The 57,671-nt window shown below is 45.5% G+C and carries 44 protein-coding genes and 9 pseudogenes (1 of these 53 running past the window's edge); 43 read left to right on the forward strand and 10 right to left on the reverse strand.

Annotated elements, in window-relative coordinates:
- From BLO31_RS06005 to purF, 8 genes and pseudogenes are all read left to right on the forward strand, one after another.
- On the forward strand, positions 1–828 hold an 828-nt coding region (locus BLO31_RS06005; RefSeq protein WP_281182206.1), incomplete at its 5' end, for a FimV C-terminal domain-containing protein.
- Between the two features lie 98 nt (positions 829–926).
- Positions 927–1,720: pseudogene (gene truA / locus BLO31_RS06010) on the forward strand (tRNA pseudouridine(38-40) synthase TruA).
- Positions 1,721–1,895: 175 nt separating this feature from the next.
- Positions 1,896–2,822: an acetyl-CoA carboxylase, carboxyltransferase subunit beta gene (accD, locus tag BLO31_RS06015; protein ID WP_070963517.1), complete on the forward strand. Its 927-nt coding sequence runs from the start codon at positions 1,896–1,898 to the stop codon at positions 2,820–2,822.
- A gap of 40 nt (positions 2,823–2,862) precedes the next feature.
- Positions 2,863–4,125, forward strand: a complete 1,263-nt coding sequence (folC, locus tag BLO31_RS06020; RefSeq protein WP_070963520.1) for a bifunctional tetrahydrofolate synthase/dihydrofolate synthase — start codon at positions 2,863–2,865, stop codon at positions 4,123–4,125.
- Positions 4,126–4,354 (forward strand): annotated as a pseudogene (locus BLO31_RS25125) (cell division protein DedD); the annotation flags it as partial. It abuts the gene before it with no gap.
- 59 nt (positions 4,355–4,413) lie between these two features.
- Positions 4,414–4,701, forward strand: a pseudogene (locus BLO31_RS25130) (SPOR domain-containing protein); the annotation flags it as partial.
- Between the two features lie 61 nt (positions 4,702–4,762).
- On the forward strand, positions 4,763–5,254 hold the full coding sequence (locus BLO31_RS06030; RefSeq protein ID WP_070963524.1) for a CvpA family protein: 492 nt from the start codon (positions 4,763–4,765) through the stop codon (positions 5,252–5,254).
- 33 nt (positions 5,255–5,287) lie between these two features.
- Positions 5,288–6,802: an amidophosphoribosyltransferase gene (purF, locus tag BLO31_RS06035; protein WP_070963526.1), complete on the forward strand. Its 1,515-nt coding sequence runs from the start codon at positions 5,288–5,290 to the stop codon at positions 6,800–6,802.
- Positions 6,803–6,843: 41 nt separating this feature from the next.
- Here purF and znuB read toward each other — a convergent pair whose 3' ends face one another.
- Both znuB and znuC read right to left on the reverse strand, forming a co-directional pair.
- A complete protein-coding gene (znuB, locus tag BLO31_RS06040; RefSeq protein WP_070963528.1) occupies positions 6,844–7,629 on the reverse strand; it encodes a zinc ABC transporter permease subunit ZnuB in 786 nt (261 codons plus the stop codon).
- Positions 7,622–8,407, reverse strand: a complete 786-nt coding sequence (gene znuC / locus BLO31_RS06045; protein WP_070963530.1) for a zinc ABC transporter ATP-binding protein ZnuC — start codon at positions 8,405–8,407, stop codon at positions 7,622–7,624. The genes znuB and znuC overlap by 8 nt, the downstream gene beginning before the upstream one ends.
- 84 nt (positions 8,408–8,491) lie before the next feature.
- On the opposite strand from znuC, the gene znuA reads away from it, so the two are divergent.
- Both znuA and BLO31_RS06055 read left to right on the forward strand, forming a co-directional pair.
- Positions 8,492–9,379, forward strand: coding sequence for a zinc ABC transporter substrate-binding protein ZnuA (gene znuA, locus BLO31_RS06050; protein WP_070963532.1), 888 nt, complete (start codon positions 8,492–8,494; stop codon positions 9,377–9,379).
- A gap of 257 nt (positions 9,380–9,636) precedes the next feature.
- Entirely contained in the window at positions 9,637–12,948 is a 3,312-nt protein-coding gene (locus tag BLO31_RS06055; protein WP_070963535.1) for a helix-turn-helix domain-containing protein, read from the forward strand.
- Between the two features lie 886 nt (positions 12,949–13,834).
- On the opposite strand, the gene argS is transcribed toward BLO31_RS06055, so the two are convergent.
- Complete coding sequence (gene argS / locus BLO31_RS06060; protein WP_070963537.1) at positions 13,835–15,568, reverse strand: arginine--tRNA ligase; 1,734 nt, start codon at positions 15,566–15,568, stop codon at positions 13,835–13,837.
- A 243-nt stretch (positions 15,569–15,811) separates the two neighbouring features.
- Here argS and BLO31_RS06065 point away from each other — a divergent pair, with 243 nt between their 5' ends.
- On the forward strand, positions 15,812–16,423 hold the full coding sequence (locus BLO31_RS06065; protein WP_070963539.1) for a VOC family protein: 612 nt from the start codon (positions 15,812–15,814) through the stop codon (positions 16,421–16,423).
- A gap of 72 nt (positions 16,424–16,495) precedes the next feature.
- On the opposite strand, the gene BLO31_RS06070 is transcribed toward BLO31_RS06065, so the two are convergent.
- Positions 16,496–19,270, reverse strand: a complete 2,775-nt coding sequence (locus tag BLO31_RS06070; protein WP_070963541.1) for an insulinase family protein — start codon at positions 19,268–19,270, stop codon at positions 16,496–16,498.
- A gap of 282 nt (positions 19,271–19,552) precedes the next feature.
- Between BLO31_RS06070 and sixA the strand changes: the two genes are divergently transcribed.
- The 23 genes and pseudogenes from sixA to BLO31_RS06185 all read left to right on the forward strand — a co-directional run bounded on the left by sixA (position 19,553) and on the right by BLO31_RS06185 (position 40,981).
- Positions 19,553–20,017, forward strand: a complete 465-nt coding sequence (gene sixA, locus BLO31_RS06075) for a phosphohistidine phosphatase SixA (protein WP_070963543.1) — start codon at positions 19,553–19,555, stop codon at positions 20,015–20,017.
- 171 nt (positions 20,018–20,188) lie between these two features.
- Positions 20,189–22,281 (forward strand): annotated as a pseudogene (gene flhA / locus BLO31_RS06080) (flagellar biosynthesis protein FlhA).
- Positions 22,282–22,312: 31 nt separating this feature from the next.
- On the forward strand, positions 22,313–23,785 hold the full coding sequence (gene flhF, locus BLO31_RS06085; RefSeq protein ID WP_070963545.1) for a flagellar biosynthesis GTPase FlhF: 1,473 nt from the start codon (positions 22,313–22,315) through the stop codon (positions 23,783–23,785).
- A gap of 13 nt (positions 23,786–23,798) precedes the next feature.
- Positions 23,799–24,684 (forward strand): annotated as a pseudogene (locus BLO31_RS06090) (MinD/ParA family protein).
- A complete protein-coding gene (locus tag BLO31_RS06095) occupies positions 24,677–25,411 on the forward strand; it encodes an RNA polymerase sigma factor FliA (RefSeq protein WP_070963548.1) in 735 nt (244 codons plus the stop codon). Before BLO31_RS06090 ends, BLO31_RS06095 begins: the two are co-directional and overlap by 8 nt.
- Positions 25,412–25,456: 45 nt before the next feature.
- A complete protein-coding gene (cheY, locus tag BLO31_RS06100; RefSeq protein WP_070963551.1) occupies positions 25,457–25,825 on the forward strand; it encodes a chemotaxis response regulator CheY in 369 nt (122 codons plus the stop codon).
- A 46-nt stretch (positions 25,826–25,871) separates the two neighbouring features.
- Positions 25,872–26,588 carry a protein phosphatase CheZ gene (locus BLO31_RS06105; RefSeq protein ID WP_070963553.1) on the forward strand — a complete coding sequence of 239 codons (717 nt, stop codon included), beginning with the start codon at positions 25,872–25,874 and terminating at the stop codon, positions 26,586–26,588.
- 9 nt (positions 26,589–26,597) lie between these two features.
- Positions 26,598–28,823, forward strand: a complete 2,226-nt coding sequence (locus BLO31_RS06110; protein ID WP_070963555.1) for a chemotaxis protein CheA — start codon at positions 26,598–26,600, stop codon at positions 28,821–28,823.
- Between the two features lie 24 nt (positions 28,824–28,847).
- Positions 28,848–29,961 (forward strand): annotated as a pseudogene (locus BLO31_RS06115) (protein-glutamate methylesterase/protein-glutamine glutaminase).
- A 9-nt stretch (positions 29,962–29,970) separates the two neighbouring features.
- Entirely contained in the window at positions 29,971–30,747 is a 777-nt protein-coding gene (locus BLO31_RS06120; RefSeq protein ID WP_070963557.1) for a ParA family protein, read from the forward strand.
- Entirely contained in the window at positions 30,740–31,852 is a 1,113-nt protein-coding gene (locus BLO31_RS06125) for a chemotaxis protein CheW (protein ID WP_070963560.1), read from the forward strand. Before BLO31_RS06120 ends, BLO31_RS06125 begins: the two co-directional genes overlap by 8 nt.
- Before the next feature lie 37 nt (positions 31,853–31,889).
- Entirely contained in the window at positions 31,890–32,384 is a 495-nt protein-coding gene (locus BLO31_RS06130; protein WP_004413313.1) for a chemotaxis protein CheW, read from the forward strand.
- Positions 32,384–32,875 (forward strand): DUF2802 domain-containing protein, encoded by a 492-nt coding sequence (locus tag BLO31_RS06135; protein ID WP_070963562.1) that lies wholly within the window; start codon positions 32,384–32,386, stop codon positions 32,873–32,875. Before BLO31_RS06130 ends, BLO31_RS06135 begins: the two co-directional genes overlap by 1 nt.
- A gap of 225 nt (positions 32,876–33,100) precedes the next feature.
- Entirely contained in the window at positions 33,101–33,721 is a 621-nt protein-coding gene (ccmA, locus tag BLO31_RS06140; protein WP_070963564.1) for a cytochrome c biogenesis heme-transporting ATPase CcmA, read from the forward strand.
- 2 nt (positions 33,722–33,723) lie between these two features.
- Entirely contained in the window at positions 33,724–34,392 is a 669-nt protein-coding gene (ccmB, locus tag BLO31_RS06145) for a heme exporter protein CcmB (protein WP_070963566.1), read from the forward strand.
- Between the two features lie 105 nt (positions 34,393–34,497).
- Positions 34,498–35,247 (forward strand): heme ABC transporter permease, encoded by a 750-nt coding sequence (locus BLO31_RS06150; protein WP_070963568.1) that lies wholly within the window; start codon positions 34,498–34,500, stop codon positions 35,245–35,247.
- Between the two features lie 5 nt (positions 35,248–35,252).
- Positions 35,253–35,459: a heme exporter protein CcmD gene (ccmD, locus tag BLO31_RS06155; protein ID WP_070963571.1), complete on the forward strand. Its 207-nt coding sequence runs from the start codon at positions 35,253–35,255 to the stop codon at positions 35,457–35,459.
- Positions 35,456–35,941 (forward strand): cytochrome c maturation protein CcmE, encoded by a 486-nt coding sequence (gene ccmE / locus BLO31_RS06160; protein ID WP_070963573.1) that lies wholly within the window; start codon positions 35,456–35,458, stop codon positions 35,939–35,941. Before ccmD ends, ccmE begins: the two co-directional genes overlap by 4 nt.
- Positions 35,938–37,904 (forward strand): annotated as a pseudogene (locus BLO31_RS06165) (heme lyase CcmF/NrfE family subunit). The gene ccmE and the pseudogene BLO31_RS06165 overlap by 4 nt, the downstream one beginning before the upstream one ends.
- Positions 37,897–38,451 (forward strand): DsbE family thiol:disulfide interchange protein, encoded by a 555-nt coding sequence (locus BLO31_RS06170; RefSeq protein ID WP_070963575.1) that lies wholly within the window; start codon positions 37,897–37,899, stop codon positions 38,449–38,451. The pseudogene BLO31_RS06165 and the gene BLO31_RS06170 overlap by 8 nt, the downstream one beginning before the upstream one ends.
- A complete protein-coding gene (locus tag BLO31_RS06175) occupies positions 38,448–38,927 on the forward strand; it encodes a cytochrome c-type biogenesis protein (RefSeq protein WP_070963577.1) in 480 nt (159 codons plus the stop codon). Before BLO31_RS06170 ends, BLO31_RS06175 begins: the two co-directional genes overlap by 4 nt.
- Complete coding sequence (ccmI, locus tag BLO31_RS06180) at positions 38,927–40,138, forward strand: c-type cytochrome biogenesis protein CcmI (RefSeq protein WP_070963579.1); 1,212 nt, start codon at positions 38,927–38,929, stop codon at positions 40,136–40,138. Before BLO31_RS06175 ends, ccmI begins: the two co-directional genes overlap by 1 nt.
- 66 nt (positions 40,139–40,204) lie before the next feature.
- Complete coding sequence (locus BLO31_RS06185) at positions 40,205–40,981, forward strand: MlaA family lipoprotein (RefSeq protein ID WP_070963582.1); 777 nt, start codon at positions 40,205–40,207, stop codon at positions 40,979–40,981.
- Between the two features lie 59 nt (positions 40,982–41,040).
- Here BLO31_RS06185 and BLO31_RS06190 read toward each other — a convergent pair whose 3' ends face one another.
- The 4 genes from BLO31_RS06190 to BLO31_RS06205 form a co-directional block, all read right to left on the reverse strand.
- On the reverse strand, positions 41,041–42,360 hold the full coding sequence (locus tag BLO31_RS06190) for an outer membrane protein transport protein (RefSeq protein ID WP_070963763.1): 1,320 nt from the start codon (positions 42,358–42,360) through the stop codon (positions 41,041–41,043).
- A 292-nt stretch (positions 42,361–42,652) separates the two neighbouring features.
- Positions 42,653–43,939 carry an outer membrane protein transport protein gene (locus BLO31_RS06195; protein ID WP_070963584.1) on the reverse strand — a complete coding sequence of 429 codons (1,287 nt, stop codon included), beginning with the start codon at positions 43,937–43,939 and terminating at the stop codon, positions 42,653–42,655.
- Positions 43,940–44,183: 244 nt separating this feature from the next.
- Positions 44,184–44,918, reverse strand: a complete 735-nt coding sequence (locus BLO31_RS06200; RefSeq protein WP_070963586.1) for a DUF3379 family protein — start codon at positions 44,916–44,918, stop codon at positions 44,184–44,186.
- Complete coding sequence (locus tag BLO31_RS06205; RefSeq protein ID WP_245688403.1) at positions 44,911–45,417, reverse strand: sigma-70 family RNA polymerase sigma factor; 507 nt, start codon at positions 45,415–45,417, stop codon at positions 44,911–44,913. Before BLO31_RS06205 ends, BLO31_RS06200 begins: the two co-directional genes overlap by 8 nt.
- A gap of 614 nt (positions 45,418–46,031) precedes the next feature.
- On the opposite strand from BLO31_RS06205, the gene fadI reads away from it, so the two are divergent.
- The 3 genes and pseudogenes from fadI (at position 46,032) to BLO31_RS06220 (ending at position 50,115) form a co-directional block, all read left to right on the forward strand.
- Positions 46,032–47,339 (forward strand): acetyl-CoA C-acyltransferase FadI, encoded by a 1,308-nt coding sequence (gene fadI / locus BLO31_RS06210; RefSeq protein ID WP_070963591.1) that lies wholly within the window; start codon positions 46,032–46,034, stop codon positions 47,337–47,339.
- Positions 47,339–49,452, forward strand: a pseudogene (gene fadJ, locus BLO31_RS06215) (fatty acid oxidation complex subunit alpha FadJ). The gene fadI and the pseudogene fadJ overlap by 1 nt, the downstream one beginning before the upstream one ends.
- A 114-nt stretch (positions 49,453–49,566) precedes the next feature.
- On the forward strand, positions 49,567–50,115 hold the full coding sequence (locus tag BLO31_RS06220) for an NAD(P)H nitroreductase (RefSeq protein WP_070963594.1): 549 nt from the start codon (positions 49,567–49,569) through the stop codon (positions 50,113–50,115).
- A gap of 37 nt (positions 50,116–50,152) precedes the next feature.
- Here the strand turns inward: BLO31_RS06220 and BLO31_RS06225 are convergent, their stop codons facing one another.
- Positions 50,153–51,028 (reverse strand): LysR family transcriptional regulator, encoded by an 876-nt coding sequence (locus tag BLO31_RS06225; protein WP_070963595.1) that lies wholly within the window; start codon positions 51,026–51,028, stop codon positions 50,153–50,155.
- Between the two features lie 242 nt (positions 51,029–51,270).
- Between BLO31_RS06225 and BLO31_RS06230 the strand changes: the two genes are divergently transcribed.
- From BLO31_RS06230 to recR, 6 genes and pseudogenes are all read left to right on the forward strand, one after another.
- Complete coding sequence (locus BLO31_RS06230; protein ID WP_070963598.1) at positions 51,271–52,365, forward strand: response regulator; 1,095 nt, start codon at positions 51,271–51,273, stop codon at positions 52,363–52,365.
- A 464-nt stretch (positions 52,366–52,829) separates the two neighbouring features.
- On the forward strand, positions 52,830–53,195 hold the full coding sequence (locus BLO31_RS06235; RefSeq protein WP_070963765.1) for a YbaN family protein: 366 nt from the start codon (positions 52,830–52,832) through the stop codon (positions 53,193–53,195).
- 159 nt (positions 53,196–53,354) lie between these two features.
- Complete coding sequence (gene apt, locus BLO31_RS06240; RefSeq protein ID WP_070963600.1) at positions 53,355–53,900, forward strand: adenine phosphoribosyltransferase; 546 nt, start codon at positions 53,355–53,357, stop codon at positions 53,898–53,900.
- Between the two features lie 12 nt (positions 53,901–53,912).
- A pseudogene (gene dnaX, locus BLO31_RS06245) lies at positions 53,913–56,041 on the forward strand (DNA polymerase III subunit gamma/tau).
- Positions 56,042–56,147: 106 nt separating this feature from the next.
- On the forward strand, positions 56,148–56,477 hold the full coding sequence (locus tag BLO31_RS06250; protein WP_070963602.1) for a YbaB/EbfC family nucleoid-associated protein: 330 nt from the start codon (positions 56,148–56,150) through the stop codon (positions 56,475–56,477).
- A gap of 6 nt (positions 56,478–56,483) precedes the next feature.
- The gene (recR, locus tag BLO31_RS06255; protein WP_070963605.1) at positions 56,484–57,083 is read left to right on the forward strand and encodes a recombination mediator RecR; all 600 of its coding nucleotides are present in this window, start codon (positions 56,484–56,486) and stop codon (positions 57,081–57,083) included.
- 24 nt (positions 57,084–57,107) lie between these two features.
- On the opposite strand, the gene BLO31_RS06260 is transcribed toward recR, so the two are convergent.
- A protein-coding gene (locus BLO31_RS06260) for a S41 family peptidase (RefSeq protein WP_070963607.1) crosses the window boundary here: on the reverse strand, positions 57,108–57,671 show its 3' end. The gene runs 741 nt beyond the window's last position; only the last 564 of its 1,305 coding nucleotides appear in the window; its start codon lies beyond the right edge, outside the window; its stop codon occupies positions 57,108–57,110.

Consider the following 57,671-nt stretch of genomic DNA (forward strand, 5'->3'; position numbering starts at 1 on the left):
TTGGCGGAATTTGCAGCGGAGCCAGAGCCTCTACCTGATGCTGGGAAAGGGGAAGTTACGCCAAGTGAAGAAGAGCCGATCGCTATGTCGGAAACGGATCTTCTCAATGCTCTTGAAGAATCGGAAGTTGATGGGGAAGAAGATTTCCATTTAGATAACTTAGATATACCTTCTCTAGATGAAGTCTCTCCAGAAGAGGAGGCACATCGTCATTACGACGAAAAGGCGTTCGACGAACTTCTAGCCGATGAATCTCCTCAAGAAAGCGACTTTGAAATAGACACTCCAGATCAAGTGACTTCAGACAGTGCTGGTATGGACTTAGATGCCATGTTAGACGTCGGTGAAGACTGGAACGGCTTTAGTTTATCCGCAGAGCAACAGGCACAGATAACCGATGACATCCCAGAAGAAGAGCAGGGTATTTGGAGCAGTGATAATCTACCAGAGCAAGCTCAGGTCTTAGAAGAAAACTGGGAAGATCAAGAGAGCATTGCCGATCTGAAGTCCGGAGATCATGGTTACAGAACGATCGATGAACTGATGGCAGAGGTGGAAGCCGAAGAGGGTAAGCCATTCGATGAATCGGAAGAGGAACTGAATCTAGACGTCGGCCTAAATGACTTCCCCGATGTGATTGGTGATATAGGGGAAACCGATGTCGATGCCAATGCGGAAGCAGCAGGTAAGCTGGATCTAGCAAAAATCTATATGGAGATGAGCGACAAAGACGGTGCGATCAAGCTACTAGAAGAAGCGATTGTCGACGGTAGCGATGAGATTCGACGCGAAGCGAAAAGCTTAATTGATAAATTGAACGGACGTTAATATAAGCGTTATCGCTTAGGAAGGGGGCAGATGCCCCCTTATCTTTTTAAATGTAAACGGCTATACTTCTGCCCCCATTTTTGTAGAGAACGACTCAGATGAGAATCGCTTTAGGTATCGAATATAATGGCAGTGCTACTATGGATGGCAGCGCCAGAAAGAAGTCATCAGTGTGCAGGAAAAGTTGGAACGAGCACTGAGTGTGGTCGCCAATCATCCGGTTGAAGTGTTGTGTGCAGGGCGCACAGATGCTGGTGTACATGGTACTGGTCAAGTGGTCCATTTTGACACTACGTCTGAGCGTAAGATGGTAGCTTGGACAATGGGAGTAAATGCTAACTTACCGTCTGATATCGCTGTAAGGTGGGCTCACCCTGTTTCGGAAGAGTTTCACGCCAGATTTTCAGCAACGGCTAGGCGCTATCGCTATATTATTTTCAACAGTCCTCTGCGACCGGGTATTTTGTCGAATGGTGTGAGTCACTATCACGGCGAATTAGATCACGAACGCATGCATACAGCAGGGCAATACCTTTTAGGTGAGAATGATTTCACGTCTTTTAGAGCTGTTCATTGTCAGTCGCGCAGTCCGTGGCGTAACATAATGCACTTAAACGTGAGTCGTCACGGGCAGTACGTAGTTATTGATATTAAAGCGAATGCTTTTGTTTACCATATGGTGAGGAATATAACCGGCAGTCTTATTGCAGTAGGTCGTGGCGAGCAAGAACCAGAGTGGATTGAATGGCTGTTGGAAGCCAAAGACAGAAAATTAGCGGGAGCAACCGCTAAAGCGGAAGGACTCTATTTGGTCGATGTGGACTACCCTGAATCTTTTGAGCTTCCAAAAGGTGCGATCGGTCCTCTGTTTCTGCCAGATGAGTTGAACTAATCCTAGCTTAATTGTTCAAAAAATCAGTGCATTACCGCATGAGAGATAGGTACAAGAAATAGGTACAACCAGTTTTTTGTCCACAGCTGGCACTTTCTATGCTTTAATCCTCACGCGTAAATCCAGAATTTGTAACTTTCGCAGCCTGCGGAAGTGTTGATAGAAAAGGTCTTCCATGAGTTGGCTTGAAAAAATTTTAGAAAAAAGCAACATTGTAAGTTCACGCAAAGCGTCAATACCTGAAGGGGTGTGGACGAAGTGCCCAGTGTGTGGTCAGGTTCTCTATTACGCAGAGTTAGAGAGAAACCTAGAGGTATGCCCTAAGTGTAATCATCATATGCGTATGAAGGCGCGTCGTCGTCTTGAAACTTTCCTTGATGAAAACAACCGCACAGAACTAGCTGATGAGCTAGAGCCAATGGATAAACTGAAGTTTAAAGATTCGAAGCGTTATAAAGATCGAATCTCTGCGGCGCAAAAATCCAGCGGCGAAAAAGATGCTTTAGTTGTAATGAAAGGTGAATTGCTCGGTCTACCAATCGTTGCGTGTGCTTTCGAGTTCTCCTTTATGGGTGGCTCAATGGGTTCGGTTGTCGGTGCTCGTTTTGTTCGCGCTGTAGAAGCTGCTATCGAAAACAATAGTGCACTAATTTGCTTCTCGGCCAGTGGTGGCGCGCGAATGCAGGAGGCGTTAATGTCTCTTATGCAGATGGCAAAAACCAGTGCTGCATTGGCTCGTTTATCTGAAAAAGGTCTACCTTTTATTTCGGTGTTAACTGACCCGACTATGGGTGGTGTTTCGGCAAGTTTAGCTATGCTTGGCGATATAAACATTGCTGAGCCTAAGGCATTGATTGGTTTTGCCGGTCGCCGAGTGATAGAGCAGACAGTACGTGAAGACCTACCTGAAGGCTTCCAACGCAGTGAGTTCTTATTAGAACACGGTGCGATTGATATGATTGTTGACCGCCGTGAAATGCGTACACGCGTCGGCAGCATTGTCTCTAAACTTACTAATCAGCCATCTCCTCTTGTGGTATCGGTTAACGATTCTCCAAATGAAGAGGCATATTCTGTACCAGAAGCGGATGAAAAAGGGTAAAGTAGCACTAACGTAAAATTACCGTGATTCGGTTAGTTAGATGAATCAAAACCCAATTCCCCAAGCCACATCACCTCTCGCGATGTGGCTTGATTATTTAACCAACATCCATACCTCAGCTATCGATCTAGGACTTGAACGAGTTCAGGCGGTTGCTCAAAAAGCTCAACTGATAAAACCAGCCCCTACAGTCATTACCGTTGCTGGAACTAATGGCAAAGGTTCGACATGTGCTTTGATGGAAGCTATCTTGCTCGACGCTGGCTACTCAGTAGGTGTCTACAGTTCTCCACACCTAATTCGATACAATGAACGCGTTAGAATCAATGGCAAAGAGCTTTCAGATGAAAAGCACAGCCAAGCTTTTGACTTTATTGAAAATGCTCGTGGTGATATCAGCCTTAGTTTCTTTGAATATGGCACGTTAGCCGCTCTAAGGTTGTTCCAAACGGAAAACGTTCAAGTGGTTCTATTAGAAGTGGGGCTAGGCGGTCGTTTGGATGCGACGAATGTCGTTGACCACGACGTTTCAGTGATTACCAGCCTAGCTATCGACCACGTAGACTGGTTAGGTGATGATATCAATGTGATTGGCTATGAAAAAGCGGGGATCTATCGCAGCGATAAACCTGCTATTTGCGGGCAACCAAAGGCACCAGCGAGCGTTGCTGCACACGCTGATGATATTGGCGCACATCTTCATCAAGTTGGCATCCAGTTTGATTACAAGGTGACGGAAAATCAGCGTTGGTCTTGGCGCAGCGGCACATTCGCTTTAGATGATTTACCGCTGCCAAGTCTCCCCCTTGCTAATGCAGCGACTGCTCTAATGGCACTGGGTTGCTCTGAACTTGATATCAGTGATGTAAACATAGTAAAAGGTCTTGAGTCGGCTTCTCTTGCTGGCCGTATGCAAGTCATTGGCCACGGCCCGACAGTGGTGTTAGATGTTGCTCATAATCCCCATTCAGCCGAGTATTTGAAAGACGAAATCAAAACTCGTTACGGGAATCAGCGAGTTCATGTGGTGATTGCCATGCTGCACGACAAAGATATCAAATCGACGATAGACGCGCTGTCAGGGGTAGGGGACGTTTGGTATCCTGCCTCGCTAACCGGTGAACGAGCGGCGAAAGCCTCAGAACTGACCGCGTACCTACCCGATTACCAAGCAGAATTTGATAACCCTGTAGCCGCATTTGATGCCGCGATGACAAACGCCGATAAGGATGATGTCATTTTAGTCGTCGGTTCATTTCACACGGTAGGTGAAGTGTTATCGCATTGCGAAAAAGGAGAGTAAATGGCGAGTAAATTTCAAAGTCGCTTAGTGGGTACCATTATCCTTGTCTCAGTAGGAGTTATTGTACTGCCTGACATTTTGGATGGTAAGAAAAGCCACTATCGCGAAGAGATCGCGAGCATCCCTATAAAGCCTGAGCTGGAAAGTGAAATTGAACGATTTGAAGTGCTTGAACCAGTGGAAGACACGGTGGCATTGCCAGAATCTCCCGTTGAAGCCATCGTTGAAGAATCAACGTCACAGATAGCTGAAGTAGCTCCAACTGAGGCCGCTGATGCTCAGGCTTCCGATGTCGTCGAAGTAGAGGTTAAGCCCGTACCTGAACGCAACGAGTATCAGGAAAGCGCTTGGTTAATTCAACTTATGGCACTTAAAAATGCTGAAAATGCGAAAAACGTAGTTAAGGATCTACAGAAAAGGGGATATCAGGCTCATACTAAATTAGAAAACGGTTTTACCCGAGTAATCATAGGTCCCGATGTTTCAAAGAGTAAGTTGGAAAGACAGCTTATAGAACTTGAGAAAATTACCGGTTCCAAAGGTCGATTGCTCAAATTTAAACCACTTAATCCATAAGAAAACGTTTGCGTCAGCGTTTTTTCTGTTAAAATGCGCGCCAACTTAAGATGTTGAACTCATGAATTGGTTAGATATTGTCATTTTAAGTGTGATCGGCCTGTCGGCTTTGATCAGTTTAATTCGCGGTTTCGCGAAAGAAGCCATGTCATTGGTAATTTGGTGTGGAGCGTTTTTTATCGCCAGCCACTATTACTTAAAGTTAGCGGTTTATTTCACTAACATTCAAGACGACATGGTTCGAAACGGAGCGGCGATTGCAGCCTTATTTGTTGCTACGCTAATTGTAGGGGCCATTGTGAACTATGTGCTCGGACAATTAGTTCAAAAGACAGGGCTTTCAGGTACAGACCGTGTACTCGGGGTGGTTTTTGGAGCACTGCGAGGGGTCTTAATCGTATCTGCGGGTTTGTTCTTTATGGATGCATTTACTACCGCTAACTCTTCGGAGTGGTGGACTAGCTCTCAGTTAGTACCTGAGTTTAGTCGTGTGATTGCACCCTTTTTTGAGCACTTAAAGGCGACATCAAGTTTCTTATCTGGCGCGTTATAGCGCCAGCCATTGTCGAAAATCGAGGGTTAGGACATGTGTGGTATTGTTGGAATCGTTGGCACAACGCCTGTAAACCAGTCTATCTATGACGCATTAACGGTATTACAGCACCGTGGCCAAGATGCCGCTGGTATTTGTACCATAGAAAGCAATCGTTTTCGTCTGCGTAAGGCGAACGGATTGGTTAAAGATGTATTTGAAGCCAAACACATGCAGAGACTGCAAGGCACTGTTGGTATTGGTCACGCACGTTACCCTACAGCAGGTAGTTCAAGCGCTTCGGAAGCACAGCCGTTTTACGTGAACTCGCCTTTCGGTATTACCCTTGCTCACAACGGTAACTTAACAAACGCGGCAGATATTCGCGAAAAACTTGTTGAAAAAGATCGCCGTCACCTAAATACGACTTCTGACTCAGAAGTGTTGCTAAACGTATTGGCTCACGAAATTGATACGGTTAAAGGCAACGTAACTTCTGATGATGTTTTCCGCGCCGTGACAAATGTTCACCGCACAATCCGAGGAGCATACGCCGTTGTTGCTATGATTATCGGGCATGGTCTTATCGCATTCCGCGATCCAAATGGCATCCGTCCACTTTGTCTTGGCAAGCGTGAAGTAGATGGCCGCACTGAGTACATGGTTGCTTCTGAATCTGTAGCCTTAGATGCGGTTGGTTTTGACTTTGTTCGCGATGTTGCTCCGGGTGAAGCGGTATACGCGACGTTTGATGGTGAACTTCACACGCGCCAGTGCGCTGACAACCCATCTCTAAACCCATGTATTTTTGAGTTTGTATACTTTGCACGTCCAGATTCGTTTATCGACAAAATTTCTGTATACAGTGCTCGCGTAGAAATGGGCAAAAAACTAGGCCAACGCATTCGTGATGAGTTCGAAAACCTAGATATTGATGTGGTTATCCCCATTCCAGAAACATCGTGTGATATCGCTTTGCAAATAGCACAAGCTATTGAAAAACCATATCGTCAAGGCTTTGTAAAGAACCGTTATGTAGGCCGTACCTTTATCATGCCAGGTCAACAGCAACGCAAGAAGTCAGTGCGTCGCAAGTTGAATGCTATTCGCTCAGAGTTTAAAGACAAGAACGTGCTTTTGGTTGATGACTCTATCGTACGTGGAACCACATCAGAGCAGATCATTGAGATGGCTCGTGATTCTGGCGCGAAGAAGGTTTACATGGTTTCTGCAGCTCCTGAAATCCGCTTCCCGAACGTTTATGGTATCGATATGCCAAGTGCAAACGAACTAATCGCACACGGTCGCGACAACGAAGCTATTTGTAAACAGATTGGCGCTGATGAGCTTATCTTCCAGAAACTCGATGATCTCGTTGAAGCCGTAGGTTTAGGCAATACCGACATCACCAAGTTTGAAACGTCTGTTTTCAACGGCGAGTATGTGACTGGAGATATTGATCAAGAGTACTTGGATTTCATCGATTCATTGCGTAACGATGATGCAAAAGTACAACGCGAAATTAAGCAAGAGTTAGCTAACTTAGAGTTACACAACGAAGGTGCTTAACCGCAGTATCTAAAAAAGGGCTTCCAATGGAAGCCCTTTTTTTATGCGCGAGATTTAAATGTTTGAAAGAGGATAAAGAGTGCTGTTGCCGCAACTACAACGGAAGGGCCAGCAGGAGTATCAAAATGCCACGACATTGAGAGGCCGGAAAGGACGGCGACGGCACCGATTATTGATGCAAATAGCGCCATTTGCTCCGGACTACGAGCCAACTTTCTAGCAGTTGCAGCGGGAATGATTAATAGTGACGTCATAATAAGTGCACCTACAAACTTCATTCCAACTGCAATAAAAACGCCGACTAACAGCATTAAAACCAGCCTCATTAGGTCGACATTGTGTCCTTCAACAGCAGCCAACTCTTCATTTATCGTCGTCGAAAGTAGTGGACGCCAGAAGGCGAACAAAATTACGGCGACCAGAGCGACCCCTGCATAAATATAGAGAATGTCTTGCGGCGATACTGCTAACAAATCTCCGAACAGGTAACTCATCAAGTCGATACGCACATTGTCTAAGAAGCTCACGGTTATTAAACCTAGAGAGAGCGAACTGTGGGCAAGGATCCCTAATAAGGTATCTGTGGCTACAACTCGCTGCTTTTGCAATGTGACCAAAACGACAGCCAACGCTAAGCAGCATACCAGTAGGGCTAGGTACAGGTTCACATTTAACAGGAAACCTAACGCAAGCCCCATAAGTGAAGCGTGTGCTAAGGTGTCGCCAAAATAGGCCATGCGGCGCCATACAACAAACGAACCCAATGGACCCGCGATGGCGGCAATTCCTAATCCAGCGAGTATGGAAGGAAGTAAAAACTCAATCATGATGATGGTGACCGTGAGAGTGGTGACTGCAAGTATCCGCATCACCTTCAACGGCTTGTCCCGCCAAGTCGTGGTGATGGTGGTTATGTTGATGATGATAGAAGGCTAAGGACTCACTGCGCGCCTCGCCAAACAGGGCGATGTAATTTGGGTGTTGAGTAATGTCCGCCGGAGCGCCAGAACAACAAACGTGGTGATTTAAGCAAACGACGTCGTCGGTTTTAGCCATAACTAAGTGCAAGTCGTGGGACACCATAAATACCGCGCAATTGAAACGATGGCGTATCGTATCGATCAGGTCATATAGGTCGATTTGTCCTTGAACGTCAACGCCTTGAGCGGGTTCATCTAGCACTAAAAGATCTGGCCTTTGCAAAAGCGCTCTGGCCAACAAGACCCTTTGGTTTTCGCCACCTGACAAAGAGTGCATATTACTTTCTAACAGATGCTCTGCACCGACGAGCTTTAAGGCATCTAGTCTCTCTTGCTGGCTAAAGCGACCCGCTAAAGAAAGAAAACGAGAGACATTGAGTGGCAAGGTATCGTTGAGTTTGAGCTTTTGTGGCACATAACCGACCTTTAACCCTTTCGGCTTTTTGATGTTTCCTCGGAAGTCTGCTTGCAAACCAAGTAGGACTTTGACCAAGGTTGATTTACCAGCACCATTTGGACCAATCAGGGTGGTAATTTCTCCTCTTTTGATGGTTAAAGAGACATTATCTAAGACCTGACGTTCACCGAAACGAACACTAACTTTGTCTAGCTCCACTAACGGCATTTAAATAGAACTCATTTGCAATTAAATCTTGTTATAATGTAACATTCATCCCACTTTAAAGCCATATCAAAGCGTGCAAGGACTATGAAACGATTATTAACAGCCGGTCTTTTACTCAACTTGGCGGTATTTTCAGCCAATGCGGCGGACGTACTCACCTCGATTCGACCTATTCAAATGATCACAACTGAAATCACTAAAGGTGTTAGCCAGCCTGAGGTACTTCTTGGCACAAATACATCGCCTCATGATTACGCGCTTAAGCCATCGGATGTACGCCGTATCCAAGGCGCAGATTTGGTGATTTGGTTTGGTCGCGATTTAGAGCCTTTCTTAGAGAAGAGCTTAAGCAAACGCGATCGGGTATTGACCTTGAGTCAGGTTGATGGATTGGCATTGCGAGAGTTTGCCGAAGGTGGACACGACCACCATGATCATCACGGGCACGACCACGGCACTCATGACCCACATTTTTGGCTCGGTCATAAAACAGCCGTACAAGTTGCACAAGCTATAACAAAGGCAATGGCAGAACTGGACCCAAATAACCAGTTGGTTTATGAAGAAAACCTCAAACAGTTTGAAGCTGAAATGCAGTCACTTTCAGAAAAAATCACTAAGCAGTTAGCGCCAGTTAAATCGAAAGGTTACTACGTATTTCACGATGCCTATGCCTATTTTGAAGAAGACTACGGGTTAAACCAGTTGGGGCACTTCACGGTTAGTCCTGAGAGAAAACCCGGGGCAAAAACATTGATTAAGATCCGAAAAGCGTTGGCCGCAGAAGAAGCTACATGTGTGTTTAAAGAGCCTCAGTATACGCCAGCTGTAGTGCAGTCAGTGACTCGCGGTAGTAGTGCCAATATAGGTGAACTTGACCCTCTAGGTGCTTCGATCGAAGTTAAATCAGGCAGTTACTTTGTCTTCTTACAAAGTTTGGCAGATAGCTTCGAAACCTGCCTGAGTAAGTAACCGTACACTTTCCCGCCTAATTTTTACCTGAATCACAGAATCCATGTGATTCAGGTATTAAAAGTTTTGTTTTTTTGAGCTACCTATCAGTTAATCTTGTAAGATAATTAACTCTGCGAATTAATCTCGTAGACTTTGTTATGGGATAGTTACGTGATGTTTTAATGGGTAGCGATAAAAACACAATAACCTGCACCTCACATTTTCTCTCCTCAATAATCGTTTTAATTGGTTGTCAGACCGCTGGAATTTAAGTTTTGTATAGAACTTTTTGGGTTTGGTTGGCGCTGTTTTTCAGTCAACTGACCTGGGCTATGGATGACTCGCCTAAAGTATTTTATCCGTTGCCGACTCAATCTCAGGGCAAAGTATTCGCCGCCAAAAATCTGTTTTTGGCCAGCGAGGGCGGCCTTTGGATTCAAGATGTACGAAATCAGGTTCTTCTGTTTGATGGCACCAAGGTTCTACCCAGTGCAGGCTCACTGCTCCCCAATGACCACACCGAGGTTGTCTATCTTCAAGAAGCGTTTTGGTCGTTCATCGACAACGAGATTTATCGCACCTTGCCAAACCGAGAACGCGAACTGATCTTGAGCCTTAAACCGGGCACTGAGATTAGAAAGATCGGCACCTCTGGTGACTATGTTTGGGTTTCCGATGATGCCAACTTTTACACCTACCACGCGCTTACCGGACAGTTTGATTCCTACTCTTTGATGGAACTATACAAGTTCAACCAATCTACCGATTTTAAAATAAATGATGCAGCGTTCATTTTGTCTAAGTGGGTTCTTGCAACGAATGCGGGGGTTTATTTATCCGATGAAAACGGTTTTAGTCATGTAGAGGTATCGGGTAATCGATATGTTGAAAGGCTCTACTTTTCTGAACGCAGGCGTGAACTCTTAATCGGTGCTTTAGACAAGGTGCTCATTTTTAATGTAGAAGCACCGGGCCAACCGGTTACCCTGTTTGCGACTTCTCACGTGCTTTCTATAACCGAAACTGGCCAAGATTACTGGATAGGCACTGAAGATGGCCTCTACTTTTATTCATTTATGACTGGGGAGTTTCGAAGATTCGACGACGTATTAGTCGGAGGAAACAGTCTTTCTGGTGAGAAAATCTACGCACTTCTCAACGACGAAAGAGGCGGCGTATGGATAGCCACCGATAAAGGTATTCGCTACTACTCTCTGTTTAGCGAGAATTTTGTTCGAGTACCGTTACACAACCTCACCGGGGTGATGCGAAGTGATAAGCCTGAAAAACTTATCCCTCGAGAGTCACAAGAAGGCTATTGGATGATCACTAAAAGTGGTCTGTTTATCGTTGACCGTTATTACCAGAGGAAAGACCTTGTTTATAAAGGCAGAGTTAATGACGTTCTTGAAAGTGACGGGTATCTCTACATAGCAGTAACAGGAAAGGTCCTTAGAATTAAACTCTCTTTGGTGGGGCATCGCTTTGAAACGATAGGCCGAAATCGACAGGGTAACTCGGCGGAGTTTTTAGAAGCGGGGAGTAACGGCGTAATTTGGGGTATTGGGCGAGATAAGTTGTGGCGCTACGAACCGAAAGAAAATGCGGCGAAGCTTATTGGAAGCGATTGGATGCTTGACCAATATTTACCTGCAAAAGTAACGAGAACGGCATTAACTGAAGATGACATTCTTGTTATTGGTACTGAACACGGCACTTATATTGTTAAAGGCGACTTGGTTCGTTTTGTTGATGACAGTACCCAGTTTGGAAAAGTGTTCAGTATTTTGCCGATTAGCGATGACGAAGTTTGGGTCGCAGCGGCGTATGGCAGTTATCGCTTATCCACTAAATCTAGCTATGTCTATACCTTACCTATGGTTGACGCTCATATTAAACCTCAGTGTATGTTGATGGATGACAATGGCGTTTGGCTAACTTCCTCGGCGGGTTTGACGCATTATCAGTTGTCTGGAAGTATAGAAAACCACTTCGGTTATCCTTATGGATTAATAAATAACGAGTTTTTGTCTGGGATGTGCAGCAATGGCAGTAGTGCCAAGCCGTCAATTGTCTTGGGCTCAAAACACGGCCTTGTTTTAGCGGATACCTCTCAGCTGATCAGTAGCTACCTTCCTCAACCTAAGTTGGTATTTAGCCATATCAAAGCGAATCAACAACTCGTTTCTTTAGCTGGCTCTCACCGCGGGGTGCTCAATTTTAACTTTGGTGACTCTATTTCAGTACAGGTGGGAGTGCTTCCGTCATTGGACAACATGTCACTGGAATACAAGTTAGATCGCGAAGAGTCTTGGCAAGCTTTGGAAGGCAATCTTCTCACTATCGATCACGCCCTTCCGGGCAAGTACCAGCTGATTGTTAGGTTTGTGGAGAACGGCAAGCAAGTTGGTATGAAGAAATCCTTGTTCTTTTCGGTATTAGAACCTTGGTATCTCAGGTCTTATGCGGTCGTTGCGTACATATGTACTGCTGTTTTACTCGTTCTTATATTCGCTACTTGGCGATCTCGCCTAGTGGTTAAGTCTAACAGAAAACTCAAGGCCCAAGTCGCGTTAAAAACCAATCAACTGCGTCATCAAAGCCGAATATTACTGGCGAATAACAATCAGCTGCGCAAACAGATCCAAGTGCGACACATCTTATTTACTCAGTCGGTCCAATCTCTGCTAGACAAAATAAGTAGTAAGGGAGGCAGCGACGGGGAAATAAATCAGTGGCTTTCTGGTGAGCTTTCTATGTTGCTCAATATTCGCAGTGATAGTGGGCGAGGTGAGCCGGTTTATAACCTCTGCCTTGTCGTTCAGTCAGTGATAGATGGCTGGCAAGAAGAACTCACCAAGGCAGAAATGTCGGTAGACTTTGATTGCCACAACGATCAAGAACACTATGTACTGCTTGAGAGCTTTAATCTAGACGGTATCTTTAACTGGCTGTTTGACAGTGCGGTAAAGCGCGGTTTCAAAAATCAGATATTAACGATTCGAGTTGCTCGTCGTGGTGACAACGTAGTCTGTTCAATGTTTGATCTGGGAGAAAAGCCCACTCAGTTTATTGATGATGAAAACCCCATGTATCAAGAGTTGGTGAACATGGTGGAACAAAGCGGAGGTCAGTTGCACTGCCATACTTCGGATGAGCGCAATTTGGTAGAGTTGAGCTGGCCTGCGCGAAACGCGTTTAATGAAAGTACCGTCACTGAGCCGGAAAATCACGACAACCCGAAATCAGAAGAAGACCCTTGGTTAGACAAACTGAGTTCGTTGGTAAACCAGCACTATTCTGACTCAGAGTTCGGTACTTCTTCCGCCGCAAAAATGCTATATGTTTCTGAACGAAGTCTTCAACGACGAGTAAAAACCTTACTCAATAAGACGTTCAAAGAATATTTAAGTGAAGTTCGTCTGGATCACGCTTGTCGCAAGTTACTCGCCGGTGAGAAAGTGGCCGACGTAGCCTTTGATTGTGGATTTAACGACCCTTCCTATTTTAGTCAACGATTTAAGCACCGCTTCGGTGTCTCTCCAACGCAATTTGTCGAGCAAAGTGATAACGACGACAGTGAGTAGCTACACGCCCTAAATGAGCCTCAGAGCGTGAACAAGCGCTTTGCAGCATAGACTCCAGTGACAAGCCAATAACCCTTACAGCGCACAACCGATGACCTATCAATGGGGGATAACTCTTTAAGATAGTTAGAAGGTGTTGAACGCATATATGCGTAAAAGTGACCGCAAGCATACTCAATATCGATTGGGGAAAATACAGCACCGCTTAGGCGAGTATTTCTTGTGCATAAAGATGTGAAATCGTCGTTGAAAGAAAAGAGAACCTAGTGAGTCTAGATGTGTTGAAAAGAGTTTGATTTGTTTGCAAGTGGGACTAGAAAAAAAATATCGTGGTATAGCCGGGGGGACTATACCACGGGTGCCAATGACACCTTCGCTTGCTGCCGGAGTGGTGCAGGAATGCACCACCTCTGGAATTCGTTTGTCTAACAAGGTCATCCCCTGCCGACGTGGTTAACTATACGGTTAAAGACTTTTTTTATTTATAAAATTAACGACACTGTTACATGAAAAATCCGACACCAATTTTAAGTTATTGATTTAAATGGTTTTGTCTGGGGTGGTTTTTAAGGAAAAGTCAGCGCATTGTTAATTTGTGTGAATTTGGAACCGATGTTTTGACGTTTTTTACGTAAGCGTTTTTTACAAAAATGACGTTCAATTTGTGTGTTTAAGTCAAGATTTAGATGGAAGAGAAGTAAGGGTAATTGCCAATATTAACCTTTTTAACGTTGTGGCTAATAAAGTAAAAAATGGCGTAAGGATTTGGCTAGCTAAAGAGGGAATTTGGTTTTGTGCGTTGGTGAAAAATTAGAGCACGGAAGAATATTCAGATATAAAAAAGCCACCCTTTAGCAGACTAAAGGGTGGCTTTACTGCAAAAGAGTTACATGCGTTCTAGGGTATCAATACCTAGTAGTGCAAGACCTTGTTTAATTGTTTTAGCAGTAAGAGCAGCTAGTCGTAAGCGACTTTGCTTAATAGCAGCATCTTCGCTATTGAGGATAGGACAAGCTTCGTAGAAGCTAGAGAACTGGCCTGCTAGTTCAAATAGGTAACTACACATGATATGTGGTTGGCCTTCACGGGCTACAGCTTGTACTGCTTCTTCAAACTGAAGAAGTTTCGCTATTAGCGCTTTTTCCTTCTCTTCGCTTACTAGAATCTCACCTTCTAGAGAGTCCATAGCGATACCCGCTTTGGCAAAGATAGACGCAACGCGCGTGTAAGCATATTGCATGTATGGCGCTGTGTTACCTTCAAACGCAAGCATATTGTCCCAGTCAAACACGTAGTCAGTAGTTCGGTGCTTAGACAGATCTGCGTACTTCACAGCTGCCATCGCAACCGTGTTAGCGATTTTGCTTTTTTCTTCGCTATCGAGTTCTGGGTTCTTAGACTCAATCAGTTTAATTGCGCGCTCTTCAGCTTCGTCTAGAAGATCGGCAAGACGAACTGTACCGCCCGCGCGAGTCTTAAATGGACGACCATCTTTGCCCAGCATCATACCGAACGCATGGTGCTCAAGCGTGACTTCTTCAGGCACATAGCCCGCCTTGCGAACGATAGTCCATGCTTGCATTAGGTGCTGATGCTGACGAGAGTCGATAAAGTAGAGAACGCGATCCGCGCCAAGTGTTTCGTAGCGGTATTTTGCACATGCGATATCAGTTGTGGTGTAAAGGAAACCACCGTCGCGTTTTTGGATGATGACGCCCATAGGCTCGCCATCTTTGTTTTTGTACTCGTCAAGGAAAACAACTTGCGCGCCGTCGTCTTCTTGAGCCAACCCTTTTTCTTGAAGGTCAGCAACAATAGGAGGAAGCATATCGTTGTACATGCTTTCACCCATCACGTGCTCACGGGTTAGAGAAACATTTAGGCGGTCGTAGTTACGCTGGTTTTGAATCATAGTTACATCAACCAGCTTCTTCCACATCTCCGCGCAGTACTCATCACCACTTTGAAGTTTTACGACGTAGCTACGTGCGCGCTGTGCAAAGTCTTCGTCTTCATCGTAAAGCTTTTTCGACTCGCGGTAGAAAGCTTCCAGATCAGAAAGTTCCATAGAAACTTCGTCGTTCTCTTTTTGAACGCGTTCTAGGTTGGCGATAAGCATACCGAACTGTGTACCCCAGTCACCAATGTGGTTGGCGCGAATCACTTTGTGACCCAAGAACTCAAGGGTGCGAACAACAGCGTCACCAATGATGGTCGAGCGCAGATGACCAACGTGCATTTCTTTTGCAACGTTTGGCGCTGAATAGTCAGCAACAATGGTCTTCTGTTCTTCAGAAGCAACACCTAAACGAGGATCCGCTAAAGCTGAATCCGCCTGCTTCGCTAAAAACGCTTCAGACAGGAAGATATTAATAAAGCCCGGACCTGCGATTTCGGTTTTGCTCGCGATACCGTCTAGGTCGAGAACATCCAGCACTTTTTGTGCGAATTCGCGTGGATTGGTACCCAGTTTCTTGGCTACACCCATCACGCCATTTGCCTGATAGTCACCAAACTGAGGCTTCGCAGATTGGCGAACTGCGGCAGGACTACCTGCAGGTGCGCCAGCGGCTTCTAGAGCCTGAGATACTTTTTCATTTATCAGTGCTTGGATATTCACACGTACTTCCTTCAATTCTCTGGAATTGTAATCGCATGCTGAATCACAACTCTTTGGATTGCCTAAATATATGAATAATATTCAGCAATAAAGAGCATCGGCATACTTTGATCAAGTTCATAATTTGGCGCACATAATAACAACTTTATTGCCTCGCATACAGGGAGTCAGCTGGGAATTTTTCACCTTTTCCCGACGATCTTGTTAGTATTGTCGAAAAAATAGTGTTTTGAGAAAACTAACATGCCGAAAAGTCTTAAAAATACAGGTTTAGCGCCAAACGAAATGTTGGTTAAACTTGACCAATTTATGGATAAAATTCATGGCCTAATGGATATTTTGGGGCTAAATATGCAGCCTTATAAAGCGGATCATATCGCCCTTAGGATTAATGATAACGAGTTGGCTCAATTGGCCCATAAGGCGTGGTTAGAGCTGGGTGAAGAGATCTCTTGTGCAAAGATAAATGGTCGGCCAATCATAGTGGTTAAACTTCATCGTGAGATTGAAATTGGTAGCTGGAAAGTTGATTGTATCGAGCTTCCTTATCCTGCCGTAGGCAAAACGTATCCCCAGCAAGGTTGGGAACACATTGAGTTTGTCGTACCTTCAAAAACAACTTCAATTTCCGATTATCAGCAAGAGCTGTTTGATTTGTGGCCTGAACTAGAACGCAATTGGGCAAGGTTGGCGGCGCTTGGTGTTAAGACTAAACTATCCAGCCCAAAAGGCGAAGGTGAACGCCTGAGTAACCCCACACTGGCATTCAAGTACGATGGGGTATGTATCAAATTACATCCCCATACTTTGGAAAGCATTGTTCAGTCTGAACAAGAAGGCAACGGGCTGGGCTGAGAACGTCATCGGTTAGCGCTAAAGAAGTAGGGGGGACGATTAAACCACCCCTATTTAGGTTCTATTGATAGGTTAGCCCAGTTGGCAATCTTTAGGCCTTAATTGAAACTCCTCGATTGAGCCAATTTCACTACCGACTTTCAGCGGTTCACTGTCGCGGTGGGCGTCACCTTGAGCATGCATGATTAATCGATTGGCAGTACGTGGTTTAAGTTGGTTAACGACAAATCGAATCATATCACTGCGCGTTAGAAATTTTAGCTCTTCAAGTACAGTTTCTCTTTGATTGAACTGTAGATCCTTGTTGCCTATCGCTACCCATAAACGCTGCGCTCGGCCTCTAAGTGTGGTGTCTGGAGTCGTGATCTGATTCCAAAGTCCTTTTTTGCTACTGTGCCATTGGTACTCATTTAGTTCTAACAAAACCATGTAAAAGGCATTTAGGAACTCATCTATCGATGTCAACAGCTCGGCGGGCGCGGCGTTAGGGGATTGAACATAGAGGACTATGCCCGGATGTTTGTTTAACGGCATGTTGCCAGTACCGACCATATAGCCCAGTTGCTGCTTGGTACGAATTTCGTGGAAGAAGGTCGCCGACATTAGGTGATTGGCCAACGAATAGAGGGCAATGTTCCTTGGGCTGGTATCTTCGCACTGGTAGTAAAGGACAATCGCCGAGTCCTCTTGATTACATACTACCTCTTTTTGGAAGGTACCACTTTCACCAAGCATTACAAGTGGTCGAAGTGACTCTTCGTATTGCTGATCTTTTACTCGTAGTGCCTCTTTGAGCATATCGCCAAGTTTTAACGCGTCTCTTTTAACCCAGTCTCCGTAAACAAACATATCGACGTGGATCTCTGCCAGAATTTGAGTCACAAAATTGGGAAGCTCGTCGACCGTAATCGTTTCTAATGCATCGGCTAGGACGGAATACGGCGGATTGTTTGGCTGTAATATGCCCGTCATTGCATTAAATAGCTGGGAGATAGGTCTGTCTTTGGCCGAGTTATTCCAATTTCTAAGCAGTTGGTTTTTTATTTGGTTAAAGCGACTTTCATTGAACTCACGCTCAGCAAAGCGACTTAAAATCATCGACATAAGTTGAGGTTGCTTTTTGCTAAATCCGGATAGTGTCAGTGTGACACCTCCTTGGTGAGCGTACATGTTATAGCCCATGCCTGCGATTTCAGCTTGATAAGTTTGCTTGGCAAGGGAGTCGAGAAACATTTCTACACATAGTCGCGTCATTACGATGTTTCTTGGAGTTGCTACCGCAAATGGACTGTCTAGCGCCATAAAAACAACGCCTTTGGGGACGCGAAACTGATCGTCTTGCTGATGCCAAAGAGTAAAGCCGGGCAGTGATTCAATGACTTCGGGATGAGAGTTGACCTCTCCAATGGGTTCAGGATCTAAGTCATAGCAAATAAACGGGTTTTTAGTTGGCAATGCGAATGACAACGGGCTGGGTTGTAAGTAAAACTGTGTTTGCTCTGGGGTTAGCTCCCTTTTGTGATAAGGCGTGAAGTACCAGTTAGCTTCCTGATCAAACTCTTGATTGTCACAGATTAAGGTGATGCGAACCTGTTTCGGAACAAAGTAAGCGAGTAACTCTTTTAAAAGCACTGGCTGATATTCCTTCATCATAAAGTCGCCATACACAACATCTTCCGGTAGGTAATGTTGCATATTGATCACTAGATGACTGGCGAGATCCATAGGGCGAGTGGGTTCTTGATAGCGAAAAGCGGACTCTAGAACCGCTTTCTTTTCTAAGTAGCGCCACTCGTCAAACCCTTCGCGTCGAATTAAATCGATAAAGCTAAAGATTGCTTGAACGATATCGTCAGTGTGTTCTATGCCTTCCGGCGTTAAGTTACAACTTACGGTGAACTCGCGATAGTTACTGCCACTAGCACCACCGCCTGCGGAAAGTGAGGTAATCCAGTCTTTTTCTTTTAGTGCGAGCATCAGACTGTTTTCGCCTTCATAACCCAATAGGTGGGCAAAATAGGAGAGGGGTTTAGCCTGATAGTACTCGTCCATACTTGGGAATGGGAACGTCAGGATGAGTTTGCGGATTTCTTTTACGGGCTTTACGCCAACAAACTGTCCCGGTGTTTCCTTGCAGATATACGGCACTTCGACGCGTTTGCCTTGTAAGCCTAGATTGGGAATGGAGCTAAAACGTGCTTCAACCCAACTTTGCATGGTTTCAAGATCCTGAGGACCTACAAGAGTTAACGTCATTAGGTCTGCGGAATAGTGCGTGCGATGAAATTGAATAATTTCATCGCGTATACTCGAACCTTCGCGATCCGCAAGGGTTTCCAAGTTGCCAACAGAAAACTTGCTAAAAGGGTGTTCTGGATTGACGGTTTCTTTATGCACTTGATAAAGGCGGCGAGAGTCGTCGTTGAGTTTCAGTTTGTACTCGGACTCAACGGCATGTCGCTCTTTATCTAGCGCCTCCTCATTGAAAAGCGGGGCAGAGAAAAACTGACTAAAGCGATCTAAAGCGGATTCAAAAGCGTTTTCGGTAACGTCAAAAAAGTAGCAGGTGTGTTCGGTACCCGTCCAAGCGTTGTTACTTCCACCGTGCTGACTTATAAAGGATTGAAACTCACCCACCTTAGGGTACTTTTGGGTACCTAAGAACAGCATGTGTTCAAGGTAGTGTGCTAAACCTTCTCGGGTATCTGGATCGTCAAAATGCCCGACATTCACAGCCAGTGCTGCTGCTGATTTTTGGGCCGACTTATCCTGAACAAGTAATACTCTAAGCCCATTGTCCAGGGTGATATAACGATAAAGGTTGTTATCATTTGGGCTTAAATGCACGAGCGATCTCCGCCTGAGGTTTTGTTTAATTATGAACCTGAATAAGGCTACTGGAAAGTATCTACTTGAGAAACATGAACAATAGTATGTGTTTTATTAATAATGTGTCTATAAACTAAAGAAAAATAATTATAATTTACGATTAAAAAATGGTGCGATGTAGAGAGTGTTAAGAAAGTCGAAGTCTTTGCGAAATGGCTTGATATAATCATTTATATAAAGATAGAAAAATTAGAAGCCACACCACAATGTGGACACAAAATATAAAATTAGGAATGAACCATGAAAATTTTTATCATGCGACACGGTGAAGCAGAAACTTATGCTTCTAGTGATTCAGAAAGAGCGCTAACAAAGCGAGGAGAAGAAGCTTCACTCAAGGTTGCTCAGGCGTGCAGTGAGCAGGGGTTTGCTCAGTTTGATAAAGTACTCGTTAGCCCTTATCTACGCGCTCAGCAAACTTGGCAGATGATCTCCAACACATTTAAAACCAGCAAAATGGAAACCAGTGATGATATCACGCCTTATGGAGATTCAAGTCAGGTTTACGACTATGTTTCGGCGTTGATTGAAGTGGAAAACCCTGAAACCATCTTGTTAGTTTCCCATTTGCCCCTAGTTGGCTATCTCACAGCAGAGTTTGTCGCGGATATGGTTGCGCCAATGTTCCCCACTTCAGGTTTAGTTTGCATCGACTATGATCCGGTTAAGAAGCAAGGTGAGTTGCTGTGGAATATCCGCCCATAAGAGGGTTTGAAACGGTTTCCATTTAATTAATGTCAAAAGAGAGTCGTTGCTACGGCTCTCTTTTTAGTTGTTATCCAAAAGCTAGCCATAAAATTGACATTTTAACTGGACTGGATATTGCATATAAGAGCTAAGTGACTCAAATTTTAATAAATAATAGCCAGCCAAACTATGAAATTTACTCTTCCATTTGCGGATAAGTTGCCTCCTATTCCACAGAGGCGATGCCAGCTATTGGTGCGCCTATCATGGTATTGGCGACGTTGGCTATGGTGGTGTTACCGATACCACCATTTCTACTCGACTTATTCTTCACCTTTAACATTGCACTCGCCATGGTGGTCTTATTGGTGACGGTTTACACCCGCCGCCCGTTGGATTTTGCGGCGTTCCCAACCGTACTTTTAATTGCAACCTTGTTAAGACTGGCGCTGAACGTGGCGTCGACGCGTGTCGTACTTCTTTATGGTCACGAAGGTACAGGCGCTGCTGGTAGCGTAATTGAAGCGTTTGGTAGCGTTGTGATTGGCGGCAACTATGCCGTTGGTCTTGTGGTCTTCTTGATCCTTATGATCATTAACTTCATGGTAGTAACCAAAGGTGCGGGGCGTATTTCTGAGGTAAGTGCACGATTCACTCTAGATGCTTTGCCGGGTAAACAGATGGCCATAGATGCGGATTTAAACGCGGGCTTAATCGATCAAGATCAGGCGAGAACAAGGCGCCAAGAAGTGACCAAAGAAGCGGACTTCTACGGTTCGATGGATGGTGCGTCAAAATTTGTTAAAGGGGATGCCATCGCTGGTATTTTAATTCTCTTTATCAACATTATCGGTGGTTTGTCTATCGGTATGGCTCAGTACGATCTGGGCTTTGGCGATGCGATTCAAATTTACACCTTGCTGACCATTGGTGATGGTTTGGTCGCTCAAATTCCTTCGTTACTACTCTCGATTGGCGCGGCAATTATGGTTACGCGTCAGAATACCGATGAAGATATGGGTCAGCAGGTTGTCTTCCAAATGTTCGACAACCCTAAAGCGTTATTTATCACTGGCGCAATCTTGGCGGTGATGGGCATTGTTCCGGGAATGCCTCATTTTGCATTTTTACTATTGGCGGCTTTGGCTATCGGTTCAGCGTTTTACATCAAACGCAAACAGCAGCAAAAAGAAGAGAAAGCCAAGTTACCCGAAGCCGTTGAAAAAGACTCACCTACGCCCAAAGAGTTGTCATGGGATGATGTTCAGCCTGTGGATGTTATTGGACTAGAAGTAGGGTACCGCCTGATCCCTCTGGTGGACAGAGATCAGGGCGGGGAGCTGCTTGAACGGGTGAAAGGGGTGCGTAAGAAACTGTCACAAGACTTTGGTTTTCTTATCCCTGCTGTTCATATTCGCGACAACCTAGAGTTAACGCCAAATAGTTACCGCATCACTTTGATGGGAGTTGCGGTTGGAGAAGCAGAGATACGTCCAGATCAAGAACTGGCGATCAACCCCGGCCAGGTTTACGGCATGATAGAAGGTGAGCCAACCATCGACCCCGCATTTGGATTGGAAGCGGTTTGGATACGAGATGAGCAGCGCGAGCACGCCCAAGCGTTGGGTTATACGGTAGTCGACTCTTCTACCGTGTTGGCGACTCATCTCAGCCAACTATTGACCAATAATGCTTCACAGCTTATCGGCCATGAAGAGGTGCAAAATCTACTCGAAATGCTGGGCCGTTCAGCGCCTAAGCTTATCGAAAACTTTGTACCTGACCAGCTTCAACTGGGTGTGGTAGTCAAAGTGCTACAAAATTTACTTAACGAAGCCGTTCCAATTAGAGATATCCGAACTATCGTTCAAACCTTGTCAGAATACTCCTCTAAGAGTCAAGAACCCGACATTTTGACTGCTGCGGTTAGGATCTCTCTAAAACGTCTAATTGTTCAGGAAATCAATGGTATAGAGCCTGAACTGCCAGTGATAACACTTATCCCAGAGCTGGAACAAATATTGCATCAAACAATGCAGGCCTCTGGCGGTGAGTCTGCGGGAATAGAACCGGGATTGGCTGAGCGTTTACAAGTCTCACTCAGTCAAGCAACGCAAGAGCAGGAACTTAAAGGTGAACCTGCCGTTCTGCTTACTTCGGGCGTGTTGAGATCAACCCTCGCGAAGTTTGTAAAGAATACGATTCCATCATTGCGAGTACTTTCTTATCAAGAAATACCCGATGAGAAGCAAATAAGAATCGTACAGGCAGTGGGCAACTAAAGTAGTTGCAAAAAAATAGCGGACATCCATTTTGAAGATAAAACGATTTTTTGCCAAAGACATGCGCACAGCATTACTTCAAGTTAAGGAAGAACTTGGGGTGGATGCCGTGATCATGTCGAATAAAAAAGTCGCAGGCGGAGTAGAGATAGTTGCAGCGGTTGATGGCGAATCAGCGGCGGCCATGTCTTCACAGAGCAAAGCCAACTATAACTCCCGACCTAGGCAAACCGAGAGTACGGGCACTGCCCAAGCCTCTCAACTGCAGCGCTCCCTAGCCGACGATAAAGTCAGCCTAGGTCGACCAAAGAACCAAGAAGCCCCTTCTCCGTCGATGACGAAAAAGTTTGCCAATATGTTGAAACAGTACAGCAATGGCGAACCGGAAAAAACGGAACAAGATTCATTGAGCGGCTTGTTAAAAAGACAAGCAGCTTCGCGTTCAGATAACAACGGCGCTCAATTGAAAAGCGATTCCCCACTCGCAAGGCTCATCGCAGAAGATACTAGACAGCCTAAGCAAGAGCCGCGTTTAGATCCGAGCCGTTTTGAGCGCAATAGACCGCAGGAAAACCAGATTTCCGGTCAAGAATTAGAAGACATGCGCGAAGAGATGACGTCAATTCGCCGTCTTTTAGAGCATCAAGTTTCTGGACTGATGTGGCAAGAAGTTGAACGTAGAGAGCCATTGCGAGCTATGCTTATCAAGCGGTTAGAGCGCATGGGGGTCTCGGCTGAACTGGCCGACCAGCTCGCCTGTTATATCCCAGAGGATACTCAGCCGCAAAAGGCGTGGAAAGCACTGTTAGGTCTTGTTGCGGACCAGATTCCAGTATCCAAACAGGATATATTAAAGCGCGGTGGCGTCGTTGCCCTATTAGGGCCAACGGGTGTGGGTAAAACGACATCAATCGCCAAGTTAGCAGCGAGAGCCGCCATGGAGTTCGGTTCGGACAACGTTGCTTTGGTAACGACGGACACTTATCGCATAGGCGCCCATGAACAATTGGCGATCTATGGAAGAATTATGGGATGTGCAGTAAAAGTTGCTAAAGATTCCAATGAGTTAGCCGATGTAATTTATCAGTTAAGGAATCGTCGCCTGATTTTAGTCGATACAGCCGGTATGGGACAAAGAGATGTCAGGCTTTCAGAGCAACTCGATACATTGATGCAAGAGAGCGGAGAAGTGATCCACAGCTATCTTGTGTTGCCTGCCACAGCGCAGCGCAAAGTACTACAAGAAACGATAGAACACTTCAAGCGAATTCCGTTGTCGGGTTGCATTATGACCAAGCTTGATGAGTCTCTTAGCTTAGGAGAGTTCATCAGCGTGGTGGTCGAGAATGCATTGCCGGTTTCGTATATCGCAAATGGTCAGAGGGTGCCTGAAGACATTGTATTGGCACAACCCAAATACATGGTAGCAAAGGCAAACGAATTACTAGAGATGTCGACAGATAATGAGCCTCACTACTGGAATAGTGAAGCAGAGAGGTTCTAGGCGGCGGACGATTATGACAAATAAGATGATAAATGACCAAGCAAGCGGTTTGCGCCGCTTAACACAGCCATCGTTAACGAAAGTTATTTCCGTCACCGGTGGTAAAGGTGGCGTTGGCAAATCAAATGTGACTCTGGGTTTGGCGATTTGCATGGCACGTCAAGGCAAGAAAGTTATGGTTCTTGATGCTGACTTAGGCCTAGCAAATGTTGACGTAATGCTCGGAATTCGACCGAAACGCAATTTAGGGCACGTTTTGGCTGGCGAATGTGATCTTCAGGATGCTATTGTAGAAGGGCCGCATGGTATAAAAATCATTCCTGCGACCTCTGGTACGCAGTCGATGACAGAGCTGAGCCACGCTCAACACGTAGGTTGATTCGCGCCTTTGGTAGCTTAGAAGATGAGATGGATGTGCTTCTCATCGATACTGCGGCGGGTATCTCGGATATGGTTGTGAGCTTTTCACGGGCTGCCAAGATGTGGTGGTGGTGGTATGTGATGAACCTACGTCTATCACCGATGCCTATGCATTAATAAAATTATTAAGTAAAGAACACCAAGTTCAACGTTTTAAAATTGTTGCTAACATGGTGAGAAGCTACCGAGAAGGTAGGGAATTGTTCGCAAAATTGACCTTGGTCACAGAGCGATTCTTAAATGTGAGCCTTGAGCTCGTCGCTTGTATTCCATTAGATGATAAAGTTCGACAAGCGGTTAAAAAACAAAAGATTGTCGTGGACGCCTTCCCGCGTTCCCCAGCGTCTTTAGCTTTGGGCTCATTAGCCAACAAAGCGTTAACTTGGCCAATACCGAAAACGCCAAGTGGACATTTGGAGTTTTTTGTTGAACGTTTATTAAATCGGACAGAGATGTTAGAGGAACCATTTGGTGAATAAGGCGCTGACCTATGACCAATATGCCAACCAAAATAGCCAGCGAGCTTTTTTAGAAAAGTACTCGGTGCTGGTGAAGCGCATCGCTCATCATCTTGTTGGGCGATTGCCTCCTAGTGTGCAAGTTGAAGATTTGATTCAAGCAGGCATGATCGGATTGCTTGAAGCGCAAAAAAATTATGATGGCAGCAAAGGTGCCAGCTTTGAAACGTATGCCGGTATCCGTATTCGCGGAGCCATGCTTGACGATATTCGCCGTGGAGACTGGGTTCCCCGCTCAGTGCACAAGCACAGCCGTGAAATTAGCCAAGCCATTTCAACCTTAGAAGGGGAGCTCAATAGAGATCCGACCGATGCTGAAGTGGCGAAACATCTGGATATGACAATAGAGCAGTACCACACTGCCTTAACAGATATCAATTGCTCACGTCTTGTTGGTATAGAAGATTTGGGGGTATCAGAAGATGTGATCGGTCCTGCGGAAGATGAAGAAAACAACTCACCATTTAAAGGTGTAGCTGATGAATTTTTCCGCAAAGCATTGATTGAATCAATAAAATCGCTTCCAGAACGTGAAGCTTTGGTACTTTCACTCTATTATGATGAAGAGTTAAACTTAAAAGAAATCGGCGAAGTAATTGGAGTAAGCGAGTCACGTGTTAGCCAAATACTTAGCCAATCCATGCAGCGTTTACGCACCAAGCTGAGTGCGTGGACAAACAATGACTAGAAATCACTGACATCAAACTCAGTGGAGGCAATTTTGAATAAAAACATGAAAATCCTAATTGTTGATGACTTCTCAACAATGCGCCGTATCGTTAAGAACCTGCTTCGCGACTTGGGTTTTAACAATACTCAGGAAGCCGATGACGGCCTTACCGCTCTGCCTATGCTCAAGAAAGGCGAATTTGATTTTGTTGTAACTGACTGGAACATGCCAGGTATGCAAGGGATTGATTTGCTCAAACATATCCGTTCCGACGAAGAGCTTAAGCACCTTCCTGTTCTAATGATCACTGCCGAAGCTAAGCGTGAGCAGATTATCGAAGCGGCTCAAGCAGGCGTTAATGGCTACATTGTTAAGCCATTTACAGCGGCTACTCTTAAAGAAAAACTAGATAAAATCTTTGAGCGCTTATAAGCGATCTCTTTGATTAAAATGTTCAGGCGATAAAGGCCAATTCAGGATGATTTCATTAGAACAGGCAAAACAACTGGTTGAACTGTTGGAAACTGGTCAAGAAGACGAAGCAGACGTTCTTGTCACGCAAATGTACCACTCCAGAAACAATCCAATGCTTCAGGAGATTGGTGAGCTAACAAGAGATCTGCACGAATCCATAAAGCAATTTAGCGTAGATGCACGCATGAGCGAAATTGCCAATGACGAAATCCCAGACGCAAGGGACCGCCTCCAATACGTTATTGACAAGACCGAAGTGGCTGCAAATAAAACGATGGATGCCGTAGATCGTTGTATGCCAATTGCGGACAATCTTCACGAGGGTTTACTCAAAGTAAGACCGCAATGGAATCAATTGATGCGTGGTCGCATTGAGCTAGAAGAGTTTAAAAAATTATGTCATCACATCGATGACTTATTGGGTCAGGTTGAGGGTGACAGCTCTGAGCTGCGAGGGCAGTTAACCGAAATTTTGATGGCTCAAGATTTTCAGGATTTAACTGGGCAAATTATTCGCCGTGTTATTACGTTGGTGAATGAAGTAGAAGGACGTTTAGTTGAGATACTAACAGCGTTCGGTGCTAGCCAGTTGGAAGAGTCGAAAAACAAGAAGAACACATCGGTGGATCCAGAAGGGCCGATTCTTAATCCTCAAGAACGAGAAGACGCGGTTTCATCACAAGATGAAGTCGACGACCTTCTCTCTAGTCTTGGGTTTTAGAGGTAACGTATGAGCTACGATTTAGACGAAGATATTCTTCAGGACTTTTTAGTAGAGGCAGGGGAGATCCTTGAGCTTCTATCCGAACAGTTGGTCGATTTAGAAAACAACCCTGACGATAAAGACCTTCTTAACGCGATTTTCCGCGGGTTCCACACGGTAAAAGGTGGTGCTGGTTTCTTGTCTCTTACCGAGCTGGTTGATACCTGTCACGGTGCAGAGAACGTGTTTGACATTCTCCGCAATGGACAAAGACAAGTGAGCGCGAGCTTAATGGATACCATGCTACGAGCATTGGATACCGTTAATGAGCAGTTCCAAGCGGTTCAAGATAGAGAACCACTGACACCGGCAGAACAAGATCTACTCGATGAGTTACACCGACTCAGCAAACCAGAATCTGCTGATGAGGCGGTTGCCGAAACCGCTCCAGCTGAGCCAGTTGTTGAAGAAGTTGTTGAAGCACCCACACCAACACCAGAGCCAGTTGCTTCCGAAGCAAGTTCGATTGACGAAATTACTCAAGATGAGTTTGAAGCACTACTTGATGAGTTACACGGCAAAGGAAGCGCGCCGGGTACTGAAGAGCAAGCAGCAACTGCACCGCAAACCCCAGCAGCTTCGGCAGACGCAAGTGGTGATATCACCGACGATGAATTCGAAAAACTGCTAGATGAATTGCACGGTGTGGGCAAAGGCCCCGGTGAAGCAGAAACAGCAGCCGTTACTCCGCCTCCGGCGCCGAGTCAACCCGCTCCTGCTGCACCATCTGCCGCTGGTGGTGATGACGACCTAATGACGGATGAGGAGTTTGAAAAACTTCTTGATCAATTGCACGGTTCGGGCAAAGGCCCGTCAGTGGAAGAGTTAGAAGCAGCAACAAAACCTGCTGCGGCCACACAGGCTGCTAGCCAAGCAGCCGCTCCAGCACCTAAAGCTCCAGAACCTGCACCAGCCCCTAAAGCGGCGGCACCTAAACCTGCACCGAAAGCAGAAGCTAAGCCACCTGCAACGAAAGAAGCGGCAACACCAGCGACTCAAGCTAAGAAACCGCAGGCAGAAGCGACGGTTCGAGTAGATACTTCAACCCTTGATACCATTATGAATATGGTGGGTGAGTTAGTATTGGTTCGCAACCGACTACTGAGCTTAGGCCTAAATAGCAACGACGAAGAGATGTCGAAGGCGGTAGCCAACTTAGACGTGGTGACAGCGGACTTGCAAGGCGCGGTGATGAAAACCCGAATGCAGCCAATTAAGAAAGTATTCGGCCGCTTCCCTCGCGTGGTACGTGACCTAGCAAGAAGCCTAAAGAAAGATATTAATTTAGAGATGCGTGGTGAAGACACGGATCTTGATAAGAACTTAGTAGAAGCACTTGCCGATCCTTTGATCCACTTGGTTCGAAACTCGGTTGACCACGGTATTGAAATGCCGGATGACCGTCAAAAGGCTGGCAAGCCTCGCACGGGTAAAGTGATTTTATCGGCATCTCAGGAAGGTGACCATATCGAACTGGCTATCGTAGATGATGGCGGTGGTATGGATCCTGATAAGCTTCGCGCCATCGCAGTGAAGCGCGGTGTTATGGATGAAGACGCAGCGTCAAGACTGACGGATAAGGAATGTTTCAACCTTATCTTTATGCCGGGCTTCTCCAGTAAAGAGCAAATTTCTGATATTTCAGGCCGAGGTGTGGGTATGGACGTTGTGAAAACGGCCATCAATACGCTAAACGGCTCGATCGATATCGATTCTGAAATGGGTAAAGGAACCAAGATCACCATTAAGGTTCCACTGACCCTCGCAATTTTGCCAACGCTTATGGTTGGTGTTGCGGGCAACCCATTTGCACTGCCACTGGCAAGTGTGAACGAAATCTTCCATTTAGACTTAAGCCGTACCAACGTTGTTGATGGTCAATTGACAATTATTGTCAGAGAAAAGTCTATTCCTCTGTTCTATCTGCAAAATTGGCTTGCGCCTCAGGCTGGCCAAGTAGAACTGCGCAAAGGACACGGACACGTAGTTATAGTGCAGATTGGTAGCCAGCGCGTTGGTTTTGTTGTCGATACCCTGATCGGACAAGAAGAAGTGGTGATTAAACCACTAGATAACTTGCTACAAGGGACGCCAGGTATGGCGGGTGCAACCATTACAAGTGATGGTCATATTGCGCTTATTCTTGACGTACCTGATTTGCTTAAACAGTACGCCGCTGCTTCGCGAATCTAAAGGTATTAAAACAAAAGGGAAACTATGGCGATCAAAGTATTAGTTGTTGATGATTCAAGTTTTTTCCGCCGCAGGGTGAGTGAGATTATTAACTCTGAACCTCGCTGGAAGTGATGGATATCGCCACAAACGGAAAAGAAGCGGTAGAAAAGGCCTTAAAGCTAAAGCCAGATGTTATCACTATGGACATCGAAATGCCGGTAATGGACGGTATTACAGCTGTTCGTGAAATTATGGCTAAACAGCCGATTCCAATCCTGATGTTCTCGTCTTTGACCCATGAAGGAGCGAAGGCGACATTAGATGCATTGGAAGCGGGAGCATTGGATTTTCTGCCGAAGAAATTTGAAGATATAGCGCGCAACCGTGATGAAGCAGTGAGCCTGCTTCAACAAAGGGTTATTCAAATTGCCTCGAAGCGCGGAGTGATGAGACGTCCATCTTCTCTTCGCACTACCACAGCAAGTGCGCCGACAAGAACGACGACTTCTCCGCTAGCGGGAAGACAAACGGCAAGGCCAGCAACGGCGTCAGCGGCAACACGTTTTAAAGCGAGCGGTAAAAAATATCAGCTAACCGCAATTGGTACCTCGACAGGAGGGCCAGTAGCATTACAGAAAATTTTGACCAAGCTGCCAGCAAACTACCCAAATCCGATCGTGTTAATCCAACATATGCCGGCGACGTTTACCGCCGCATTTGCAAGTCGATTGAACTCTTTGTGTAAGATTCAGGTTAAAGAAGCTGAAGATGGCGATGCACTAAAACCAGGGGTGGCGTATCTCGCTCCTGGTGGCAAACAGATGATGATAGAGGGCAGACCGGGAACCGCTAAGCTACGCGTGATAGATGGTGGCGAGCGTATGAACTACAAACCCTGTGTCGATGTGACATTTGGCAGTGCGGCAAAAATATACGCAGACAAGGTCATGTCAATGGTATTAACCGGCATGGGTGCTGATGGTCGCGAAGGTGCTCGCATGTTAAAAACGGCTGGTTCGACTATCTGGGCGCAAGATGAAGAAAGTTGTGTCGTTTATGGTATGCCTCAGGCTGTAGCAAGGCAGGTCTGTCAACAGAAGATCTACCGCTGGAACGCATTGCTGAACGTATGTTGGTTGAGTTGGGATTGTCATAGAGGTCGTTGATGATTGTATGGAGCATTGCTAACCAAAAAGGTGGCGTAGGTAAGACAACAACAACCATCACCTTAGCGGGTTTGTTAAGCAAACAAGGTAAACGAGTTTTACTTGTCGATACCGATCCCCATGCCTCGCTAACCACTTATCTCGGTTATGATTCCGACGGTGTGCCATCGAGTCTGTTCGACCTCTTCCAGCTAAAAGAGTACAACGAAGACACGGTACTACCTTTGGTGATGCGCTCTGATATTGAGAACATAGACCTACTACCGGCGCATATGTCTCTTGCTACACTTGACCGCGTTATGGGTAATCGCAGTGGTATGGGACTTATCCTTAAACGCGCTTTGATGTCCATAAAGACAAAATATGATTACGTCCTCATTGATTGTCCGCCTATCCTTGGCGTAATGATGGTTAATGCCTTGGCGGCAAGTGACCGGATTCTTATCCCAGTACAAACCGAATTCCTAGCCATGAAGGGTTTGGAGCGTATGGTGCGAACACTGGCGATAATGCAAAAATCGCGTAATAAAGCCTTTAAAGTCACCATTGTTCCTACTATGTACGACAAGCGAACCAACGCTTCATTGCAAACACTACAACAGCTGAAAAAAGACTACCCAAGTCAAGTCTGGTCGTCCGCTGTTCCCATTGATACAAAGTTTCGAGATGCAAGTTTGAAGAACCTTCCCGTTTCTCACTTTGCTTCTGGCAGCCGTGGTGTTTTCGCTTACAAGCAACTTTTACTCTATTTAGAGAGGTTGTCGATTGATGAGTGATTCAACTTTGCTTTCCAGTGAACAAGCTTTAGATGAGTACTTCTCCGCTCTCCTAGACGATGAGTTTGAAGAAGAACTGGTAGAAGCGAGTACTGAACCGGAAGCGCTGAGCGGTACCGAAGAAATGGCTCAGGATTTAGAGCCATTACCGCAAGTGGCTGAAGGGAAAAGTTACTATCACTTGCCGACCGAAGAGGTTGAATTACCCAACTTAGAAGATGTTGAAAAGCTACTTCAGCAGCTCGAATCTAGTAATCCAGTGGCGGAGCTTGATCTCGAAGAGGTAATGGTCCAAAACACCGAAGCCATTTTTGAGAAAACTCCTGAACTGACAGAAGCAGCGTCTGCTCTGGTAGCAGAAGAAGAGATCCAAGATTGGGACATTGAAAATTTAACAGAAGCTGTAACGGTTGAGCCTGTTGTCGAAGAGATTGTCGTCGATATCGAGGAAACAACGGTTGAGGATGTAAGTGTTGAGTTTTCCATCGAGCCACAAGTTGAAGTGGTCGAAGAACCAGTTGTTGAAGCTGCGGTTCAAGTACAACAAGTAGAAGAACCCATAGCAGACGAACCCGTTGTCGACATTGCAGAGAGCGCAGAATTAGAGACTCAGGCTGGCGGTCATGGGTTACACACATGGCAAAGCACGGCAAGGGATGTCGACTTCCAAGTGCTCTATTTCGATGTAAATGGCGTAACCTTCGCTGTACCCCTAGACGAGTTGGGGGGAATCCACCGCATGGAAGAGCTCAATCACATCATTGGTAAGCCACAGTGGTATCTCGGTCTGCAAAACAGCCGTGACAATAAGTTAGATGTGGTTGATACCGCTCGATGGGTGATGGCCGAAAAATTGACAGACGAAGAATATAAGCAACAATATCAGTATATTGTTATGCTTGGTGAAAGTATGTGGGGCTTGGCCTCCACCGAGCTGCTTGGCACAGAATTATTAAACACTGAGAAAGTCCGCTGGCGTGAAACAGCTGGTAAAAGGCCTTGGCTTGCGGGCATGGTCAAAGAAAAAATGTGTGCTTTGATACATGTTGAAGCATTGATAGCTATGCTTAATGCAGGGCTTGATGTAAAAGCACTTGATAATTAAAACACTTATGCCAGAAATGGCTTAGAGAGGATTAGGTATGTCTCAAACGAATGAAGTCGAAGTGAGAAAAGAACAGTCGAATGACGAAGTACTTCAGTGGGTGACGTTCCAGCTTGAAGAAGAAACCTACGGCATCAACGTAATGCAAGTACGTGAAGTACTTCGCTATACTGAAATTGCGCCGGTTCCGGGTGCTCCTGACTATGTTTTAGGTATTATCAACCTACGTGGTAACGTTGTAACGGTTATCGACACTCGTTCGCGCTTTGGCTTGATGGAAGGCGAAATTACTGATAACACTCGTATTATCGTTATCGAGTCTGAGCATCAGGTAATCGGTATTCTTGTCGATAGCGTTGCTGAAGTGGTTTACCTGCGTTCTTCTGAAATCGATACCACACCAAGTGTCGGTACCGATGAAAGTGCGAAGTTTATTCAAGGTGTAAGCAACCGCGATGGCAAGTTGCTGATCTTGGTTGACCTAAACAAACTTCTTACTGATGAAGAATGGGATGAAATGGCTCATCTGTAATGAGTAGTTCGTTTTTGCTTAGTGCACCAGTGATAGCTGGTGCTGCTGCACTTGTTGTATTACTTCTGTTGCTCACATTGTGGAGACTTAGAAGCGGTATTTCTCGCGTTTCGGATCACAATAGACAGCAAAATCGATTGTTAGACAGAGAGCTACAGAAAGCGAATAAGCAATTGCTTGAAGTTCGGTCGGTTGTTGTCGGACTGGGGCAGAAAATCAGTGAACAGCAAGACATTATTGCTTTGCTAAACGAGCGTATTAAAGAGCTAGAACAAGCAGATAGCGATGGTCGCTTGTATTCAAGAGCAAGCAAAATGGTGCAATTGGGCGCTGATCTCGATGAACTCATCGAAGAGTGCGAGCTGCCAAAAGCGGAAGCGGAGCTTATGATGTCGCTGCAAAACAAAATATCCGGTAAAGAGGATGTTCCGCCACTCTCAAGCTCTCCAGAAAAGCGGCCTCCTGAGCGTAGAAAGTCCGCTAGAAAATAACAGTTAACAAGGCATCGATTGGTGCCTTTTTATTTCCTTGCTATACACAATCTCTCCTTACTTTGCGTTCGCTTGTAATGTAACCATTTAGTGGTAGTTACTACACATTATGATTAAATATTAACAGTTTCTTACCGAGTTTCGTGACTCGTAAAGGTCTATTTGTGTTTCGCCACACTCTTGCTGTGGTAATATAAGCGTCTGAAATTTGTATTGTGATTTTGAATGCTAGAAGTAAAACAACTCACCGCAATCCGTGATGAAAGAATCTTGTTCGAGTCCCTTTCCTTTACTATTGATACCGGTGAACTGGTTCAAATTGAAGGGCGAAATGGCACGGGTAAAACAACGCTTTTACGCATAGTTGCTGGGCTTGGCGATAGAGAACATGGCGATATCCTCTGGAATGGAAAAACGATAGAAAGTGATCGCGAGAGCTTTCACCAAGATCTTCTCTTTCTGGGTCACCAAACAGGGGTTAAGCGAGAGCTTACTGCATTCGAAAATTTGCGCTTCTATCTATCGGTTCACAGTCAAGTTAAAGTCGACAAAGAGCGCATCTACCAAGCTTTAATGCAAGTAGGTTTGGCAGGGCGAGAAGACGTACCGGTAGCTCAACTTTCTGCCGGTCAGCAAAGACGCGTTGCGTTGGCAAGACTCTGGCTTAGTGAACACAAGCTATGGATACTCGATGAGCCGCTAACCGCCATCGATAAACAAGGCGTAAAAGTACTTGAATCACTGTTTCTCAATCATGCGGAATCGGGGGGGATCGTTGTGCTGACGACTCACCAAGACATGTTTTCAGACAACCCTAAATTGCGCAAAATTAAGTTGGGTGAATGACTATGATTGCCACTATGAACAGTATCATTCGCCGAGAGTTACTTATCGCTTTTCGTCGTCAAGCCGATATTTTTAACCCCCTTTGGTTTTTTATCATCGTCATCACTTTGTTCCCACTGAGTATTGGACCAGAGCCGAATCTGCTGGCGCGGATCTCTGCGGGAATAGTCTGGGTAGCGGCATTACTGTCTGCGTTGCTGTCACTCGAAAGGTTGTTTAGGGACGATTTTCAAGACGGTGCTCTAGAGCAGATGATGCTGATGCCCGTACCACTATCTGTAGTGGTGATATCAAAGGTTGCTGCACATTGGATCTTGACTGGACTACCATTAATCTTGATTAGTCCTTTGTTAGCGATACTGCTGTCTTTGAGTTTTGATTCGTGGTTAGCCATTGTGCTGACACTGATTATAGGTACGCCAACCCTGAGCTTTTTGGGCGCAATTGGCGTGGCCTTGACGGTGGGCTTACAAAAGGGCGGGGTACTGCTGAGTTTGCTGATCCTTCCCTTGTATATACCCATACTAATATTTGCTACCTCTGCCATTGATGCGGCGTCGCTGGGTATGGCCTACAACGGACAACTGGCCGTTTTAGGTGCGATGTTAGCAGGGGCAATGACTTTGACACCAGTGGCGATTTCGGCCGCACTGCGGGTAAGTGTCAATTAGTTGTTTTCGATCAAGCACGAAAAATTCCCGTTTATTACATTACACAACTATAAAAACGTTCCAGAATGTCACTGGGACACAATGAAGTAAAAGTGAGATCAAACCATGTGGAAATGGCTCCATCCTTATGCCAAGCCCGAAGCAGCTTACCTACTTAGTGGTAAGCTTTTACCGTGGTTCTCAGTACTGGCCTTTGCATGCTTAACCATGGGCTCAGTTTGGGGATTGGCGTTTGCCCCTTCCGACTATCAGCAAGGTGATAGTTTTAGGATCATCTACATCCATGTGCCTTCTGCAATATGGTCCATGGGTGTCTATATGTCGATGGCGATTGCCGCATTTATCGGCATTGTTTGGCAATTAAGGCTCTCTAATATGGCGGCCCTAGCTATGGCACCTATTGGAGCTGTGTATACCTTTATCGCACTGATCACGGGCGCTATATGGGGTAAACCTATGTGGGGAACATGGTGGGTTTGGGACGCTCGTTTAACCTCTGAGCTGATTCTTCTATTCTTGTATCTGGGTGTGATTGCACTCTACCACGCATTTGATGATCAAAAAACAGCCGCAAAGGCAGCAGGTATCCTTGCCATTGTTGGCGTGGTTAACCTGCCAATCATTCACTTCTCGGTTGAGTGGTGGAACACACTTCACCAAGGTGCAACCATCACAAAATTTGCTAAACCGTCAATTTCGAACGATATGTTGTGGCCTCTGCTGCTTAACATTTTTGGCTTTGCGTTCTTTTTTGCAGCTGTCACATTGGTTCGGTTCAGGAATGAAATTATCAGCAAGGAAAGCCACCGCCCTTGGGTTGAGGCTTTGGCAACTAAGAAAAGTGTGGTGGGGTAATTAGTATGCATTTTGAATCGTTATCAGACTTTTTTGCTATGGGTGGTTACGCCTCCTACGTTTGGAGTGCTTTTGGTATCACCTTTATTGCCATGTTTGTATTGTTGTTTGTGAGCGCTCGTCGCAGCAAGTCCCTATTAAAAGAAGTAGAAGCAAAGTTAGCGCGCCAAGCTCGAATTGACGCCGCTAAAAATCTGGAGAATACCCTATGAACCCAAGACGTAAAAAGAGGCTCGGTATTGTTCTTGCCATTTTTATTGGTATGAGTGCCACCATAGGTTTAATGATTTATGCGTTAAACCAGAATATGGATCTTTTTTATACTCCCACTGAACTAGTCAATGGCAAACCAGATGGTACTAAACCTGAAGTTGGTCAACGACTTCGCATCGGTGGGATGGTGGTTGTAGGCTCGGTTAGACGAGATAGCGACTCTTTGAAGGTCTCTTTTGATCTACACGATGTTGGTCCAATTGTCACCATAGAATACGAAGGTATATTACCTGATCTTTTCCGCGAAGGTCAGGGCATCGTCGCGCAAGGCGTTTTAAAGGATGCAACAACTGTAGAAGCGTTTGAAGTTCTCGCTAAGCACGATGAAGAATACATGCCACCAGAAGTTGCTGAAGCGATGAAAAAAACTCACGCGCCGCTGCAATATTCTGAAGAGCAAAAACAGGGTAGTGGTCTATGATTGCTGAAATTGGCCATTTTGCCCTAATCGTTTCTTTGCCACTGGCATTGCTACTGAGTTTGTTGCCGCTTATTGGTGCATCCAAGAACAATACCATGCTGATGAACACGGCAAGACCTTTGTCTTGGGGGATGTTTTTACTGCTGTTGGTTTCGTTCGTTATTCTTTGCTGGGCGTTTTACGTTAACGATTTCACTCTTCAATACGTAGCGAGTAACTCGAACAGCCAACTGCCTTGGTACTATCGAATCACCGCAGTTTGGGGGGCACACGAAGGCTCTCTATTGCTTTGGGTACTCATTCAGGCTGCGTGGACGGTGGCTGTAGCAACATTTAGTCGCGGTATGCCGCAGGAAAGTGTCGCTAGGGTTTTGGCCGTCATGGGCATGATCACTGTCGGGTTCCTGCTGTTTATCATTGTTACGTCAAACCCTTTCCTAAGAACCTTACCCTACTTTCCGGTCGATGGGCGAGATCTCAACCCATTGCTTCAAGATCCGGGGTTAATTGTTCACCCACCTATGCTTTACATGGGATATGTGGGTTTTTCCGTGGCGTTCTCTTTTGCTATCGCTTCACTTATCTCAGGTCGTTTAGATACTGCATGGGCTAGATGGTCTCGCCCTTGGACAACGGCCGCATGGTTGTTCCTGACGTTGGGGATTGCGCTTGGCTCTTGGTGGGCATACTACGAATTAGGTTGGGGTGGCTGGTGGTTCTGGGATCCAGTTGAGAACGCTTCCTTTATGCCTTGGCTTGTCGGTACTGCACTTATGCACTCTTTGGCGGTAACGGAAAAAAGAGGAACCTTTAAAGCTTGGACGGTCTTACTAGCGATTTCGGCGTTTTCGTTAAGCCTTTTAGGTACCTTTTTAGTGCGATCTGGGGTTTTGGTCTCGGTTCACGCCTTTGCTTCCGATCCTGCTAGAGGCATGTTTATCCTTGGCTTCTTAGTCGTGGTCATTGGCAGTTCATTACTGCTATTTGCCTTGAGAGGAGCGTCCGTTCGCGTTCGCGGAAGCTTTGATTTGATCTCCAGAGAAAATGCATTACTTGTCAATAATGTGTTGTTGATAGCCGCTTTGGTTATCGTGCTAGTCGGAACCTTATTACCCCTAGTGCACAAGCAGATTGGTTTGGGCTCTGTATCAATTGGTGCTCCTTTCTTCGATATGCTCTTTGCATGGCTGATGATCCCTTTCTCATTCTTCTTGGGTATTGGGCCTTTGATTCGTTGGAAGCGCGATAATTTATCGAATATCGCTAAACCTATGATAGTGACAGGTATCGCTTCGCTGGTTTTGGCCGCGATCTGTGTTTACTTGTTCTCAGACTACTTCCTGTTTATGGCATATCTAGGGTGGGTAATGGCATTCTGGATTATCGGTCTGCACATCTACGAACTTCACCAGCGTGCCACTCATAGACACTCGTTTGTGGAAGGCGTCCGCAAACTGCAGCGCAGCCATTGGGCAATGATGCTTGGTCATATTGGCTTGGCGGTTACCGTGATTGGTATAGCGATGGTGCAAAATTACAGTATCGAAAGAGACGTAAGACTTGCACCTGGTGAACATTTCCAAATTCAAGGTTACGATTTTTACTTCTCTGGCCTGCGAGATAATGACGGACCTAACTATGATGGTTATATCGCCGACTTTGAAATCACGCATAATGGTCAGTATATAAATACACTTCACGCTGAAAAACGTTTCTATACGACAGCGCGTTCGATGATGACCGAAGCGGCAATCGATCGTGGAGTGACTCGTGATTTGTATATCGCTATGGGTGAACGCTTGATGACAATAAATCATGGGCGGTAAGAATTTACTACAAACCTTTTGTGCGTTGGATTTGGGCAGGTTCTCTGATCATGTCTATTGGTGGCGCTTTAGCAATTAGTGATCGCCGTTACCGTTTCCGTAAGTCTTCTAAAAAGCAAGGAGCCGCAGATGAATAAGAAAATACTCTATATTCCCCTTGTGGCTTTTATGGCGCTAGTCGCTGTGTTTGCTTTGCAACTGGCTAAGAACTCAGCGGGAGATGATCCGACTAAGCTCGAGTCGGTGTTGATTGGCAAAGAAGTACCAAAATTCAAGTTGGAAGATTTGGCCGAGCCGGGAAAACTATACGATCAAGCCATTTTTGAGGGTGAACCTCTGCTTCTCAACGTGTGGGCGACATGGTGCCCAACCTGTTACGCGGAACATCAGTACCTCAACGAGTTAGCGGCGCAAGGTGTCAAGATCATAGGCTTGAATTACAAAGATGATCGCGGTAAAGCGATTGGTTGGCTAAATGATCTCGGTAATCCCTATTTAATCAGCTTGTTTGATGGCAATGGTATGTTAGGCCTTGACCTAGGTGTCTACGGTGCGCCGGAGACCTTTTTAATCGATGCGAAAGGCGTGATTCGCTATCGCCACGTTGGTGATGTCAATCCGACTAACTGGCAGGAAAAATTGCAACCTCTGTATCAAGCAATGGTAGAGGAGGCGAAACAATGAAACGCCTTTTAATCGCTTTGTGTGTATTTCTTGCTTTTACATCGATGAGCTATGCCGCTATCGAAGTTTATGAGTTCGACTCGCTAGAGCAAGAGCAGCAGTTTAAAGAGCTTGGACATACGCTGCGTTGTCCCAAGTGTCAAAACAACACGATTTCTGATTCCAATGCCGAACTGGCTCAAGACTTGAGACAGAAAGTGTACGAAATGACGAAAGAAGGGAAGTCTAAGCAGGAAATTGTCGATTATATGATTGCTCGCTACGGCAATTTTGTTACTTACCAACCTCCATTTACCCTTGCTACGTCAGTACTTTGGTTAGGGCCCTTTGTAGTGATAGCGATTGGCTTCGGCTTTATTGTGATGAGAAGCCGACGCAAGCCATTGGCGCAAAATGACGAACAAGTGTGGGATGAAGAAAAAGAGTCTCGCTTAAAAGCACTGCTAGATGAAGAGAATGATGGAGATAAGCGGTAATGACACTATTTTGGATAGCTTCAATCATTCTGATTGTATTGAGTTGTGTGGTTGTTGCACTACCGGTTATACGTCGAAAAGAAAATGATGACGAAGCCCTTCGAGACGAGCTAAACAAAGCTTTTTACAAAGACAGATTAAGCGAGCTTGAGGAAGAGAATGACGAAGGTTTAGTGGTCAATCAGCAAGAGCTGATCGCAGAACTTAAACAGTCGTTGTTGGATGATGTTCCCAGTGAACAGATTGAAAAGAAGCAAAGTGACATCTCTCCAGCTTTCGTTTTGATACCGTCAATGCTTTTGGTGTTAGCGCTCTCTTACGGTATGTACTGGCAATTCGGTGCTGCTGACCATGTAAAACAGTGGCAAGAGGTGAGTGCGAATTTACCATCACTATCTAAAAAGTTGATGGCGCCGGAAGGCGTGATGTTAACCGATGACGAAATGGAAGATTTAACTCTAGCATTGCGTACACGGTTGCATTATCAGCCAGAAGATTCAACGGGGTGGTTGCTATTAGGTCGAGTAGCGTTGGCAAATCGAGATGTTGAAACGGCAATCGGTGCGATGAAACGGGCGTATAAAACTGAACCGGAAAGCGACGATGTTAAGCTCGGCTACGCCCAAGCGCTAATGCTGTCACACGACGATATGGACCAAGACACCGCAAGAAAGTTGTTGGGTCAACTTATCCAAAATGATTATGTCGATATTCGCGTCTTCTCTTTGTTGGCCTTTGATGCTTTTGAGCGTCAAGACTATGCTGCCGCGATTCGTTATTGGCGTGCAATGCAGCAAATGATCGGCCCACAGGACAGTCGATTTGAAATGCTAGAGCGCAGTATTCAAAATGCTGCCCAACAGATGGATGGCCCTCAAGGAGCTTCTGTATCTGTGACCATTTCTCTGGGTGAGGGTGTGCAGGTTCCTGAAAATGCGGCACTTATTGTTTCAGTGCACAATGCAGACGGCTCACCTATGCCTATAGCAGCGGCTCGATACCCAGTAGGCCAGCTACCTAGAACGGTATTACTCGACGATGGTAACAGCATGATGGAAGGTAATTCGCTGTCTCAACTGAAAGAATTACTAGTGAGAGCGAGAGTCGATCTCGACGGAAATGTAGCAACTCGCGATGGGGACTGGTTTGGAGAAAGCGAAGCGGTTAAACTAGGGGAATCAGTTGAGGTAATAATAGATAAGCAGTATTAACGATTATTTCGTTATGTTTATCTTTAAGGCCGATTCGTCGGCCTTTTTAATTGGAATAATATAATAATGCAGAGCCATAAATCATGGATGTGGCTACTTTTACTTTCATTTTCATTGTTGGGTGGATGTGCGTCTCCACCGAGTGGAAATGATGGTGATAACATCCTGTCCGACTCAGTAGATTCTCAAGTTTTTGATCCATTCGAAAGCTTCAATAGAAGCATGTGGACGTTAAACTACGAGTATCTAGACCCGTATTTTGTAAGACCAGTGTCTATCGGTTACGTTAAGTTCGTACCTAGCCCTATCCGATCGGGTATCAGCAATTTTTTGGGTAACTTAGACGAACCTGCTAGCATGATCAATAACCTATTGATGGGTAACGGTGGTAAGGCTTTAGACCACTTTAACCGCTTTTGGATAAATTCCACCTTTGGTTTACTGGGCCTCATTGATATTGCGTCGGAAGCGGGTATAACGGACCACGGAGAAAAAGAGTTTGGTGACGCGGTGGGCCATTATGGCGTCGGAGACGGACCTTATTTAATGTTACCCGGATACGGGCCAGCAACAGTTAGAGACGGTGCCGATTTTGTCGACAGTATGTACATTCCGTTGGCGTATTTGAATTTCTGGGGAGCACTCGGGAAGTGGGCGTTTGAAGGGATGGAAGCGCGAGCAGCATTGGTATCGCAAGAAGTAATGGTCGATAACTCTCCAGACCCATACGCGCTAACGCGTGAAGTCTATATTCAGCGCCAAAACTTCAAAGCTGAAATAGAAGTCAATGAGTACAATGCCGACGAAGAAGCAGAACTCGATGATCTGTTAGATGATTTTTAGAAAACCTTCCTAAATTAAAAAAGGCCTGACATATAGTCAGGCCTTGTTCGTTTAACTAGTTAAAAACGGTAGTTAGCTTGAACACCGATCAACCAAACATTACCAGTGGTTGTGCCAACAAACTGTCCGCCTACTTTTTCTGCGCTGTCATCGGAATCATAACCACGAGACTCTTTGATAGAAGCGTCTTTCGCCATGATATAGGTGATCCCCGCGTCCAGTGTTAGAGCCTTGGAAACGTCATATGTCGCACCCAGACTTAGCCATGTGCGGTCTGTTTCTGGAATCGTGATAGTTCGATTCTGATCACTGACGGCAGAAGTGTCATAAGCAATACCGGTTCGCACAGCTAGCTTAGAATCGACTTGGTAAGTCGCGCCAATGGCAAAACGATAGTTATCTTCCCAGTTCTCAACTTTCACCATCTGAGTACCGTAATTGTTTAGAACCGCTTCTAATTTCTCGAAGCTGCTCCAATCCGTCCAGTTAACCGACATGTGTAGAGCCAATGCTTCAGTCACTTGGTGGTGGCTTGCAATTTCAGCTGTTGCAGGCAGGGCAAGTGTCATAGAACCGCTGTCTTTTGCGTTTGCAAGCGCAAGCCCAAAGCCGACACCAGTAGCATACCCCTCTAGTTCCATCTCCACCTCAGATTTATAGGTAAAGCCTATACGGTGATCTGGGTTGATTTGCCATGCGGTACCAAGTTGCCAGCCAAATGCCGTGTCATCGCCTTCCATGTACTTCAACGTTGAACCGGCTGCGGGTAAAACCCCTCCAGTGATAGGTGTTGGCGTCGATGGTAAGTGGTTTGGCGTAACCGCACCAAAGTGTCCTTCACCCATTACATAGCGTAGTCCGCCGCCTAAGCTCCAATCAGCATTGAGCTGATACGCTAGGTTTAGGTTGACTTCAACAGTCTTGATCATCGCTTGGTTACCAAAGTGGCTGCCTGCAAATCCAGACTCCAACTCGGTCTCCATACCGTAGTTCGTTCCCAAAGCTAAGCCGGCAAACCACTGCTTATTGATCTGATGAGACAAGTAAAAGTTTGGAATGACAGCGCTGTTAGCAAAATCTTTTGAGCTAGCATTGTGCTGACCAAAAGTTGGATGAGAAACGGTTCCTTCTACATCTAAGTTTGGATCGACATAAATAGCGCCCGTGGATAGCTGAGTGCCTTCAAGGTAAGTGAGCATTGCCGGATTACGCCATTGAGCACTGGCGTTGTCTGCCATCGCAGCTTCGCCAGCGTACGCGCGACCTAGACCAGTAGAAGAGTACTCGGCAAGCTGAAAGCCAGCAGCAGAAACACCTGCAGATGTTAGAGCAAGCGTACTAGCAACTGTTAAAGATAGGAGAGACTTATTTGTTTTCATTGTAATGTTCGCTGAAAGTAAAATATTCAAGTGCAGAATCATAAGATTAGAGTTATTACTTTAAAAATTAAAAACACTGTATTGAACAAAAACAGAGTAAATAACCTAAATTTGATGATGGGGCAGTATATAAATCCATTTGTTAAAGGTATGTATCTTTATTTGAGCGAACACTTGTGATACGAAAAAGGCAAAATAAGGCACACCTGTGCGCCAGAAATGCGATGGTTAACGGCCGGGAAATAAAAAAGGCTGGTTATTTAACCAGCCTTTTAATCGAAAGTTCAGCAGCTTAGAAAGAGCGGCTGTATTGTAGACCAACTAGGATTGCATCGGCGTGTGTTGTGGCCGAAATAGAAGTTGCAACTGACCCTGTAGTAGGTACTTTAATCTCTTCGTTTACTTTAACATCTTTACCCATTAGGTAGGTAAAGCCAAAGTCGATATTTGACTCGTTATCAATGTGGTAAGTGAAACCAGTAGATAACCATTGGCGATCAGAATCAGGTACAGAGATAGAAGTTAGGCTATCTTGTGCACTGGTGTCGTACATGTAACCAGCACGCAAAGTCCAATCGTTATTTAGGTAGTATGTACCACCAATTGAGTAGTGCCAGCCATCTTGCCATTGGTACAACTTGTCATATGATCCACCACCCAAATTGCCAATTGGTGATGCAGCAGAGTTCAAGTTTCTAAACTCAATCTTGTCGAATGAGCTCCAACCAATGTATTGGATACTGTAGTGAACCGCAAATTGAGTATCTTCGATTTTGTGGTAACCAGAGAATTCAGCGATATCAGGTAAAGGTAAGTTGATTTCTTGTCCTTTATCGTCTTCAGCTTTGAACTCTGGGCTGTAACGATAAGCAAAACCAAATCGGTTATTTTCATCAACTTCGTAGACTGCGCCTACGTTGAAACCAAGTGCCCAGCCATCAGCTTTATCAACGTTTAGTGCATAAGGTGCGCTTCCGAATAGACCAGGGTTACCACGCTTCATGGTTCCTTGACCGTAGACTAGATCAAGGCCAGCACCAAAGCTGAGTTGATCGTTAACGCGATATGAGCCAGCTAAGCCAAAGTTAAAGCTCTTAACATCAGTTAGGCCACCGTATTCTTTAGCGATATAATCGTCACCAAATTCGGTTTTTGTTCCGAAGTTAGAATATGCGTTAACACCCCAAGCAAACTTGTCATTTACAGGAACGATTAAGTGAATGTTAGGAGCAATCGAAGTTGCACCGACATCATCTTTATCAGGAACGCTAGCGATGATAGGGGAACCACCTGATAGCACTGGAAGGTTATTTTGGTAAGTTGCATCTTTTACTTCAATAAGAGATGTAATACTTTCAAAACCTAGTGATAGTTCAGTTTTATCAAAGAGAGCCATAGCTGCAGGGTTACGAGCCATAACGGAAGCGTTATCAGCGATAACAGCATCACCAGCGAAAGCTCGGCCGATACCCGTTGCTGATTGTGCGTTTAACTGGAAACCAGCAGCGAGAGCTTGCTGAGATGCCAGTGTAATAGTCACTGCGATAAGTGATTTTTTAAACAGACGCGTGTTGTTCATTTTGCTTTTTCCTTTTTCTATTCGCCTCTAGGTGGGCGATATATTTGAGCAAAAGCTCAGTTAGTGGCTGATACTAGACGCTAGTATAGGTTATAGAAATCCGACCATTGTCTAGTTTGAATAGAAAATTGCTGAAATGATGTGCATCTGGCACGAAAATGCAGGAAAAATATTCGAATTAGAGCTAAAGCTCTAATTGATAAAGAAAATAATAGGACCCAAGTCTGTGACTCGGGCCCTATTGTTATGCGTCATTAGGCTTAATGATTTTAGCTATGTTTTCGGCGATGATTGCTACATCTTCACCCTCGTGAGCCACTAGGATTAAACTGGCGTCACCAACAGGCTCAACCACACCAATCATTCCTTTGTCGACAAAGTTGACGCTGCTCTGAGAAGAGACGCTGGTCATAAACAAGGTGACTTTGCCTTGTTTACCTTCAAAGACCATATGCAGGGCATTGGAGTCGCCAAACCCACAATGATTTAGATAGTAAACATGGTAAGGAAACTGGTTGGCGAGCTGGTAAGCAAACGGTAGCATCTTGGCGTTAATCTGGCTTAAGCTTACTTGCTCATCAATATTGGCAATAAATGCCTTTTCAGCCATAAAGTGTTCCATTGCTGTATCCGCTAAACTCGCTTGTGCTTCTGTTACTAGAAGGTTGCTCCAGTTAAGCTGGCCAGCCAACAAACCCGCCATAAAGGCAACTGATGCCGCCATTGCCATCGCTCGACGGGCAAACGTCGGTTTTACAAGGTTATTAGGTTGGCTTGAAGATGTTTGATTAAACAAAATACGGTCAGCGAGGTCGTCAGGCACGTCCACGTTCATTGCCTTGGCGATCTGTACATCTAAGTCCATAATGTCGTCGACAAACTTGCTGTTAGCTTCGCTGTTTTGCATCGCTTCAACGATGTCGCTGTCCCTTTGCTTCGGATCGGACATCACCCGACGACGGAATTCTAACTCATCCATTTTGGTGTCCTCTCTGATTAGTGTCGGAATCCAACATGTCTTTCAATTGATTTCTCGCGCGAAAGAGTCTGGTCATAACGGTGTTTTTGTTGAGCCCTAAAATATCACCTATCTCTTCACCGCTAAAGCCGCCAACGACTTGAAGAAACAGAGGCTCTCTATAATCCACATCCAGTTTCATGATTTGCATTTGTACCCACTCCGACTGATGGTGAGGGTCATCGCTGACTTTGGCATCGTTGCCAAAATCATCAATATCAACCAGATCCAATTGCTTTCTCTCGAAGCGACGCGCATTCTCACGGCGTAAAATGGTAATTAACCAAGATTTCGCTGCCTTTTCATCTTGTAAACTGTCTAGTGATTTCCAAGCTCGAAGACAGGTCTCTTGGACTAGGTCTTCCGCTATGGATTTATCTTTACACAGCCAATATGCGTATCGGTAAAGATCGCGATGGTAGGCTCTGACGAGTGCTTCGTATTTTCTTTGTCTGTCCATATCTGATTCGACCGGACTGGATGACTTTTTCTTTCCAAAAAAATTGATAACGGACACATGAGCCTCCGAATGCTCTGTGAAATTCTTTTAATTACGCGGTCTTATCGAAATTTTTGTGAGATCGCGAGCACATTGATTAATTTGGTTTTATTACCACAATTTGTTTTAAATCAAAGTACCAAGCATTCAACAACTCAATACCCAGTATAAATCAACACAAAATTGATCTAATTCAAAATCTGTCGCCTCACAGTCGTTATAGTACATCTTGTCATCTAGTTAATCCTTGTGGTTAACATGTTGAGCAAGATGACACTTCCTTTTGAAGGCTGACTTTACTTTCTCCTAATCAGGAAACTGATTATTTCAATTGGCGTAAGTTAATTGCTTTATACATTCCAACCACACATTTATGTGTGGTTTTTTTTTACCATTTTTCCAAATAATCAACATTTTAACTATAGCGAACTAAACTTACTCCGCAAGCAGTACTTCTGCGGTTACTCGGGATCATTTCCATTCCAAGTCACGTTTATTTAAACGCTCGTTTGATTTAATTAACATTTTGATTACAATGCTTGTGGTCAGACCTCTTGAGAATCAAAGGAGAAAACATGGCTAAACAGGAAGTCAAGACGCGTAGTGGAGAGCGAATAGCGATAGTGGACGGTCTGCGGACTCCATTCGCCAGACAAAGCACTGCATTTAGTCAAGTGCCAGCGGTTGATCTAGGCAAGATGGTGGTCAAAGCTTTGATGGACCGAACCGAACTCGATCCCAAACTAGTGGACCAAGTTGTGTTTGGACAAGTAGTACAAATGCCCGCAGCACCTAATATTGCGCGCGAAATTGTACTTGGCACAGGTATGGATATATCCACGGATGCTTATTCAGTAACCCGAGCGTGTGCCACTAGCTTTCAATCGGCGGTCAATGTCGCCGAGAGCATAATGGCAGGAGCCATAGATATAGGTATCGCTGGCGGGGCGGATTCTTCATCTGTACTGCCCATTGGCGTTTCCAAAAATCTGGCGGCCAATTTACTCGCTTTGAGTAAGTGCAAAACCCTTTCTCAAAAACTCAAAATAATAAAGAAACTTTCGCTTAGAGATCTAGTACCCGTTCCTCCAGCCGTTGCCGAGTATTCTACGGGCTTGTCAATGGGACAAACAGCAGAGCAAATGGCTAAAAGCCATGCTATTAGTCGCGCCGACCAAGACGCGCTGGCCCATCGTTCTCACACGCTCGCTTCACAAGCTTGGCGAGAGGGGAAGATTGAAGGCGAAGTGATGACCGCGTTTCCAGAACCATATAAGGAATGGATTGATCAAGACAACAATATTCGCCATGACTCTGCGTTAGAGGACTACAGCAAGTTAAGGCCGGCGTTTGACCGCCAGTTTGGCAGTGTAACGGCAGCGAACAGTACGCCACTTACTGATGGCGCAGCGGCTGTTGTTATGATGCGTGAAGGAAAAGCAAAAGAGTTAGGTATAGAGGTATTAGGGTACATTCGTTCCTATGCTTTTACTGCGATAGGAGTGGAAAGTGACATGTTGATGGGGCCTTCCTATGCCACACCATTGGCGCTCGATCGCGCGGGAATTTCACTTTCTGATCTTACTTTGATTGATATGCATGAGGCTTTTGCGGCTCAAGCACTTTCTAACGTTAAAATGTTTTCAAGCGATAAGTTTGCCGAGCAGTATCTAGGCCGCAGTAAGGCTATTGGTGACATCGATATGGAAAAATTTAATGTGTTGGGCGGCTCTATCGCTTACGGACACCCTTTCGCAGCGACGGGGGCACGGATGATGACGCAAACATTGCGCGAGCTGAAGCGCCGTGGTGGAGGTTTGGCACTGAATACGGCGTGTGCGGCTGGTGGCCTTGGGGCAGCTATGGTTTTGGAGGTTGAATAATGAAAGAATCAGAAGCGTTTACCTTAACCATTGACGACAACGGCCTTGCGTGGCTTTTAGTTGATGTACCCAATGAGCGAATGAATACTTTACAAGCCGCCTTTGCAGAGGAAATGTCTGAGATATTTGCCCTATTGCACGAGAAAGGTAGAGATATACAAGGGTTAATCGTCCATTCGGGGAAAGAAGACAACTTTATAGCTGGTGCAGATGTTCGCATGCTTGAAGCGTGTAAAAGCAAGGAGGAAGCCCAAGCATTAGCGGAGCAAGGACAACAATTGTTCCAACAGCTTTCTGATTTGCCTTATCCAGTGGTTGCGGCGATACACGGCCCGTGTTTGGGTGGTGGGTTAGAGTTAGCACTGGCGTGCGATTACCGTATCTGTACGGACTCAGAAAAAACTCGGCTAGGATTACCTGAAGTACAATTAGGCCTGTTGCCGGGCTCCGGTGGTACTCAAAGGTTGCGAGATTGATCGGTTTATTACCCGCATTAGACATTATTCTTACTGGCAAACAACTGAGAGCCAAAAAGGCGAAAAAACTCGGTATTGTTGACGCTTGTGTCCCAAAAAGCATCCTATTGAAGGTGGCTGAGCAGTTTATAGAGAAAGGCAAGCGTAGCAAGAAAAAGGCGTCTGCCAAAGAAGTGATCATGTCAGGGACGGGGTTAGGGCGTAAGTTAATCTTTGATCAAGCCGGCAAGAAAACAGCCAAAAAAACAAGAGGTAACTACCCAGCCACTGAGGCAATTCTCGACGTGATCCGCTCGGGCTTAGAAAAAGGGATGCAAGAAGGTCTCGCTTATGAAGCTGAGCGATTTGCAGAGCTGGTCATGACGGATGAGTCTAAGGCGCTTCGTTCAATCTTTTTTGCTACAACAGAAATGAAAAAAGAAAATGGGGCTGGCGCCGAGCCTAACAAGGTTTCCCATGTCAGTGTACTCGGTGGTGGATTGATGGGAGCGGGGATCGCTCATGTCAGTGTGGCGAAAGCAAAAGTACCAGTGAAAATTAAAGATGTGTCCAATGATGGTGCATTGAACGCGCTGCAATATAACTACAAGTTGTTTGAAAAGCAGCGAAAACGCAGGATTTTGTCGAAAGCTCAAGTTCAATCTCAGATGCTGCAATTGTCAGCAGGTACGGATTTTAGTCAGTTTAAGAGCACGGATTTAGTGATTGAAGCCGTATTTGAAGACCTTCCACTTAAGCAAAAAATGGTCGAAGATGTGGAAAATAACGCCAAAGAGGCGACTATTTTCGCAACAAACACCTCTTCTCTGCCCATTGGCCAAATCGCGTCACAAGCGAAAAGAGCCGAGCAGGTGATTGGTCTACATTATTTTAGTCCGGTAGAAAAAATGCCACTGGCGGAGGTCATTCCACACGAGGGGACTTCGGAGCAAACGATAGCAACAGTAGTAGATTTTGCTCGTCAACAAGGCAAAACGCCCATTGTGGTTAAAGACAAAGCCGGATTTTACGTCAATAGGATCCTAGCCCCATACATGAATGAGTCCGCCCACCTCCTTTTAAGTGGCGAGCCTATTGAAAGTATTGACAATGCGTTACTGGATTTTGGTTTTCCCGTTGGCCCAATTACTCTGCTCGATGAGGTGGGGGTCGATATTGGCTCCAAAATCATGCCTATCTTGGTCGAAGAGTTGGGTGAGCGATTTAAAGGTCCAGATGTTTTCGACATTCTACTCAAAGACGGTCGCAAAGGGCGCAAAAGCGGTAAAGGTTTTTATACTTATAAAGGCAAAAAGAAATCCGTTGATAGCTCGGTGTACAAAACACTGAACTTATCCCCAGAAGAGCGTTTGAGCAAGAGTGATATCGCGATGCGGTGTGTGTTACCAATGCTCAATGAAGCGGTTCGTTGTTTGGATGAAGGTATTATTCGCTCCCCAAGAGATGGCGATATTGGAGCGATCTTCGGCATCGGTTTCCCTCCCTTTTTAGGTGGTCCTTTCAGGTATATGGACAAAGTAGGGTTGGCTGAGTTAATAGAGACAATGAATACCTTTTCTGAGAAGTATGGTGAAAGGTTCGCCCCGTGCGATGGTCTCTTAACCAGAGCAGAACTTGATCAAACGTTCTACTCTTAAAACAGCCTAAAGAAGCGAGCCGCAAGGTTCGCTTTTTTAATAAAAGGGGCATAATATCAGGCAAGTAAAGTCAAAAACCGACTGGTCAAAAAAGTAAAACAATAAGGAATAAAAATGGACGCTCTCGACCTTTTATTAAATCGCCGATCCATTGCAAAGCTATCTGCTCCGGCCCCAGAAGGAAAAGTGCTAGAGAATATCATTCGCGCGGGGTTACGAGCGCCGGATCACGCTGGACTCACACCTTGGCGATTTGTCATTTCTCAGGGAGAAGGGTTAGCGAAACTGGCAGATATCTTAGTTAAGGCAGCGGAAGTGGAAAATAGTGACGATGCGGTTATTGAAAAATTGCGCAACGCACCCTATCGAGCACCTATGGTAATTACGGTTATCGCTAATGTTACCGAACATGAGAAAGTACCTGCCATAGAGCAACACCTGTCGGCCGGTTGTGCCGTACAGGCTATGCAAATGGCAGCTGTTGCCCAAGGCTTTCAAGGATTTTGGCGTTCTGGTAAATGGATGTTTCACGAAAAAGTTCGTGAAGCGTTTCACGTCCAAGGAGAAGACCAAATTGTCGGCTTCCTCTATTTAGGGACACCAGGTTGCACGCCAATGAAAGTACCAGAGCGAGAATTGAGTCAGTTCGTCGAATTTCTGTAGATGTTGTCAGCCAACAGAGGCCAGTGAAAAACTGGCCTTAATGAATATTAAAGTTGATAACAAAATCGATAAATAGACGCACTTTCTCTGGGAGGTGGTCTTTATGGTTGTACAGCATATAGATATCTCTAGGGTTGGCACTCCATTCAGGCAATACCCTAACCAAGCTTTCATCTTCAATATACTCGCGCAACATAACATCGGGCATAAGCGTAATACCTAACCCTGCAGAGCAAGCGCTGCGCACCACTTTTAAAGTATCCGCTTGGAATCGACCTTTATCGGTATTAACAACCGTTTCGCCGTTAGAGTTGGAAAGCTGCCACTTTAGCAATGGATGGCCTTTGAGAAGCGAGTGTTCGCTTAAGTCTTCAGCGTGTTTAGGCACCATGCGTTGCTTTAAGTACTCAGGGCTTGCGACAAGAATATCTTTAACCGCACCGATTTTGCGTGCAATTAGGCTAGAATCTCGTTGAGGACCGACGCGGAAAATGACATCCCACTCTGTTGGGTCAAGATTGTCAGCTTGGTTACTGGTGGTCAACTCGATCAAAATATCGGGATAAAGAGCCATAAACTCGTTGAACATCGGCATCATCATTCGCTTAGTCAGGTTTGACGGCGATGATATGCGAATTCGACCTGCGGCACCTCGGCACTCATCAGTGATCTCTTCCGCCGTATTGGCTAAGCGTTCCAACAGAGGAGAGCACTCTTGGAAAAATCGCTCTCCAGCTTCAGTCAGAGATAGCTTGCGAGCATGGCGATTGAGTAAACGCAAGTTCAAAGATTCTTCGAGCGCTTGGATTCGACGAGTGATAGTTGCAACTGGTATCATAGTTTTTCTGGAAGTTGCGGTGTAGCTCCCATTTTCAACTACTAATCGGAAAAGATTGAGATCATCTAGTTTCATTGTTTCGACACAAATGTTTACGAATTCAGATAATTTATACCTATATCAAATGTTAAAGCTTGCGTCATGTCAACAAGTCATCTGATCTAGGTCACACCATACATCTAGTGTTGAGGGAAACCCGAGGGTGGAAGATTTGTATAAAGTAGCTTTGGAGGCTACTTTTTAAGGAGCGTTTTTAAACTACCTATAAGAATAACAATAGTAATTGATGAAGTACTTGGTTGTGTGAGGCGAGGTTTATGCTTAAGACGATTGATATGGCGACAGTGACTCCGGAACGAGCAACGAGTCAGCAAAAGCTGATCCTAGTTGTAGACGATGACCCGGTTTTTCGTCGCATCACAAAAGGATATCTTGATGCGCAGGGTTACAAGGTTATCGAAGCCGAAGATGGATTTGATGGGCTTCAAAAGCTGAGAGCTTTTGAGCCAGACCTAGTCCTGTGCGACTTGTCCATGCCAGTGTTAAATGGCATAGAGTTTGTGGAAGAGGTGAGCTTAGAGTACCCCTCGCTGCCACTTATTGTTGTATCTGCAACGGAAGAGATGTCTGATGTTGCCAGAGCACTTAAATACGGAATAAAGGACTTTCTCACTAAGCCGATTAGTAATCACGACCACTTAGCCAACGCGATTGAAAATACGTTGGACGATACCGATAACCATCTGTCTGATCAAAGAGATTTCTCAAGCCAATGGTTTCGAGTCGACAGCGGAGATATGCCGGAAGAGCAAGAGCTTCACTGGCACCTTGAGTACTTGCAGCAAAACCCAAACGCAGCGCGCTCTTTGCTACAGGCATTAGCTCCGGACAAAGATTCATCGCAAGGAGACTGGAAGTGCAGTTATCGCTTGCTTCAGTCTACCGATGTTATGCCTTTAGTATTTGATTACGCGTGGTTGATCAACGGACAAATCGCCTTTTACATCGTCGACTCTAATGAAGAGTACGGTGCGGCGACCACTTTGCTTATCAGAGCGCTATTTCATGACTACTTGCGAAACCTCAAATGTTTTAATGCCGACTTAAAAGATATTGCTGAGCTTTTAGAAAAAGGGTTGAGCTGTGCAAAAAGTGTCAGCCCTGTTAACGCTATATTTGGGGTGGCGGATTTAGGTGAAGGCAAAGTTTCTCTATTACCAGCGGGGCTTGATGCACGTTGGTCGAATGGGGACCTGTCTCAGCATATTCCCGCGGGAGTAAAGCTAGGTGAAAACTGCGTGAAAAACTTTATTACCACGGATCTACCTATCCACAGTGCAGGGCAGTTGTCATTAAGCCTGATTGGTTCGAGCAGTTTTAGTCTAGATATCTATCAAGGACCCCGAGCTTAAATAAGGTTATTCAAGGTAACAAGAGGCTCGCACTATGCGGGCCTTTTTACTGCTCGAACATTTTGATTTTCCGACATTTCCTTAATATGTCGCTTAAATTTTTTTAATAAAAGAGCACCCTTATCTAGTTTAAAGAAAGAGCAATAAAGTCAATACCCACTTAGTTTGTCGGTGTTTGTACGGGATCCTTTTCGGTATAGTTTGCGACCAACAAAAAAAGCCTAGCTTGTTAACAAATAAGTTACAGCCAAAGGCGTGAATTAGTCACTTACAAAAGAGAAGCAAACCATGGCAGACAGCGACTTCAAAGAACCTTATAATATTTATTACTTTCTGGGCTTTATTGCCGTATTACTTATTCCAACATTACCGGCGACTCTGACGTGGATTCGCATTCTCAACGGATACGCTGGTTTTTAATAAACGAGGAGTGCCACATCAGTATCCGTAAGCTCGGCTTTAATATTGTAGGTGGCATCAGCTTAGTACTTGGTATTGCGGGTATCTTTCTACCCGTCTTACCCACCACACCTTTTATTTTGCTAGCCAGTGCTTGTTTTATGAGGGGGAGTCCGACTTTTCATCGCTGGCTGCATCAACACCCCACGTTTGGCCCAATGTTAGACAATTGGCACAAACACAAAGCGGTAAGTCGAAAAGTAAAGACGCGTGGAGCCGTACTTATGATCGCCAGTTTTGGCTTTTCAATCTGGGTAGTTCCTATCCTGTACGTAAAACTCGGATTAGCTTTCACTTTTGTTATCTTGTTCTGTTGGTTTATTCGCCTTCCTGTGACCGAGCGTCTTGCTCAGCAGTCAGAAAATCACTAATATTGCAGAGAAGTGTGCCCACTCTTCGAGTGGGCATTTGTATTTTAAGTATCGGTTGATAAGAGCGCTCTCTATGCTAACTTCTTGTTTGCCGATAGACATGAGTCGAAAGCTCGCTTTGGACTACTGTGATAATCACAAGCCAACCAAGATAATATTATGACAACAGATACCATCTCTTTGATTAAATCTAGTATCAAAAGCATCCCTGATTACCCAAAGCCAGGCATTCTATTTCGTGACGTAACTAGCTTGCTAGAAGACGCTCAAGCTTATCAAGCAACTATCAAACTCTTGGTTGAAAAGTACCAATCTCTTGGCTTTACCAAAGTAGTGGGCACTGAAGCGCGCGGATTTCTTTTTGGCGCACCTTTGGCATTAGAGTTAGGCATAGGTTTTGTCCCTGTTCGCAAGCCAGGTAAGTTACCTAGAGCGACAGTCGCGGAGTCGTACGAGTTAGAATACGGCGTCGATACTTTAGAGATCCATACGGACGCGATCAGCCAAGGTGACAAAGTGCTAGTGGTCGATGACCTATTGGCAACCGGCGGCACCATTGAAGCGACAACGAAACTGATCCGTCAACTTGGCGGCGAAGTAGAGCACGCTGCGTTTGTCATTAACCTTCCTGAAATCGGCGGTGACAAACGTTTGGAAAAAATGGGTCTTAACGTGTACAGCATTTGTGAGTTCGAAGGACACTAAACGGAATTATTCATGAGCTATCTTGCCTTAGCGCGAAAATGGCGACCAAGCGATTTAGCGAAGTCGTTGGTCAGTCTCATGTGCTTACTGCATTAGAGAATGCATTGGCACAAAACCGCCTCCATCACGCTTACTTGTTTAGCGGCACGCGAGGCGTGGGTAAAACTACGATTGGCCGCTTGTTTGCCAAGGGGCTAAACTGCGAAGAAGGTATTACAGCAACGCCTTGCGGAAAGTGTTCTACTTGTCGAGAGATTGACGAAGGACGCTTTGTTGACTTGTTGGAAATAGACGCCGCTTCGCGTACTAAGGTAGAAGACACAAGAGAGCTTCTGGATAACGTTCAATACAAGCCAGCACGTGGTCGATTCAAAGTTTATCTTATCGACGAAGTTCACATGCTGTCTCGTCATAGTTTCAATGCGTTGTTAAAGACCCTTGAAGAGCCGCCAGAGTATGTCAAATTTATTCTGGCGACTACCGACCCTCAGAAATTACCTGTCACCATTTTGTCTCGCTGCTTGCAGTTTCATCTCAAGCCTATTTCAGTTGATGAAATCCGCACGCACTTGGAATTCATCTTAGAGCAAGAACAGGTGAGCTTTGACCACAAAGGTTTGAGTTTACTAGCGCACGCTGCCAACGGCAGTATGCGAGATGCACAAAGCTTAGCCGATCAAGCGATTGCATTAGGCAATGGTGTGATTCAAGGTGATTTGGTTGCTCGCATGTTAGGTACGTTAGATACCGACTATGCATTACACCTTCTTGAGGCGATGGCTCATAAGCAAGTAGAACCCGTGATGACAGCGCTGGAAAGCCTAGCGCAAAACGGTGTGGAATGGGATGCTCTATTACAGCAACTTGCTACACAACTTCACCGTCTGGCGATGTATCAAGCTCTACCATCAAGTTTGGACAGAACGCAACCCGATGCGGAAAAAGTGGAGCTAATGAGCCAACACTTTACACCGCAAGAGCTTCAACTCTATTACCAAATCGTGATTAAAGGTCGAGAAGATATCGCTATTTCGCCCTCCGAACGCATTGCGATAGAAATGGTTTTGTTGCGAATGATGGCATTTAAACCTCAAAGTATTGGGGCAGAGCCAGTGGTGGTGCCAGTTCCGCAAGAGGTTAAGCAAAGTGCTCCAGTGGTATCACCACCAGCGGTAGAGCAATCGCGACCAGCTCAGGCTTCCGCTGCTATTGCCGCTCAACCTGATGTTATACCTACACAATCGGTGGTTAAGTCTGAAGAAGCTCCAATGCCTCAGGAAATGCCAATGGATCCTGAACCGGACTATGCGCCGCCACCTATGGACGTGTATACACAGCCACATATGGCAGAGCCGCCAGTTTACAACGAACCTGAACAAGTGCCCCAACAGCCCGTAGAGAGGCCAGTGGCGGCACCAACAGCCCCTACAGGTTTGAGAGGTGGTCTAAGGCATCAATTGAAGTCAAAGCGCGACAATCAGCAGTCTAAAGAAGCGCCTTCAGGAAAAAAGTTTGAAGCGACATCCGGCAAAATATCGGAGTCTGTTCTCGACCGTGTAGCACAAAAACACGGAGGTAAACGGGTGTCGCCAGTAACGGCTTCTCAAAGCGCGGAAACGCAAGAAGTCGATAATGAACCATACCAGTGGAAACCTTCAAAACCAGTTGTTAGCCAAGAGAAGCCAGAGCTGACGCCGACGCAAATCAAAAAAGCATTAGAGCACGAAAAAACGCCAGAAATGGCAAAAAAACTGCTAGATGAGTCGGTAGCAAAGGATAGCTGGGCGGCCACAATTCAAAGTTTACAGACGCCTAAGTTGGTTGAGCAGCTAGCGTTAAATTCTTGTTTCGAACAAGACGGCGATCGTATCCGACTGACTCTAAGAGCGACGCAAGGACATCTCAATACCGATAAAGCGAGAGCAGAGCTTGCGCGCGCGCTATCAGAATCTTTGGGAATTAACTGTCAATTGACGGTTGAAATTGGCGACAAAGGCGAAACGCCATTAGAGTTAAGAGATAAGCTCTATCAACAGCGACTACAACAAGCTTTTAGCAGTTTAGCGGAAGATAAAACGGTACAGTTTATCGAAAAACGCTTCTCGGCTCAGTTAGATAATGACAGTGTAAGACCAGTTTAAATCTAGCTAAAACAATAAATAGACTAAGTGATAGAAAGGGTTGAAAAATGCTATTTCACCCCAATCTAAAGTGAAACAATCAAGCTAATTAACCAGAGAGATAAACATGTTTGGTAAAGGCGGTATGGGTAACCTGATGAAGCAAGCCCAGCAGATGCAAGATCGCATGCAAAAGCTTCAAGAAGAAATCGCAAATATGGAAGTGACAGGTGAGTCTGGCGCAGGGTTGGTTAAAGTAACCATCACTGGTAGCCATAGTGTTCGTCGCGTCCACATTGATGAAAGCCTAATGGAAGACGACAAAGAGATGCTAGAAGACTTGATCGCTGCGGCGTTCAACGATGCAGCTCGTCGCGTTGAAGAAACTCAAAAAGAGAAAATGGCGTCAGTAACAGGTGGAATGCAGCTTCCTCCTGGTATGAAAATGCCGTTTTAATCTTATATGCGTACCAGCCATTTGCTGGAACAACTTATGGAGGCTTTGCGTTGCTTACCGGGTGTTGGACCCAAGTCAGCTCAGCGCATGGCCTTTCATCTGTTACAGCGAGACAGAAAAGGTGGTCTTCAGCTCGCCGACGCTTTGAGTAAAGCGATGACTGAAATTGGTCACTGTAGCGAATGTCGAACTTTTACCGAAGAAGAAGTTTGTCATATCTGTACTAACCCAAAGCGGCAAGAAGGTGGGCAGCTCTGCGTGGTGGAAAGCCCAGCAGATATTGCAGCCGTAGAAGCTACTGGCCAGTTTTCTGGACGTTATTTTGTGCTAATGGGGCACTTGTCTCCTTTAGACGGCATTGGTCCTAGTGATATAGGCTTAGATGTACTTGATTACCGCCTTGGCAGGGGAGATATCAAAGAGGTTATCCTCGCGACCAATCCAACTGTTGAAGGTGAAGCAACCGCTCACTACATTGCGGAGCTTTGCAAAGCGCATCAAGTCGATGCCAGCCGAATTGCCCATGGTGTACCAGTGGGGGGAGAGTTAGATTTGGTCGATGGCACGACACTTTCTCACTCCTTAATGGGTAGACACAAACTTTGAAAAGGTCGCTGGTAGCGACCTTTTTTATTGCTCCGCCGCCAGCTTGAGTGTTGGTGTCATCCAATCAACGCCTTTAATTTCTTTGAGCTCAAGAGACGGGACTATGGGCGCAGTATCGATAACTTGCCCTTTACTGTCTAGGAAGCGCCTTTTGGCCAAGCGCAGCGTATAACCGTTGGGCAGTGTATAAGAATCGAGAAGCGACATTTGACCGTAAGTTGGTTTACCAAGGTGTACCACGTTTGATTTTTGCTTCAGTAGATAGGTTAATAGCTCAGCAGAGCCAGATGTTTGCTCACTCGTGACGACATACACGGGTTTTGTGTAAGGTGACGGAAGCGGGTCAATCTCAATCGTGCTTTGTTCTACTGGCTGACCTGAAAAGTAGCTGGCGCTATACGTTTTTTCATCGCTGCTATGCCCAAAAGCTTGGGCGAGCTGCATAGCGGATGTGGCGCTTTCCCCGGTGTTAATAGTGAGATCCAAAAGGAGAGCATGAGTACCCTCTAGGTCTTGCAAGGCTCTAACTAATGTCGAGCGAATCTCTTGTCGGGGCATCGCTGATACAGTGACAATACCAATGTTATC

It is taken from the genome of Vibrio sonorensis, from assembly GCF_001854765.1.
GTDB lineage: Bacteria > Pseudomonadota > Gammaproteobacteria > Enterobacterales > Vibrionaceae > Vibrio > Vibrio sonorensis.

Excerpts from the sequence above, each read along its gene's own strand:
- accD (WP_070963517.1), top strand. The coding sequence starts at position 1,896 with ATGAGTTGGCTTGAAAAAATTTTAGAAAAAAGCAACATTGTAAGTTCA.
- folC (WP_070963520.1), top strand. The coding sequence starts at position 2,863 with ATGAATCAAAACCCAATTCCCCAAGCCACATCACCTCTCGCGATGTGG.
- BLO31_RS06030 (WP_070963524.1), top strand. The coding sequence starts at position 4,763 with ATGAATTGGTTAGATATTGTCATTTTAAGTGTGATCGGCCTGTCGGCT.
- purF (WP_070963526.1), top strand. The coding sequence starts at position 5,288 with ATGTGTGGTATTGTTGGAATCGTTGGCACAACGCCTGTAAACCAGTCT.
- znuB (WP_070963528.1), bottom strand. The coding sequence starts at position 7,629 with ATGATTGAGTTTTTACTTCCTTCCATACTCGCTGGATTAGGAATTGCC.
- znuC (WP_070963530.1), bottom strand. The coding sequence starts at position 8,407 with ATGCCGTTAGTGGAGCTAGACAAAGTTAGTGTTCGTTTCGGTGAACGT.
- znuA (WP_070963532.1), top strand. The coding sequence starts at position 8,492 with ATGAAACGATTATTAACAGCCGGTCTTTTACTCAACTTGGCGGTATTT.
- BLO31_RS06065 (WP_070963539.1), top strand. The coding sequence starts at position 15,812 with ATGCCGAAAAGTCTTAAAAATACAGGTTTAGCGCCAAACGAAATGTTG.
- sixA (WP_070963543.1), top strand. The coding sequence starts at position 19,553 with ATGAAAATTTTTATCATGCGACACGGTGAAGCAGAAACTTATGCTTCT.
- cheY (WP_070963551.1), top strand. The coding sequence starts at position 25,457 with ATGAAAATCCTAATTGTTGATGACTTCTCAACAATGCGCCGTATCGTT.
- BLO31_RS06105 (WP_070963553.1), top strand. The coding sequence starts at position 25,872 with ATGATTTCATTAGAACAGGCAAAACAACTGGTTGAACTGTTGGAAACT.
- BLO31_RS06110 (WP_070963555.1), top strand. The coding sequence starts at position 26,598 with ATGAGCTACGATTTAGACGAAGATATTCTTCAGGACTTTTTAGTAGAG.
- BLO31_RS06120 (WP_070963557.1), top strand. The coding sequence starts at position 29,971 with ATGATTGTATGGAGCATTGCTAACCAAAAAGGTGGCGTAGGTAAGACA.
- BLO31_RS06125 (WP_070963560.1), top strand. The coding sequence starts at position 30,740 with ATGAGTGATTCAACTTTGCTTTCCAGTGAACAAGCTTTAGATGAGTAC.
- BLO31_RS06130 (WP_004413313.1), top strand. The coding sequence starts at position 31,890 with ATGTCTCAAACGAATGAAGTCGAAGTGAGAAAAGAACAGTCGAATGAC.
- BLO31_RS06135 (WP_070963562.1), top strand. The coding sequence starts at position 32,384 with ATGAGTAGTTCGTTTTTGCTTAGTGCACCAGTGATAGCTGGTGCTGCT.
- ccmA (WP_070963564.1), top strand. The coding sequence starts at position 33,101 with ATGCTAGAAGTAAAACAACTCACCGCAATCCGTGATGAAAGAATCTTG.
- ccmB (WP_070963566.1), top strand. The coding sequence starts at position 33,724 with ATGATTGCCACTATGAACAGTATCATTCGCCGAGAGTTACTTATCGCT.
- BLO31_RS06150 (WP_070963568.1), top strand. The coding sequence starts at position 34,498 with ATGTGGAAATGGCTCCATCCTTATGCCAAGCCCGAAGCAGCTTACCTA.
- ccmD (WP_070963571.1), top strand. The coding sequence starts at position 35,253 with ATGCATTTTGAATCGTTATCAGACTTTTTTGCTATGGGTGGTTACGCC.
- ccmE (WP_070963573.1), top strand. The coding sequence starts at position 35,456 with ATGAACCCAAGACGTAAAAAGAGGCTCGGTATTGTTCTTGCCATTTTT.
- BLO31_RS06170 (WP_070963575.1), top strand. The coding sequence starts at position 37,897 with ATGAATAAGAAAATACTCTATATTCCCCTTGTGGCTTTTATGGCGCTA.
- BLO31_RS06175 (WP_070963577.1), top strand. The coding sequence starts at position 38,448 with ATGAAACGCCTTTTAATCGCTTTGTGTGTATTTCTTGCTTTTACATCG.
- ccmI (WP_070963579.1), top strand. The coding sequence starts at position 38,927 with ATGACACTATTTTGGATAGCTTCAATCATTCTGATTGTATTGAGTTGT.
- BLO31_RS06185 (WP_070963582.1), top strand. The coding sequence starts at position 40,205 with ATGCAGAGCCATAAATCATGGATGTGGCTACTTTTACTTTCATTTTCA.
- BLO31_RS06190 (WP_070963763.1), bottom strand. The coding sequence starts at position 42,360 with ATGAAAACAAATAAGTCTCTCCTATCTTTAACAGTTGCTAGTACGCTT.
- BLO31_RS06195 (WP_070963584.1), bottom strand. The coding sequence starts at position 43,939 with ATGAACAACACGCGTCTGTTTAAAAAATCACTTATCGCAGTGACTATT.
- BLO31_RS06200 (WP_070963586.1), bottom strand. The coding sequence starts at position 44,918 with ATGGATGAGTTAGAATTCCGTCGTCGGGTGATGTCCGATCCGAAGCAA.
- BLO31_RS06205 (WP_245688403.1), bottom strand. The coding sequence starts at position 45,417 with ATGGACAGACAAAGAAAATACGAAGCACTCGTCAGAGCCTACCATCGC.
- fadI (WP_070963591.1), top strand. The coding sequence starts at position 46,032 with ATGGCTAAACAGGAAGTCAAGACGCGTAGTGGAGAGCGAATAGCGATA.
- BLO31_RS06220 (WP_070963594.1), top strand. The coding sequence starts at position 49,567 with ATGGACGCTCTCGACCTTTTATTAAATCGCCGATCCATTGCAAAGCTA.
- BLO31_RS06225 (WP_070963595.1), bottom strand. The coding sequence starts at position 51,028 with ATGAAACTAGATGATCTCAATCTTTTCCGATTAGTAGTTGAAAATGGG.
- BLO31_RS06230 (WP_070963598.1), top strand. The coding sequence starts at position 51,271 with ATGCTTAAGACGATTGATATGGCGACAGTGACTCCGGAACGAGCAACG.
- apt (WP_070963600.1), top strand. The coding sequence starts at position 53,355 with ATGACAACAGATACCATCTCTTTGATTAAATCTAGTATCAAAAGCATC.
- BLO31_RS06250 (WP_070963602.1), top strand. The coding sequence starts at position 56,148 with ATGTTTGGTAAAGGCGGTATGGGTAACCTGATGAAGCAAGCCCAGCAG.
- recR (WP_070963605.1), top strand. The coding sequence starts at position 56,484 with ATGCGTACCAGCCATTTGCTGGAACAACTTATGGAGGCTTTGCGTTGC.